Source organism: Shewanella sp. (assembly GCF_013214165.1).
Classification (GTDB): domain Bacteria; phylum Pseudomonadota; class Gammaproteobacteria; order Enterobacterales; family Shewanellaceae; genus Shewanella.
Genome location: NZ_JABSSM010000008.1, coordinates 1 through 41,565 on the forward strand (window position 1 = coordinate 1; position 41,565 = coordinate 41,565).

At 48.1% G+C, this 41,565-nt stretch carries 40 protein-coding genes, 1 pseudogene and 2 riboswitches; of the genes and pseudogenes, 30 read left to right on the forward strand and 11 right to left on the reverse strand.

The genetic code is table 11. The annotated features are described in order from the left end of the window. Window positions 1–728: 728 nt before the first annotated feature. Together HRU42_RS03705 and HRU42_RS03710 are read right to left on the reverse strand one after the other, a co-directional pair. Window positions 729–1,634 (reverse strand): helix-turn-helix transcriptional regulator, encoded by a 906-nt coding sequence (locus HRU42_RS03705; RefSeq protein ID WP_295028998.1) that lies wholly within the window; start codon window positions 1,632–1,634, stop codon window positions 729–731. A gap of 72 nt (window positions 1,635–1,706) precedes the next feature. Further along, window positions 1,707–2,552, reverse strand: a complete 846-nt coding sequence (locus HRU42_RS03710; protein ID WP_295028999.1) for a formate dehydrogenase accessory sulfurtransferase FdhD — start codon at window positions 2,550–2,552, stop codon at window positions 1,707–1,709. Between the two features lie 313 nt (window positions 2,553–2,865). Between HRU42_RS03710 and HRU42_RS03715 the strand changes: the two genes are divergently transcribed. From HRU42_RS03715 to HRU42_RS03775, 13 genes are all read left to right on the forward strand, one after another. After that, entirely contained in the window at window positions 2,866–3,339 is a 474-nt protein-coding gene (locus HRU42_RS03715; RefSeq protein WP_295029000.1) for a DUF3305 domain-containing protein, read from the forward strand. Next, complete coding sequence (locus tag HRU42_RS03720) at window positions 3,336–3,971, forward strand: DUF3306 domain-containing protein (RefSeq protein ID WP_295029001.1); 636 nt, start codon at window positions 3,336–3,338, stop codon at window positions 3,969–3,971. The genes HRU42_RS03715 and HRU42_RS03720 overlap by 4 nt, the downstream gene beginning before the upstream one ends. A 218-nt stretch (window positions 3,972–4,189) precedes the next feature. Then, the gene (locus HRU42_RS03725; protein WP_295029064.1) at window positions 4,190–5,863 is read left to right on the forward strand and encodes a 4Fe-4S binding protein; all 1,674 of its coding nucleotides are present in this window, start codon (window positions 4,190–4,192) and stop codon (window positions 5,861–5,863) included. A gap of 10 nt (window positions 5,864–5,873) precedes the next feature. Continuing rightward, complete coding sequence (locus HRU42_RS03730) at window positions 5,874–6,560, forward strand: molecular chaperone TorD family protein (RefSeq protein ID WP_295029002.1); 687 nt, start codon at window positions 5,874–5,876, stop codon at window positions 6,558–6,560. 209 nt (window positions 6,561–6,769) lie between these two features. Next, window positions 6,770–6,970 carry a twin-arginine translocation signal domain-containing protein gene (locus HRU42_RS03735; RefSeq protein ID WP_295029003.1) on the forward strand — a complete coding sequence of 67 codons (201 nt, stop codon included), beginning with the start codon at window positions 6,770–6,772 and terminating at the stop codon, window positions 6,968–6,970. A 62-nt stretch (window positions 6,971–7,032) separates the two neighbouring features. Continuing rightward, entirely contained in the window at window positions 7,033–9,882 is a 2,850-nt protein-coding gene (locus HRU42_RS03740; protein WP_295029004.1) for a formate dehydrogenase subunit alpha, read from the forward strand. Between the two features lie 27 nt (window positions 9,883–9,909). Continuing rightward, window positions 9,910–10,500 carry a formate dehydrogenase FDH3 subunit beta gene (gene fdh3B, locus HRU42_RS03745; protein ID WP_295029005.1) on the forward strand — a complete coding sequence of 197 codons (591 nt, stop codon included), beginning with the start codon at window positions 9,910–9,912 and terminating at the stop codon, window positions 10,498–10,500. A 60-nt stretch (window positions 10,501–10,560) separates the two neighbouring features. Continuing rightward, on the forward strand, window positions 10,561–11,568 hold the full coding sequence (locus tag HRU42_RS03750; RefSeq protein ID WP_295029006.1) for a formate dehydrogenase subunit gamma: 1,008 nt from the start codon (window positions 10,561–10,563) through the stop codon (window positions 11,566–11,568). A 514-nt stretch (window positions 11,569–12,082) separates the two neighbouring features. After that, window positions 12,083–12,643, forward strand: a complete 561-nt coding sequence (locus HRU42_RS03755; protein ID WP_295029007.1) for a GNAT family protein — start codon at window positions 12,083–12,085, stop codon at window positions 12,641–12,643. Window positions 12,644–12,696: 53 nt separating this feature from the next. Beyond that, a complete protein-coding gene (locus HRU42_RS03760) occupies window positions 12,697–12,840 on the forward strand; it encodes a hypothetical protein (protein WP_295029008.1) in 144 nt (47 codons plus the stop codon). 96 nt (window positions 12,841–12,936) lie between these two features. Next, complete coding sequence (locus HRU42_RS03765) at window positions 12,937–13,773, forward strand: PfkB family carbohydrate kinase (RefSeq protein ID WP_295029009.1); 837 nt, start codon at window positions 12,937–12,939, stop codon at window positions 13,771–13,773. 243 nt (window positions 13,774–14,016) lie between these two features. Then, a complete protein-coding gene (locus HRU42_RS03770) occupies window positions 14,017–14,709 on the forward strand; it encodes an MOSC domain-containing protein (RefSeq protein WP_295029010.1) in 693 nt (230 codons plus the stop codon). A gap of 127 nt (window positions 14,710–14,836) precedes the next feature. After that, complete coding sequence (locus tag HRU42_RS03775; protein WP_295029065.1) at window positions 14,837–15,163, forward strand: DUF4870 domain-containing protein; 327 nt, start codon at window positions 14,837–14,839, stop codon at window positions 15,161–15,163. Window positions 15,164–15,500: 337 nt separating this feature from the next. Here the strand turns inward: HRU42_RS03775 and HRU42_RS03780 are convergent, their stop codons facing one another. Beyond that, the gene (locus HRU42_RS03780) at window positions 15,501–17,150 is read right to left on the reverse strand and encodes an electron transfer flavoprotein-ubiquinone oxidoreductase (protein WP_295029011.1); all 1,650 of its coding nucleotides are present in this window, start codon (window positions 17,148–17,150) and stop codon (window positions 15,501–15,503) included. Window positions 17,151–17,373: 223 nt separating this feature from the next. Next, window positions 17,374–17,507: riboswitch (molybdenum cofactor riboswitch) on the forward strand. On the opposite strand from HRU42_RS03780, the gene moaA reads away from it, so the two are divergent. The 13 genes from moaA to HRU42_RS03845 all read left to right on the forward strand — a co-directional run bounded on the left by moaA (window position 17,495) and on the right by HRU42_RS03845 (window position 26,771). Next, window positions 17,495–18,475 (forward strand): GTP 3',8-cyclase MoaA, encoded by a 981-nt coding sequence (gene moaA / locus HRU42_RS03785; protein WP_295029012.1) that lies wholly within the window; start codon window positions 17,495–17,497, stop codon window positions 18,473–18,475. It overlaps the preceding riboswitch by 13 nt. A 192-nt stretch (window positions 18,476–18,667) precedes the next feature. Continuing rightward, window positions 18,668–19,144, forward strand: a complete 477-nt coding sequence (moaC, locus tag HRU42_RS03790) for a cyclic pyranopterin monophosphate synthase MoaC (RefSeq protein WP_295029013.1) — start codon at window positions 18,668–18,670, stop codon at window positions 19,142–19,144. A 28-nt stretch (window positions 19,145–19,172) separates the two neighbouring features. Beyond that, window positions 19,173–19,424, forward strand: a complete 252-nt coding sequence (gene moaD, locus HRU42_RS03795) for a molybdopterin synthase sulfur carrier subunit (RefSeq protein ID WP_295029014.1) — start codon at window positions 19,173–19,175, stop codon at window positions 19,422–19,424. Between the two features lies 1 nt (window position 19,425). After that, window positions 19,426–19,893, forward strand: coding sequence for a molybdopterin synthase catalytic subunit MoaE (moaE, locus tag HRU42_RS03800; RefSeq protein WP_295029015.1), 468 nt, complete (start codon window positions 19,426–19,428; stop codon window positions 19,891–19,893). A 59-nt stretch (window positions 19,894–19,952) separates the two neighbouring features. Next, window positions 19,953–20,801, forward strand: coding sequence for a molybdate ABC transporter substrate-binding protein (gene modA / locus HRU42_RS03805; protein WP_295029016.1), 849 nt, complete (start codon window positions 19,953–19,955; stop codon window positions 20,799–20,801). 3 nt (window positions 20,802–20,804) lie between these two features. Next, a complete protein-coding gene (modB, locus tag HRU42_RS03810) occupies window positions 20,805–21,485 on the forward strand; it encodes a molybdate ABC transporter permease subunit (protein ID WP_295029017.1) in 681 nt (226 codons plus the stop codon). A 19-nt stretch (window positions 21,486–21,504) separates the two neighbouring features. Next, on the forward strand, window positions 21,505–22,614 hold the full coding sequence (locus HRU42_RS03815; protein WP_295029066.1) for an ABC transporter ATP-binding protein: 1,110 nt from the start codon (window positions 21,505–21,507) through the stop codon (window positions 22,612–22,614). A gap of 127 nt (window positions 22,615–22,741) precedes the next feature. Beyond that, complete coding sequence (locus tag HRU42_RS03820) at window positions 22,742–23,089, forward strand: NirD/YgiW/YdeI family stress tolerance protein (protein ID WP_295029018.1); 348 nt, start codon at window positions 22,742–22,744, stop codon at window positions 23,087–23,089. A gap of 202 nt (window positions 23,090–23,291) precedes the next feature. After that, complete coding sequence (locus tag HRU42_RS03825; RefSeq protein ID WP_295029019.1) at window positions 23,292–23,828, forward strand: hypothetical protein; 537 nt, start codon at window positions 23,292–23,294, stop codon at window positions 23,826–23,828. Between the two features lie 9 nt (window positions 23,829–23,837). Continuing rightward, window positions 23,838–24,515, forward strand: coding sequence for a response regulator transcription factor (locus tag HRU42_RS03830; protein ID WP_295029020.1), 678 nt, complete (start codon window positions 23,838–23,840; stop codon window positions 24,513–24,515). A gap of 49 nt (window positions 24,516–24,564) precedes the next feature. Next, window positions 24,565–25,821 carry a HAMP domain-containing sensor histidine kinase gene (locus HRU42_RS03835; RefSeq protein ID WP_295029067.1) on the forward strand — a complete coding sequence of 419 codons (1,257 nt, stop codon included), beginning with the start codon at window positions 24,565–24,567 and terminating at the stop codon, window positions 25,819–25,821. 94 nt (window positions 25,822–25,915) lie between these two features. Continuing rightward, on the forward strand, window positions 25,916–26,590 hold the full coding sequence (locus HRU42_RS03840) for a TIGR01621 family pseudouridine synthase (RefSeq protein ID WP_295029021.1): 675 nt from the start codon (window positions 25,916–25,918) through the stop codon (window positions 26,588–26,590). A 16-nt stretch (window positions 26,591–26,606) separates the two neighbouring features. Next, a complete protein-coding gene (locus HRU42_RS03845) occupies window positions 26,607–26,771 on the forward strand; it encodes a YqaE/Pmp3 family membrane protein (RefSeq protein ID WP_295029022.1) in 165 nt (54 codons plus the stop codon). Between the two features lie 83 nt (window positions 26,772–26,854). Here HRU42_RS03845 and HRU42_RS03850 read toward each other — a convergent pair whose 3' ends face one another. Continuing rightward, complete coding sequence (locus tag HRU42_RS03850) at window positions 26,855–29,011, reverse strand: TonB-dependent receptor (protein WP_295029023.1); 2,157 nt, start codon at window positions 29,009–29,011, stop codon at window positions 26,855–26,857. Window positions 29,012–29,327: 316 nt separating this feature from the next. On the opposite strand from HRU42_RS03850, the gene HRU42_RS03855 reads away from it, so the two are divergent. Beyond that, window positions 29,328–29,507 carry a DUF2986 domain-containing protein gene (locus tag HRU42_RS03855; RefSeq protein WP_295029024.1) on the forward strand — a complete coding sequence of 60 codons (180 nt, stop codon included), beginning with the start codon at window positions 29,328–29,330 and terminating at the stop codon, window positions 29,505–29,507. A gap of 3 nt (window positions 29,508–29,510) precedes the next feature. Continuing rightward, window positions 29,511–29,639: pseudogene (locus HRU42_RS03860) on the forward strand (sodium/glutamate symporter); the annotation flags it as partial. A gap of 38 nt (window positions 29,640–29,677) precedes the next feature. On the opposite strand, the gene HRU42_RS03865 reads toward HRU42_RS03860, so the two are convergent. From HRU42_RS03865 to HRU42_RS03885, 5 genes are all read right to left on the reverse strand, one after another. Beyond that, on the reverse strand, window positions 29,678–30,682 hold the full coding sequence (locus HRU42_RS03865; protein ID WP_295029025.1) for a phosphotransferase family protein: 1,005 nt from the start codon (window positions 30,680–30,682) through the stop codon (window positions 29,678–29,680). A 243-nt stretch (window positions 30,683–30,925) separates the two neighbouring features. After that, entirely contained in the window at window positions 30,926–31,693 is a 768-nt protein-coding gene (moeB, locus tag HRU42_RS03870) for a molybdopterin-synthase adenylyltransferase MoeB (RefSeq protein WP_295029026.1), read from the reverse strand. A 103-nt stretch (window positions 31,694–31,796) separates the two neighbouring features. Continuing rightward, the gene (moeA, locus tag HRU42_RS03875; RefSeq protein ID WP_295029027.1) at window positions 31,797–33,041 is read right to left on the reverse strand and encodes a molybdopterin molybdotransferase MoeA; all 1,245 of its coding nucleotides are present in this window, start codon (window positions 33,039–33,041) and stop codon (window positions 31,797–31,799) included. Window positions 33,042–33,256: 215 nt separating this feature from the next. Beyond that, a complete protein-coding gene (locus HRU42_RS03880) occupies window positions 33,257–33,466 on the reverse strand; it encodes a hypothetical protein (RefSeq protein WP_295029028.1) in 210 nt (69 codons plus the stop codon). A gap of 44 nt (window positions 33,467–33,510) precedes the next feature. Beyond that, window positions 33,511–33,681, reverse strand: a complete 171-nt coding sequence (locus HRU42_RS03885) for an efflux RND transporter permease subunit (RefSeq protein ID WP_295029029.1) — start codon at window positions 33,679–33,681, stop codon at window positions 33,511–33,513. Window positions 33,682–33,966: 285 nt separating this feature from the next. On the opposite strand from HRU42_RS03885, the gene ftnA reads away from it, so the two are divergent. Beyond that, window positions 33,967–34,494, forward strand: coding sequence for a non-heme ferritin (gene ftnA, locus HRU42_RS03890; protein WP_295029030.1), 528 nt, complete (start codon window positions 33,967–33,969; stop codon window positions 34,492–34,494). Window positions 34,495–34,548: 54 nt separating this feature from the next. On the opposite strand, the gene HRU42_RS03895 is transcribed toward ftnA, so the two are convergent. Continuing rightward, window positions 34,549–37,755, reverse strand: a complete 3,207-nt coding sequence (locus HRU42_RS03895; protein WP_295029031.1) for an EAL domain-containing protein — start codon at window positions 37,753–37,755, stop codon at window positions 34,549–34,551. Window positions 37,756–38,111: 356 nt separating this feature from the next. Further along, the gene (gene ribB, locus HRU42_RS03900; protein ID WP_295029032.1) at window positions 38,112–38,765 is read right to left on the reverse strand and encodes a 3,4-dihydroxy-2-butanone-4-phosphate synthase; all 654 of its coding nucleotides are present in this window, start codon (window positions 38,763–38,765) and stop codon (window positions 38,112–38,114) included. Window positions 38,766–38,921: 156 nt separating this feature from the next. Beyond that, a riboswitch (FMN riboswitch) is annotated at window positions 38,922–39,172 on the reverse strand. A 206-nt stretch (window positions 39,173–39,378) separates the two neighbouring features. Here ribB and HRU42_RS03905 point away from each other — a divergent pair. Continuing rightward, complete coding sequence (locus HRU42_RS03905) at window positions 39,379–41,520, forward strand: S9 family peptidase (RefSeq protein WP_295029033.1); 2,142 nt, start codon at window positions 39,379–39,381, stop codon at window positions 41,518–41,520. Window positions 41,521–41,565: the final 45 nt, after the last annotated feature.

Sequence of the window (41,565 nt, forward strand, 5' to 3'; positions counted from 1 at the left end):
CAGCTAACGAGTGACTATGGTAACTCCACAAGCACATGGCTACGCCATTTCACCGTCTCGCAGAAGTATCTGCATATAAGGTCGTTCTTAGGCATCCAGCCTCCACGACATTGGTGCATCCCTGCACTGCACCGCCGCAGGCTATAGATAACCATGAAGGGTCGACCTTCAAAAAATATCTCAATACTAACTTATCCCAAAGCTAAACCAAGAAATCCAAATCGAAGAAACACACTGCTTACTCTTTTGCTTGTAAGAGCAGGTGTAGATGCGGCTGCGAGCTTCCAAAACAGGGTGAGGTATCACGAAGTTATACTCTCCGAACGAGAGGCTGGGATGCCGAACTGGCCGTTAAACATGGACGTTGTTTGATTTGGCAGAGCCTACAGGGACTGTACTCGCGGCGCCTCGTAGAAGTATCTGCATAAAGGCACACTGCAAGTGATAAGTAACCATGAAGGGGCGACCTTCAAAGCACTAGTCAATACCAACTCTGCCCAAAGCTAAAGCAGAAAATGTGATCAGCCTTGATTCGAAGGCTAGTCAAAAGGGCTGGGTTCCCGCCCACAAGCATTGCGGGAAAGACAAGTATTGAATGACGGGAATGACGGGAATGACGGGAATGACGAGTATTGCAGTGTTATCCAATAGAGGCTCAATCAAACAATTAACCTTGCTAAATACCCATTCAGCTATGGGCATCTTAAAGCGATTAAGCGAAAATCTCCTTAACTGGGATTCCACAGTAACTTGCCGCAGTCAGTCAAATCATACCCACCCAGCGAGGCGGCCAGTTGACGTGTCTGGGAGCTGGATATCATGTCGAACAGATGCTGTAACTGGCGTCTGAAGTAGATCCCCTGTGGCATGACGAAGTCGAATGATTCGGTGATCAGCGGTACGAAGCTTAGGCCGCTTTCCATGGCGACGGACTGACAGCCGAAGCCTATGTCGGCATCGCCGCGGGCAATGAAACCAGCGAGTTCTCGCTCACTGTAGGCGGTGACATTGGCATTGATATGGCTCAGGGCGGCGCCTTGCTTCATGAGCCAATGTTCCAGGTGTTGCTGGCTACCCGCACCGGCTTGTCTGTCTACCCAGCGCCAAGGGAGGGAGATTATCTGGTCTTCTTGCTGACATCTATGATGCATCTCGGTACGCATCATCAGGCCTTGCTGGCGTGTGTAGCCGTGGACCATCACCCACTGCTGGTGGTTCGGGTAGCCCTTTAACAGCGCCGGGTGACGGATATTGCGTTCATCTACGCTTCCCCAGTGCAAGGTGCACACATCGGCGTAGCCGCGGGATAGTAAGTCCAGGCCCAGGCGTGAGCCGGTGGAGCTGTAGCTGATGAGATCGCTCTTGCCTATCTTGGTCATCAAGCGAGAGACCAGCATAGACAGAAGTGGGTCATCACTGCCCGTAATATGCATCCTGTCCGACAGCATACCGCTATGGCATGAATCCATCACCCAGCGATCGATCAAGATCTTAGGGAAGAGCCACTTACCGGTTACCTTAGTCGCGGGAAGAATGCGATCGTTCGCCATCGCATAGACCTTTTTTTCATTCAGACTCAGGTATTCGGCGACCTGTTTGGCGCTCATATAGACGAGTTTACTCGGCTCTGTCATTACTCGTTTCCATTTAGTGTGTACTTTGGCTGCTTCATGCAGCCAAGAATTTAAAACGTCCCTGGTTTAAATTTACTTTTTCGAGGGGCGCTTAGGTGGTATGGCGTCGAATTCTATGTTGTCGGCACCATTGTAGATAAGGAAGTGTTTTCCCTTGGCCCTGGCTATCATGGTTATTCCCATCTGTTGCGCCAGCTCTAGTCCCATCTGAGTCGCACCGCTACGTGACAGGAGTATGGGTATGCCCATCTTGGCGACTTTTATCACCATTTCAGAGGTCAGGCGTCCCGTGGTGTAGAAGAGTTTGTCTTCACCTGGGGTCTCTTTTAACCACATCTCACCGGCTAAGGTATCTACCGCGTTATGGCGGCCCACATCTTCGACGAAATCGACGATCTGGTCGTCGAGGCACAGGCCACAACCGTGTACCGCACCGGCATTCTTATAGGTTTCGTTGTATTCGCCGATATTCTTTAGCAGGCTATAGATCATGCTCTGCTTAATCCGGCGTTGTGGCAGATTTATCTCATCTAAGCCATCCATAAAGCCACCATATACGGTTCCCTGGCCACAGCCCGAGGTGACCGTTTTTTCCGCGAGCTTCTCTTCTAAGTCTTGGGTGCTTTCCTTGGTGATGATGACCGCCGAGCTGACCTCCCAATCGACGATAATCGATTCCAGTTGCTCTAGGTCTGAGATAAAACCTTGGTTCTTCAGGTAGCCTAAGGCCAGCGATTCTGGCCTAGCCCCTAAGGTCATCAAGGTCACAATCGGTCGCCAGTTAAGATAAACGGTGAGGGGGCGTTCGCAGGCGATATGCTTGTCTACCTGCTCACCGTTTTCGTCGATAGCCTTAACAGCAATGGTTAACGGCACATCAGTCGCTGTTTTTATCAAGGTTGGATAGTGCTTGCTCAAGGTTCATCACTCATCATTGGAAATTGGCTAATTCAGCATAGCAATTATTGTACCCAGACGTTGAATCCTTGAGTTAATGCGTGATCTCTCTCATTACACTTGGTTAAAGTGCCCATTAATGTCCTATAAAACATGGCTGCTAGGACAAATTGTCCTACTCTTAATATGGAATTGATGATCTAGCGCCACTTTCCTTCATTAAATTCATGGCACACATATTGCTTGGGAGTGGATGTAGTAGAAGATATTAACCTCATTATCGGGCCGGGTGTTATCTGAATGATAAACCCGTTACAAGTAAGGTGAAGACTGAATGCAACATACCCAAAGCCAATGGCCCATGCACGTTTCTCTGAAGAGAATCGAAAAATTAGTCGGGCGCTGGACCTCAGTGACCTGGGAGTTAGCGGAGATATTACCAGCCACTCATGACGCCCCTGAGAATTCACACCTTATCCAGCTTGAGTTACATAAAGATGAGCGCGGTAGCTACCGTATTAATTTGGATATGGACAACACCATGTTGTACATAGTCTGCGACGAACTCGAGGATGGTACCTGGATCCCCACTATGCTCTCCGCTGACCAAAATGTCGCAGCTGGGTGTCTCGAAGGTGATACTCCTGTGTTGAATCTTCCCATGCCACAAGCTATCGCGTGTTGGATGGAAGCCTTCATTACCCGACATGGTGAAGTTGAGATATCAGCTCATCGTCGTAAGCATGTTAATCGCCGTAAAAATCAAGGTCCGAGTACCAATCACTTCAGTGAGCAGGGCAGGCGATGAGCGATAAACCAAGCGGATTATTCACACGCTGGACTCAACGTCGTCAGCAAGTCGAAGAGGAAAGGTTGGCTGAAGAAGTTGCCATTGCAACTGAGCAAGAAGCTTTAGCCGACGAAGTTCTGCTAGATCAAGAGTCTGAGCAAGCTTTAGATCAAGAGGCAGACGATGAAGCCAAGGTGCTCACGGCCGAAGACCTTCCCGATCCAGAAAAAATTGAAGTCGGTGGCAGCTTTGCCAGTTTTATGGGAGCAAATGTCGATCCCACGGCTAAGGCTGCCGCGTTAAAAGCGTTATGGAAGCAGCCTCAATATAACGAGATCGATGGTTTGCTCGAGTATGCCTTAGATTACACCAACCAGCCTAAGCTGAGTGCGGAGCAGTCGGCAGAAATTGCCAAGAAGATTTTCCGCTATGTGACCAAGAAAGAGGATGAAGTCGAAGCGCAAGAGCTTGCTCAAGAAGCTGAAGACCAGGCTACAACAGAGAGTGTTGATGAAAGCACGACTGCTTCCTCTAGTGATAACACTCATTTAGACAGTGAAGCACCTGAGGACATTTTGAACATCGAGCGTGATGACTTGCCCCAAAATGCACCAGATTCTGATGGTGAAACAAAGGAAAGGGTCGTTTAACGTCATTTTACATAAGTTTAATAACTACAGTTTTGGTATGTGAATTGCTACTAACTTTTAGCAGCAAGAGAAAGAGCTTAGCAAGAATCGGCATGAAACCTTGGCCCTGATGAAGCCAAAGTGTTGAACAATGAAACGCTAACCCAAGAGTGATAAGAGTCTAGCGATCGGCCGATGGCAACAGCCAAACTGTTCAGGAACGCAACGTGAGCATAAATTTGAATAATGATACCCAAGTTGAACTCCAAGGGGTTCGGCAGCAAGTGTTGGCGAATACTCAGGTCATTCAAAACCTGATCCCACCAACCGTCAGCTATACCACCGAGGGCAATGTGCTCGTTATTGGGCCGGAAGATCTGGCTCGCTTAGCGGCAGCTCGATTGTCTAATATGGGCAAGATTGCCATTTTGGCCAATGAATCGATTACCAGCCAAGATGAAGACCATCTCGAGAGGGTGATGTCGGCCGCAGAAGATGTCGAGAGCTTCTATAACAAGCTTATCGAGATCAAAGGTTTCCTCGGACAGTTTCAGGTTAAAGTCGAATCTGGCAATGAGCAAGATGCTAGCGCGACTGACTTGAGTCTGGCGGCTATTCGTAAGGCGCACTTCGATCTTATCTTAGACTTGAGCCAGTCTCCCTGTATCAACTTAGAAATGTTACCACCTGGCTATTTTTACGTGGGTCAGGACCAGGCTAAATTAGACGATGCCGTTAACCAGCTTCCAGAGCTGATTGGTGAGTTCGATAAGCCGCGCTACGTTAAGGTGAACAGCGAGATCTGTGCCCACAACCGTAATGGCATAGAGGGGTGTAATCGTTGTCTGAACTTTTGTCCTGCCGATGCCATCCAAAGCATAAACAAGATGATTGAGATAGACCCTTATCTCTGTCACGGTGCCGGTAGTTGTACAAATGCCTGCCCAACCGGTGCGATTAGCTACGACCTGCCAACACCACATGCCCTGCACTCTTATCTGCATAAACTGGTCACTCGTTTCAGCGACCAGGCTCAAGTCGCTCCGGTGATCTTGTTTCATGATGAAGCCAATGGTGCAGCACTGATAGGTGATGACTTACCTGGCGATATCATTCCGGTTGCCATGGAAGAAATCACCGTTGCCAGCATAGATCATTGGATGTCGTCTCTGGCTTGGGGTGCGCGTCAGATTTTAGTGCTCAATACTGCTGCCACCGCGCCGACCTTGACCCAGATGCTCAAGGGTGAACTTCAGCTGGCGAACGATATTCTTAATGAGATAGGTCAGCCGCCACGCATATCTCTTATCGATGAGTCAGACATAGCCGGTCTTGCCGACTTGATAACCTGTGGATCAGAGTGGCCAGTGACCCCTGTGGGCGAGTTCACCGCAACGACTAAACGTAATACCTTATATGCGGCGATAGATCATCTCAATGAGCAAGCCGCTGCTGTAAAGAGCTGTTTGACGCAAACCAACCTTCCTTACGGCATCGTCAGCGTAGACACAGATAGCTGCACCTTATGTCTGTCTTGTGTATCGACCTGTCCGACACAAGCCTTGACCGATGGTGGTGATAAGCCAGCATTGAACTTCCTCGAGCAAGATTGTGTGCAATGTGGCTTATGTGAGAAAGCCTGTCCTGAGAATGCCATCAGCCTGACTTCGCAGATGAACTTAGATAAACAAACGCGTCAAACCAGTACGACCTTGAAAGAAGAGGACCCCTTCGAATGCATTAGCTGTGGCGTTCCATTTGCTACTAAGTCGATGATCAAGCGTATGCAAGAAGTGATCGGCGGCCACAGTGCTTTCAGTGCCAACACAGAACGTTTGCAGATGTGTAGTGACTGCCGTGTGAAAGATATGTTTGCCGACCTCATTCAAGACCCAGAAAAGCAACTGCGATAAGAGTGTAGCCATGACCGAATTAGTAAGAGAAGTATCAGAAAACGATCAGTTAAGAGCCGACATCTATCAGCTATTAGCCGCGCTGCTACGCAGCCAGCCGAGTGCAGAGCTATTGCAGTTCCTTGCTAACCTCGAGCTGGACGATGATGATCCTAGTGAGATGACCAAGGCTTGGTCAGCGCTTAAGTTAGCCGCGGATCAATTCACCAGTGATCAGCTAGAGGAAGAATATTTCAATATCTTCTATGGCGTAGGTAGCGGTGAAATTATGCCTTATGCCAGTTGGTTTCTGACAGGGTCCCTGATGGACACGCCACTAGCCGTGTTACGTCAGGATTTGATTCAGCTTGGTTTCGAGCGCGAAGAAAACGTCAAAGAGCCGGAAGATCATGTTGCAGCTCTGTGTGAGGTGATGGGGGTTTTATTGCTTGAAGCCCCAGGCTATCGCCAACTGGGTTTCTATCAGCGCCATATCGGCAGCTGGATTGAGGGTTTCTGCACCTCATTAGCGGCAACGCCAAGCGCGGCCTTCTATGCCACCGTGGCTCAGTTAGCTAAGTCATTTTTCGAGATAGAAGCCAATGAGTTTGAGCAGTTACAGCTGAATATTCCGCTGAACTGCCCTGGCTCTGAGGCCGAAGAATCAGCAGCCACAGGTGTCAGCATCGAACCTAGCAAGCGAGAGCTAGCCTCGTAAACTGCGCACTTGTTGGCTAGCCGAATCATGACCGTCAGCTCGGGTGTCAATGTAGCGGGCTGACAGTCAAGAAAACCGAAGGGCAACCTTCAACAAGAGTCGGGTCATTATACCACTCCGAGTAAATATCTGATCAGTTCAGATACTTATATGGAATGGTATTACAGGTGACCCAAGGTTAAACATCAAATGGAAATCCAGGAGAGACTATGAAGAAGCAAGCTTCCGGCATGGGTCGTCGCCAACTGTTAAAAGCCTTAGCAGTAGGCAGCGCGGCTGGTGCAGTAGCCACTGTCAGTGGCCAAGCTCTTGCTGCATCACCTGCTGTAGCACCGACTACAGAGAAAGGTGAAGGCTACCAAGAGACTGATCATGTTCGCAGTTATTACGCATCTTTGCGTACCAAGTAACAGTAGATTTTTGATCTGATAAGTAAATATTTATATTAAATCAATAGGATTAGGAGTGTGTGATGCGACTAACTCGCAAAACAGACCAGGCAACAAGGGCTAGCAAGCCTGCCTTAGGTCTAAACCGTCGTCAGTTCCTTCAGTCTGCAGGTCTTGCAACTGGTGGTATTGCTGCGGCGTCTATGCTTGGCGCAGGTATGATGCGCAAAGCCGAAGCAAAAGAGGTGGCACATGATGCGCCGACCGAAATAAAACGTACCATATGTTCTCACTGTTCTGTGGGTTGTGGTATCTATGCCGAAGTACAAAATGGTGTCTGGACAGGTCAGGAGCCTGCATTCGATCATCCATTTAACGCCGGTGGCCACTGTGCCAAAGGTGCGGCACTGCGTGAGCATGGTCATGGCGAGAAGCGTCTCAAGTATCCAATGAAGCTGGAAGGCGGCAAGTGGAAGAAGATCTCTTGGGATCAAGCCATAGAAGACATCGGTGATAAGGCATTACAGATCCGTAAGGAATCTGGTCCCGATTCAGTATTCTTCATGGGCTCGGCTAAGTTCTCTAATGAACAAGCCTATTTGTACCGTAAATTAGCGGCTATGTGGGGCACCAATAACATAGATCACTCCGCACGAATTTGTCACTCTACCACTGTAGCCGGTGTTGCAAACACTTGGGGCTATGGTGCGCAAACTAACTCTTTCAACGATATTCGTAACGCTAAGGTGATGATGTTCATTGGGTCTAACCCATGTGAAGCGCATCCGGTTGCCATGCAACACATCCTCGAAGGTAAAGAACGCGGTGCGAAAATCATCGTCGTCGACCCAAGATTTAGCCGAACTGCAGCCAAGTCTGATGAATATGTACATATTCGTCCGGGTACCGATATCCCTTATATCTATGGTCTGCTGTGGCATATCTTCGAGAACAAGTGGGAAGATCAGACCTTCATCGATCAACGTGTATACGGCATGGAACGTATTCGCGAGGAAGCGGCTAAGTGGAATCCTGCCGAAGTCGAACTCGTTGCCGGTGTGCCTGAAGTACAGATGCACCGTGTGGCTAAGATGTTGGCTATGACTAAGCCTGGCACTGTCGTCTGGTGTATGGGTGGTACTCAGCATCACATAGGCAACGCCAACACTCGTGCCTACTGTATCCTGCAACTAGCCCTAGGCAACATGGGTGTTGTTGGTGGTGGTACTAACATCTTCCGTGGCCACGATAATGTTCAGGGTGCGACGGATCTCGGTCTGCTGTTCGATACACTTCCTGGCTATTATGGCCTTAAGACAGGTTCATGGAAGCATTGGTGTAACGTGTGGGATCTGGATTACGAGTGGGTTAAGAGCCGCTTCGATCAGAATGAATACTTAGGCCAAGTGCCGATGAATTCCACCGGTATTCCCTGTTCTCGCTGGCATGATGGTGTGCTGGAAGACAAGTCTAAGATCGCTCAGAAAGATAACATACGTATGTCATTCTTCTGGGGCCAGTCGGTAAACACCGAGACCCGTGGACGCGAGGTGCGTGAAGCACTGGATAAGATGGACATGGTCGTGGTTGTCGATCCGTTTCCAACCATGGCGGGTGTGATGAATAATCGTACCGATGGCGTGTATCTGTTGCCAGCCTCGACTCAGTTCGAAACCTACGGTTCAGTTTCTGCCTCTAACCGTTCACTGCAGTGGCGTACAAAGGTTATCGAACCCTTGTTCGAGTCTAAGCCAGATCATGTGATCATGTACAAATTGGCCAAGAAGTGGGGCATAGAGAAAGAGCTATGTAAGCATATTAAGGTCAATGGTGAAGAGCCATTAATCGAAGACATAACGCGTGAATTCAACAAGGGCATGTGGACAATTGGCTACACAGGCCAAAGCCCAGAGCGTTTGAAGATGCATCAGGAAAACTGGGGCACCTTCGATATAAAATCCCTCGAAGCGCCAGGTGGACCGGCTAAGGGTGAGACCTATGGTCTGCCTTGGCCATGTTGGGGCACCCCCGAGATGAAGCACCCTGGTACGCAGATCTTGTATCGTACCGGTCGTGAAGTGAAAGACGGTGGCGGTAATTTCCGTGCCCGTTACGGTGTTGAGCACGAGGGCAATAATATTCTTGCCGAAGGCTCTTACTCTAAAGGCGCCGAGATCCAAGATGGTTACCCAGAATTCACCGCTGACATGCTTAAGCAGCTCGGCTGGTGGGATGACCTGACGGCCGAAGAGAAAATGGCTGCCGAAGGTAAAAACTGGAAGACAGATGTCTCCGGCGGCATCCAGCGTGTGGCGATCAAGCACGGCTGTATTCCTTACGGTAACGCGAAAGCCCGTTGTATCGTGTGGAACTTCCCCGATGATATTCCTCTGCATCGCGAGCCACTCTATACGCCGCGTCGTGATCTGGTCGCTAAGTACCCGACCTATGATGACCGTATGGTTGCTCGTCTTCCTACCCTGTATAAAACCATTCAGGATCAGGATTTTGCTAAAGACTTCCCCATTGCACTGACCACGGGGCGTTTAGTGGAATACGAAGGTGGTGGTGAAGAGACTCGTTCTAACCCTTGGCTCGCCGAGCTTCAGCAAGAGATGTTTATCGAGATCAGTCCGGCGGACGCCGCAGATCGTGGTCTTCGTGACGGTGATGAAGTTTGGGTTCACAGTCCAGAAGGCGCCAAAATCAAAGTTAAGGCCATGGTAACGCCTCGCGTTATCGAGGGTGAGTGCTTCATGCCTTACCACTTTGCTGGGATTATCGAGGGCGAGAGCCTAGAGAAGAAATACCCGCAAGGTACTGTGCCTTACATTATAGGTGAATCGGCTAACACGATAATGACCTATGGCTATGACGTGGTTACTCAGATGCAAGAGACTAAGTCTAGCTTGTGTCAGATCACCAAAGCCTAACTGAACCAGATGAGGAGATAAGCCAATATGGCAGTCATGAAATTTTTGTGTGACACCCAACGCTGCATCGAGTGTAACGGTTGTGTCACAGCGTGTAAGAACGAAAACGATTCCGCTCTCGAGTGGGGAATTCAACGTCGCCGTGTAGTGACCATTAACGATGGTGAGCCAGGTGAGGCATCTATCTCAGTGGCATGTATGCACTGTACCGACGCGCCTTGTCAGGCAGTCTGCCCGGCCGATTGTTTCTACACCACCGAAGACGGCATAGTGCTACATAACAAGGATACTTGTATCGGTTGTGGTTATTGCTTGTATGCCTGTCCATTTGGGGCGCCTCAGTTCCCTAAAAAGACCGCATTCGGTAGCCGTGGCAAGATGGATAAGTGTACCTTCTGTGCCGGTGGCCCGGAAGAGACTCATTCAGATGCAGAGCGTCAGAAGTATGGTGCTAACCGTATTGCCGAAGGTAAGTTGCCCTTGTGTGCCGAACTTTGTTCGACCAAGGCGCTGCTAGCCGGTGATGCCGAGATAGTATCGAGCATCTATAGAGAGCGTGTCGCGGCACGTGGGGTTCCAGGTGAAATTTGGGGTTACACACCTCAGACCAGCGCATAGGGCTGGTTGAACTGTGAGTCTGACTCACATTTCAACCATTAGTCCAATAAAGGAGTGACTATGAATTTTAAATCACTACACAGGTTATTTGCACTGCTGGTTATGCCTCTGATGTTAGCGATTGGCTTAGGTATGAGCGCGACTGCATCTGCAGCCGACGGTCAAACCAGCCAGCAGATGGCCAAGACCAGCGAGGCCGATCTATGGCGTGCGGTTAAGGCCGGTGATTCAGGTTTTACTACGGCTCAAGGCGTCGAAGCGAATGTGCTGATTAATATCGCCGGTAATCAAGGTACGATCATTAAGAATGAGTATCTGACACCTGGAATGGCGGTGGCAGTATTAGGCGTTTTTGGTGCCTTCTTGGTATTTTATTTTGTTAATGGGCCTGCTAAATTAAGTAAGGGCTTCTCTGGCAAGATGGTACTGCGTTGGTCTAAAGCGGATCTGATACTGCACTGGACGATGGCGATCTCGTGTTTAATCTTGATCTTAACCGGTCTTATCATCATGTTAGGTAAGCATTTTTTGCAGCCATATGTGAGCGATGGAATATGGGCCGCGGTGATCTTGGCTGGTAAGACGATACACGATTGGGTGAGTCCTATCTTTATGGCCGCTTGGATTGTAGCCATAGTGAAATGGATGCCGATGCAGACCTTTAAGATGTACGATCTTAAATGGTTTCTGGTGGTTGGTGGTTACATCAACTTCGGTCCGTTCAAGGGCAAGCACCCTGATAGTGGCTTCGCCAACGCCGGTGAGAAGATGTGGTTCTGGACACTGGCCATATTCGGTCTGTTCATCTGTGTGTCTGGCATCATGTTGATCCTGCCTGGTCTTGAGCTTCCTCGCGAAGCCTCTATGGCGGCATTACTGATACATGCAGCCAGCGCGATCATCATCATCGCCTTTACTATCGTGCATATATGGATGGCGACAGTATTGAGTGAAGGCGGCATCGATTGCATGAAGTCTGGTTACTGTGATGAGAACTGGGCTGTGCAGCACCACAATCTTTGGTACGATGAGATCAAAGAAAACGGCACGTTAGAATATAAAGATTAAGCCTTAGCTACTAGGCGTAAGTGATAAGCCTTAAAAGAGCAAGCGCCTCGACTGGTTACAGTCGGGGCGTTTTTATTTTGTTTCTAGCACTGACCCGCGCCTTTATATATTAGAAAGTGTTTTGACCTGCTTTTCAAGATGAACCAACTCTAAGCGGATCTGCTTGATGAAAGGGTCATCATATTGGAGCCGGTCGAACTCATTGAGGCAGGCACGATAGCGTCTGATGTTATTTTTCTGGTTTTTACTGCCCTGATTTCTTAGCTGTCTCTGACATGGATTTCAGAGGCTTCTCACATTAGGGTTGGCTAATTAAGGTCCTTGCTAATGTATATATGATGGTTTTATATCGATTGGTATTAGTCTGTGAAAAGTGCTGGGAACTGTTGAAAATATCTTATTTTCAGGTAGTTTGGCATGTACTAATGATGCCAAACTTTGGCGAGACTCCCAAGGGGAGTGATTATCAGTGATGATTAATCGCTTTCCGGTAAATATTTTGGAGATGATAAATATGAATATTCTATTTCAGACTGAACGTATTATCTGTCGTGAGTTTGAGTTAAATGATCTGCAATCTTTTGCCCGCTACAGAGCCTTGCCCGATGTGGCTAAGTATCAGAGCTGGAGTGAATACAGCTATCAGGATGCCTTGTCTCTGTTCGATAAAATGCAAAGGGTGCCATTTGGTGAGGTAGGCCACTGGTTTCAGTTGGCAATCACTACAAAAAGCCCTCAAAATATTGATGGAAGTCAGCTGTTGGGCGATCTTGCGGTCCATTTTATCGATGATAAGCAGATAGAGATAGGCTTTACCTTTGCGCCGGATTTTCAGGGACAAGGGTTTGCATCCGAAGCCGTACTCGGTCTGCTCACATACCTGTTTACTCAGCTGAAGTCCCATAGAGTCATAGCGACTACCGATACCGAAAATGTCCCATCTTGGTTGCTGTTAGAGAGGGTAGGCTTTAGACGAGAAGCGCATTTTATCGAGAATGTATTTTTTAAGGGGGCTTGGGGCAGTGAATTTCAATATGCCATGCTAGCTCAAGAATGGAAATCCCTTGTTGGTTAATGCCTATGCCTGGGCGAGTGGTTAATTGATTAGTCTTACAATAAGTCGCAGCAGTGGATGGTTTTATCCGATTAAGACTCATCTCAGGTCTGGCATCCGGGCCGAGACAGGCCGTGGTGAAAGGTCTGCCTCATAGCCGCTATGGCGTTCATATTCACCTGAGTGGTGAGAGTGAAGGCATCTATATTGTTAAGTAAATCATGTTCTATAACCTAAGTTGATTTAATCACAGTTGGCTAGAGCGGAAAAATCCCTTACCATCATTTTATGACATCTCTATTGCGAATCTGCTAATGGCCAATATTCTTCTGATTGCTAACTTGAACTGTGACCGTATCCTGCAGCTGGATAAACCTCTGCAGACTGGCGGGCGTTTTCATTATCAAGATGGGGGGCAAAGGCTGGGAGGAGGAGGTGCCAATACAGGGTTAGGATTAGTCTGGGCACGCCATAGAGTGGCCCTAGTTAGTCAGGTGGGACGAGATAAAATTGGCGATTGGTTACTGGCGGAGGCGAGTACTCAAGGCATCGAATGTCATCTTATCCAGAGACACGATGAGACCAGCAATGAGATGTTATTGGTGATGACGCCGGACGGCGAGCGAACCATCATCAGACCCCAGAGACCCATTTTCGAATTAGCCGCCCCACCGGTATGGTCCCAATGGGATGCGGTGTATTTTAACTCATCGGCCGAAGGTGTGGTGAGTTGGGCTAAAACGGCCTTGAACCATAGCTTAGTCTTTGCCCAGTTGGCGAAAGATGACAGGCCCAGGCCTTGTCATATCTTGATCGCCTCTAAGACAGATATGGCAGAGCGAAGTGACCTATTTCCCTGGCAATATGGCTTGAGCATAGCTGGCGACGCCCTAAAATATTTTATCGTTACCGACGGTGGTGATGGGGCAATACTTTATTCAGCAAATGACAGCACGCATGTTGCAGCGTTCACCGCTCACGTTGTCGATACTACAGGAGCAGGTGATGCCTATGCAGCGGGCCTTATTCATGGCATGACAACTGGACTCACCATCCTAGATGCCATGAAAGAGGGAGCTCAGTGGGCGGCATTTGCCGTGGCGACGCAAAGCTCAATCCCTGGAGAAGCACTGAAGGCATACCTTGAATAGAGAAAACTTGAATGTGAGCTCTGTTTTCCTAGCATCTAGCATCTAGATCCTAGGAGCTTGGCATAAATATCTTATCCCTGCGCCATCGGCCTGTGACCTTGTGGTTATATCCTCAGGACAAAGAGTGTGGCAGGTATCGTGTGGTGTTATCTCAGTAGCTTGTTACAGCAATATGTCGATAGCCTCTGGTTCAGATTTGTATTAGCCTACTGAACTTACTATTGGATATAAAGGATCACTTGGATGTCGGCAACATTGCTGGTTAAACGTTTGTCTGGCCTCTATCTGGGAGAAGAGGCTAGCGATGCCACGGGGGTCTTCAGTGGCATATCCCATAAAACATCTTCAGCCTCGCTACGGGTCGAAATCGATCGTGTCATAGGTGATGCTCAGGCCGACTCTAAGCATCATGGCGGCCTAGACAGGGTGCTGCATCATTTCCCCCGGGAGCATTATGGCCAGTATCGTCGCTGGGACATGATGGCAGGTTTTAAAGATGCACCAGCCATGGGCGAGAACATCAGTACCGTGGGGCTGGATGAGACTCAGATCAATATCGGTGACATCATATCCATAGGTGACGTCGAGCTGCAGGTGACTCAGCCGAGATCGCCCTGCTTCAAGTTAAATAGCCAATTTGGTCATAAAGAATTTGCCCTAGCCATGCAGAGTAGTGGTTTGTGTGGCTGGTTTTATCGTGTCGTTAAAGTTGGCGAAATCACCCAAGATGCCAGTGTCTATTTGAAAGAGCGCCGCACGGATATCAGTGTGCGAGATGCGATGAAAATCTATTTTGCTACCGCATTCGATGCCCAGAGCTATGATCGTCTGGCCAGTTGTGAAGGTCTTGCCGCTTCTTGGGTTAATAGCTTACATAGGCGATTAGACAAGCAAAAAATTGAAAGTTGGCAGATGCGCCTCATGGGCCCAGAGTAAGGCTAGCGTAAATAATTAGACTCATTATGTTAGTCAGAAACGTGTTGTTAATGTGATACTTCAAGGAGAGAGACGAGTGACAGAGCAAACAGAAGCAGTACAAGGGCTCAGCAGAGATGATATGAACATGGGTATCTTGGTGCAGGTGGCCAGTTTTGCCGGTTACTTGATTCCCTTCGGTAGCGTGATCGGGCCGCTCATTGTTTGGCTGATGAAGCGTGATGAGATCCCGTTTGTCGATGAATGTGGCCGTAACTGTTTGAACTTTAAGATCAGTATGATCATCTGGGTGATGATAAGTTGTGTGTTGATGTTTGTCGGTATAGGTTTCATCCTGATTGGACTGCTGGCGATAGTGGATATCGTGCTGACGATTATCGCTGCCATGAAGGCCAGTGAAGGGATCAGTTATAAATATCCCTTGTCGATCACCTTCATAAAGCCACGAGTCTAGGCGATTTAAAAGCCTAGTTCCTAGGTTATAGAGCTTGGGAACTAGGGGTTTTTATACCTTAAACCCTGCCACTAGAGTATCTAATCGGCTCGCTGGTTTCCCTAACCTCGATAATAGATGCCAGAATCTTGCTGATGAAGCTGTTGAAACCTATGGCTTATTGAGCTAGCGACTAAGACTGCCAGAGAGATGAGTATGATAGAGATTATTAGGCTCCAGATCAGGATTTGATAGGCAGACTCTTCGATTAGAGTTGTTTTGTAGTGTATGAGTTTCTTGTCTTATTTGTAAGATATGAAGGCGCGCAGTTAAATTTACGCGCCTTTTTGTTATGGCCTTACATGTTAGGGTAGTTAGGGCCTCCGCCGCCCTCGGGGGTAACCCAGGTGATATTTTGACTCGGATCCTTAATATCACAGGTCTTGCAATGAATGCAGTTTTGTCCGTTGATGACGAACTTGCTTTCACCTTTCTCCTCGACGATCTCATAGACGCCGGCGGGGCAGTAACGCTGGGCAGGCTCGTTGTATTTCACCAGGTTGATGTCTACAGGAATCCGCTCATCTTTGAGACGAAGATGGCACAGCTGATCTTCCTCATGGAAGGTATTAGACAGGTAAACCGATGACAGCTTATCGAAGCTGAGTTTTCCATCTGGCTTAGGGTAATCTATCTTCTTATAGGCACCAACTTCTGCCATCTGTGCGTAGTCGGCTTGCTCATCTCTTAAGGTAATAGGGAACTTGCCGCCAAACCAGTTTTGGTCGATAAAGTTAAACGCTCCCCCTAGATAAGTACCAAACTTGTGCATAGCAGGACCGAAGTTGCGTGAACTGTATAGTTCTGCCTGCAGCCAACTCTTGTCGAAGCGTTCGTTATAGCAATCGAGATCTTTACCGCCTTCGACGCCTGCTTGTAAAGCATGGGCTATGGTCTCGGCCGCTAGCATGCCGCTCTTCATTGCCGTGTGGGTGCCCTTAATCTTGGCGAAGTTCAGGGTTCCAGCATTACAGCCTATGATGAATCCACCGGGGAAGGTCATCTTAGGCAGTGAATTTAACCCGCCCTTAGTGATGGCTCTGGCACCATAACTGATGCGCTCACCGCCTTGCAGATACTTGGCTATCACGGGATGTTTCTTATAACGCTGAAACTCATCGAAAGGACTCAGGTGTGGATTTTTATAGTTGAGGTCAACGATCAGGCCCACGGCAATTTGGTTATCCTCTAAATGATAGAGGAAGCCACCGCCAGATGCGCCTTCGGTAAGGGGCCAGCCACCGGTATGAACCACCTTGCCTAGCTCATGTTGTTCACTGGGTACCGTCCAGATCTCCTTGAAGCCCAGTCCGTAGTGCTGGGGAGTCTTACCGTTATCCAGATGATACTTTTTGATCAATTGCTTACCTAAGTGGCCATGGCAACCTTCGCTGAATATGGTGTATTTAGCGTGTAGCTCCATGCCAGGCTCATAACTGTCTTTTGGTTTGCCATCGGCGCCGACGCCCATGTCGCCAATGATGATGCCTTTGACACTGTTGTCTTCATTGAATAGGAGTTCACTGGCGGGGAAGCCTGGAAATATCTCGACGCCTAACTCTTCGGCGCGTTCGGCTAGCCAGCGGGAGAGGTTGCCGACACTAATAATGTAGTTGCCATCGTTGTGCATGGTTTTAGGTACGAGAGAGTTAGGCATCAGGCGAGCGTGCTGATCTGAACTCAGCATGTAGATTTCGTCGTCAGTGACCTGAGTGTGGAGTGGCGCGCCTTTTTCCTTCCAGTCACTGAATAGTTCCCCAAGTACCTTGGGCTCAAATACGGCTCCTGAAAGAATATGAGCACCGACTTCGGAGCCTTTCTCAACCACACAAACAGTAAGCTCGTTGCCACTGTCCTGGGATATCTGCATCAGTCGACATGCAGTTGCTAAACCGGCCGGGCCAGCTCCAACAATGACGACATCGAATTCCATCGATTCGCGTTCCATCACTTCACCTCTAGGTCACTTTTCCCCGTTAAACGGGTGTTTTAATCGTTAACTCCACCTTACATTAAATTCATGTAATGGCACAGGGAATAAACAGTGATCTTAGTCTAGCTGAATATAATAACTGGTGTGAGCACTGTCACAGAATGTTAACGCTCGGTTGATCCTGAGCAATAAATACACTTTTAAACTAGGGGATGAAGCTAAAAAAGCCTATAATTATGCACTGACGGTTCTCCGAGCTTCTTGTCCTACGTCATCAGATACGGACGCTAAGCCGTGGCAATAACGCCACCGGGGTGTGAAAAGAAATGATCACACCTCCCCAACTTGGAAAGGTGATCATGTCTCAACTACAAGACAAATTTGGTCGAAGGTTTCACTATTTGCGACTGTCGGTGACCGACGTTTGCAATTTCAAATGCACATATTGCCTCCCCGATGGCTACCGCCCCGACGGTCGTGCTCAGTTTCTTGGACTCAATGAAATAGAAAATCTGGTTGGCGCATTCTCTGAAGTCGGCACGCAAAAGATCCGCATCACAGGTGGCGAGCCCACCATGCGTAAAGACTTCACCGATATCATTCGCCTGGTTGCCGATAACGACAAGATAAAGACAATCGCAACCACAACCAATGGCTATCGATTGGAAAAGAATGCCAAAGACTGGTATGGCGCCGGTTTAAGACGCATCAATGTGTCGATGGACAGCTTAGACCCCCGCATGTTTTATCAGATCACGGGTCAAAATAAGTTTGATGAAGTGATGCGAGGTGTCGATGCCGCTCTCGAAGCTGGGTTCGAACGGGTAAAAATCAATGCGGTATTACTCAAGGGATTAAACGATAAAGATCTGCCAAGGTTTCTGAATTGGATTAAGAACACGCCCATAGATCTGCGTTTCATCGAATTGATGGAGACAGGTTTAGGCCGTGATTATTTCAAGGCGCATCATCTTGCCGGATCCGATATCAGAACCACCTTGGTTGAAGATGGCTGGAGCTTAGACACACCGGCAGTAGATGATGGCCCCGCGCAAAATTTCAGTCGTGACGACCATAAGGGGCGCATAGGCTTGATCATGCCCTACGATAAGCACTTCTGCGCCAGCTGTAATCGTTTGAGAGTATCGGCAAAAGGTAAGCTGCACCTGTGCCTGTTTACCGAAAATGGTGTCGATCTTAGAGATCTATTACAGCATCAAGATCAAAGGGCTGAGCTGGTCGAGCGACTCCATGGTCAGCTAGCCGCGAAAAAGGAGACGCATTTCCTTCACGATGGTATTACCGGTGTGACTCAACACTTAGCCTCCATAGGTGGCTAATCCTCTGTTGTAGCCTAGTTGGAGCATTAGCTGACGTATCATGTCCGGTAATACTCAGTGTCAGGCCGCAGATATAATGTCTAGATTCATTTTTAAGTGATTATCAAAGAATCGTCATATGCAGGCATGGAATGGTATTCATTCTGTGATGCATATGAAAAGTAATTGCCGAATAAATTAAGGTTAAATCTAATGAGCAGTGAATTTACCCATATCAATGCCGATGGCAATGCCCATATGGTTGATGTGACAGATAAAGCGGTCACTGAAAGAGAAGCGAGAGCCGAGGCCTATATAGAGATGGCGCCCGAGACGCTTGAGATGATCATGAGTGGCAGTCACCACAAGGGTGATGTGTTCGCCACGGCGCGGATTGCAGGCATTCAGGCGGCGAAGAAGACAGCGGATCTTATTCCGCTTTGCCATCCGCTGATGTTGACTAAGGTGGAAGTTGAACTCGAGGCTCAGCCCGAATTTAGCCGGGTACGCATTACTAGTCTTTGCAAGTTATCGGGTAAAACCGGTGTCGAGATGGAAGCCTTAACGGCGGTGTCTGTGGCGGCGCTGACCATCTATGATATGTGCAAAGCAGTACAGAAAGATATGGTGATATCTCAGACTCGTTTGCTAGAAAAGCGTGGCGGTAAGTCGGGTCATTTTAAGGTTTAAGTCACTCAGTTTTGAAGGTATATTAAAGATGATAAACGTACTTTTTTTTGCTCAGGTTCGTGAGCTATTAGGTCAGAGTACACTTGCCGTTGCAGCCAGTGAGTCGACTGTGACTGCCGAAGGCCTGCGCGCACAGCTTGCCGCAACAGATGATAAATGGGCCAAAGTATTAGCCGCAGATAAGTTATTGGTCGCGGTCAATCAGACTATCAGCAGCTGGGACACGCCAGTTGAAGATGGCGATGAGGTTGCCTTCTTTCCTCCTGTGACTGGAGGTTAACGTGGCCACCGAGTTAAATGCAGTCAGGGTTCAGAGCGAAGATTTTAGTGTGCCCGATGAATATGCGCTGATCGCAGGTGATAATAGCGATGGCGCCGTAGTGACGTTTGTCGGTAAGGTGCGTGACTTTAACGATGGCAGCGCGGTGACCGACCTGACTTTAGAGCACTATCCTGGCATGACCGAAGCTGTGCTTAATCAACTAGCTCTGGAGGCTCGTGAGCGTTGGCCGCTGAATAATGTCAGCATCATTCACCGCGTCGGCACTATGGCTTTGGGTGAGCAGATAGTCTTTATTGGTGTCACCAGTACGCACCGAAAAGCGGCGTTTGCCGCCTGCGAATTCCTTATCGATTTCCTCAAGACTAGGGCGCCTTTCTGGAAGCTTGAGGCGGGCGACAAGGGCGCAAACTGGGTCGAGGCTAAAGATGCTGACGATCAAGCTGCCAAAATGTGGGAAAAACAGTAGCTTGAAGGATAAAGAGTCATTTGGCCCTCGCTTGTAGTCAACCAAAGTAAGGAAAGGCAATGCAGCACTGGTTTAAGCTAGTATCGGTATGTGTGGTGTTGGTGTCTAGTCTGGTATCTGTACCAGCCTGGAGTGACGATGTCCCGCCGATAGCTGCGGCATCGAATATCAAGTTTGCCCTCGATGAAATTGCTAACCAGTTTACCCAAGATACGGGTCGTAGGGTCAATGTTTCCTACGGTTCTTCGGGCAATTTCGTTGCCCAGATCCGCCACGGTGCCCCTTTCCAATTATTCCTCTCTGCCGATGAGAAGTATATTCATCAGCTACAGAAGTACGATGCCAGCTTAGGTGAAGGCGCACTCTATGCGGTGGGGCGACTCGCTATCGCCGCACCTAAATATTCTCCACTGGAACTCGATCCTGAATTAGCGGGATTAAAATCCCTACTAAAAGCCGGTAAGTTGCAGAGATTTGCCATCGCAAATCCAGATCATGCTCCCTATGGCGAGCGTGCCCGAGAAGTTCTCCAGGAGCTAGGGCTATGGGACAGCCTTGAGTCTAAGCTTATCTACGGGGAAAATGTCTCCCAGGCGGCACAGTTTACCGTGAGTGGCTCGACTCAAGGGGGGCTTATCGCCTTGTCTCTGGCCATCGCGCCGCAGTTTCAGGCCATGGGACACTATAGCCTTATCCCCGAAGAGCTGCACACACCCCTTACTCAGCGCATGATATTGACCAAGAAGGCGGGAGCCACCGCGAAAGCATTTTATCAGTATCTTCAGTCCGACAGTGCCCGACAGATATTCAGTGATTTTGGATTCGGTTTGCCAGTTGTGGATACATCAGAGCCTGCTAAATCTAAGTCAGTTGCATCAGCACAGTTTCAACCAGAGACAGGTAACTAGTCTATGGATTGGCAAGCCCTCTGGTTATCGATAAAGCTAAGCTGCGTTACCGTTATCATCTTGATCCCCTTTGCTATCTTGGCGAGTCGTTTTCTGGCTTATCATAACTTCACCGGTAAATCTTGGGTCGAAGCCTTGATCATGGTGCCCCTGGTGTTGCCACCGACTGTGATAGGTTATTACCTGCTGGTGGGCTTGGGCAGCCAGTCCTGGCTTGGGCGTTTCCTGGAGCAGGTGTTAGGTCAACAACTGGTATTCCATTTTTCTGGTCTGGTGGTTGCCTCGATCATAGTCAATATTCCCTTCGCCATTCAGCCTATCCAACGCGCCTTCGAATCAGTCCCCCAAGAGGTTCGAGATGCCGCGGCCTGTTGTGGCATGAGCCCCTTAAAAATACTGTTTAAAATTGAACTGCCTCTGGTGTGGCCAGGAGTATTAACGGCACTGGTGCTGTGTTTCTCCCATGTCTTGGGTGAATTTGGTGTGGTCTTGATGATGGGCGGAAATATTGCCGGCGAGACTAAGACGGTGGCTATCTCTATTTACGACAGTGTGCAGGCATTCGACTTTGCCAGCGCCGGGCAGATGTCCTTAGTGCTGCTATTATTTGCCATCACAGTGCTTGCGCTGACGACTAGCATGTCGAGAAGGTTAGGGAGAGCGCATGGCTCAAGACAGGGTTGATCTCCATGAGGGAGGATAAATAGTGCAAGATATAGCCGACCTTTACTGTCGTATCAAGCAAGAGAAGCATATCAAGCTAGATGCCGAGTTTACCTGTAAGGCGGGTGAAATGTTGGCGGTAGTGGGCCCTTCCGGCGGCGGCAAGTCTACCTTACTACGTATGATTGCCGGCCTCAATAAGCCTGAATCGGGTGAGATACATTATGGAGACCGAGTCTGGTATGACAGTGATAAGAAGCTAAGTCTATCCCCACAGCAGCGTCATTTAGGCTATGTGCCTCAGCATTTTGGTCTGTTTCCTAATTTAACCGCCATGGAAAATGTGGTGGCTGCACTGGACCATATTCCCAAGTCAGAACGTAAGCCCAGGGCTAAAAAGTGGCTCGAACGGGTGAATTTGCATGGTTTGCCGGATCGGTTACCAGCCAATCTATCGGGTGGTCAGCGCCAGAGGGTGGCACTGGCGAGGGCGCTTGCCCGTGAACCTTCGGTATTATTACTCGATGAACCTTTCTCTGCAGTCGATAGGGAAACCCGTGAACGCCTCTATTTAGAGCTAGCCAGATTAAAAGAACAGCTGGCTATTCCTGTGATCATGGTGACTCACGATCTTAACGAGGCTCTGTTGTTGGCGGATAAGATGATCCTCATCAGTCAGGGAAAGATGCTGCAACAAGGTCGGCCCCATGATGTATTAGTGCGTCCTCACAACGAAGCCGTGGCCAAGCAGATGGGGCTACGTAATATCTTCGATGCCTATGTGATTGCCCAGGAGGAACAGCGACAGATCACCTGGCTTAAATTTGGTGAGCACCTGATTGCTAGCACCTATTTCGAACATCTGGATATCGGCACTAAGGTGCGCTGGGTCATTCCCAATCAGGGGGTAAGATTCAATTCGATCAAGCAAGGCCGCCTGTGTAAAAGCTTCAATAAGTTGGATATCACCATAGAGTCTATGTTGACCATGGGGGAGAGTGTCAGGATCATCGCCAGTGTGAGAGGAGTTCGCCACCAGCTCAACGCCGAGGTGCCTCTTTATCTGGCGCAGAAACTTAAGTTGGCTAAAGGCGTAGAAACGACGGTGGCACTCAAGTCTGAACTCATTCATATCTTAGAGCCAGCTTAGGGCCTGTCTTTCATAAAAGCTAACCAGGTTCTAGCGGCTATCTTTATGATCAAACATTAATCTTGATTCCATCTGGGCTTTATAGTCATGGGCCTAAAATTAACCTTAACTAAAAGGGGCTCAAGTCATGTATAAGCAATTTACTGGTTCAATTATTTTATCCTGTGTACTCACCTTACCTGCATTTGCGGCATACAATGCCCCAGGCGTTAGTACCCAGGCAAAAAATGCTGCCGATGCCAGAAAGGCTAAAGATGACACTCCAGTGGTACTGACGGGGCATCTGATAAAGAATTTGGGTGATGCAAATTACCTGTTTCGCGATAACTCGGGTGAAGTCGAAGTCGAGATAGATAATGCTCTCTGGCGTGAAATCGAGGTCTCTAGTGACACCACAGTCACCTTGAAAGGCGAGGTCGATGATGATTGGCAAGGTATTGAAATTGAGATTGATAGCATAGAAATAGTGGCGTAATAACAGATGGTGCTCGGTCAATTCTTTGCTTAAGTGCTGTCGAGTTGATTGTTATTGAGCTTATTTTTTGAATCATAGCCGCTTCAATATATGCAGCAGATAGCAAATTTTCCTAGGTGAATCATCGACTAGGGAGAATGAATTAACTGTTCTTGATTTAATACGATAAGATAGCGATATCGTAGATTTTACTGGAGGAGCCATGGCTCGTTGGTTAGTTGGTTTAGTGCTCATTTCATCATCAGGTTTTTCGGCAGCAGCTTGGGCCGAAGCGTCGATTATTGAACTACTTTCCGATGAGGGAAACCTCACTCCACAGGCTTTCTTATTACAAGTTGAGCAAGATTATCCCGGCATCATCTCAGAGTTTGAGATAGATGTGGTCAATGGTGAGCTGATCTATGAGCTGAGTATGATAGATACCAGCGCCGAGACCATCACCGAATTTGAATTCAGGGCTAAGGACGGGCAGCTGGTGACACAGGAAGTCGCAAGGTTAGAAGCCGACGATCGTGACGAACTCATCGCCGTTCACTTGATGGAAGATAAATCACTGACTTTTTATACCTTGGTGGTTACGGCCATGCAAGACCAGCAAGCATTTATACTCGAAGCACAACTGGATCATGACCTAGGCATCAGTTATCTAGAGCTGAAACTGATCAATGTCGATGGCAAGAGTACATTAGCCTTCGATATTAAGACGCTACGCCCCCTACCTCTGCTTAAATGGAACTAAGTTATTACCATGAAAATTTTACTCGTTGAAGATGATACGACCACAATCGAATATGTGGTTAAAGGATTTATTGAGCAGGGGCACAACATAGAAACGGCCAGTGATGGCCATCAAGGTCTGCTGCTTGCCACTAGCATGACCTATGATCTGGTGATCTTGGACCGCATGTTGCCCCAGCTCGATGGACTCAAACTACTGGCTGCCTTAAGGGCGACAGGGAGCCAGACTCCAGTGTTAATCCTGTCTGCTCTCAGTCATGTGGACGAGAGAGTCAAAGGGTTACGTGCCGGCGGCGATGATTACATGACTAAGCCATTTGCCTTCTCAGAGCTATTGGTGCGGGCCGAGAAGTTAATGCAGCGAGGCTTATCTCAGCCAACCGAGACCAAATTATCCGTAGGCAACTTGGTGATGGAGTTGCTAACCCGTAAGGTGACGCTAGATGGTAGTGAGCTTATGTTACAGCCCAAGGAGTTCCAGCTACTCAAGTACTTGATGGAGCACCCAAACCAGGTGGTCAGCCGTACTTTACTGTTTGAAGCAGTATGGGATTATCACTTCGATCCCCGCACCAATGTTATCGATGTTCACATCGCTAAGCTCAGACGTAAGTTTGAAGAACTGGGCTTCGGTGAATTGATCGAGACTGTCAGAGGTGCCGGCTATCGCCTCCGTGAAGGGCATTAAGCCATATCAGAGCAGTGCATGGCGCATTACCATTATTTTTTCGGCTCTTGTGACTCTGATTATCGGTACCTTGCTGTTTGGCATGTACCGCCAATTAATGAATGAGCAGGAGTTGCAAACAGATCAACATCTGGCGTCAGAAAAAGCCCGTTATCAGCAGATGGCAATGACGCTAGACCGCAGAAGTTTCGGCATTCAAGTCAAGACTGCCGATCCCAATACCGCCTTAGTGGTATGGCGTAACTCATTCGATCTCGTGGGGGCATTAAGCTTCATTCCCGACGATATGCCAATGTTGCCTCAGACCCGTGAATTTCCCATACTGACCGGTGGCCCGGATAAGTTACATATTTTGACCGGTGGCCTGGTGATGACTCGCTATGGACCGGTATTGATTGCGACTCGAACAGACCAATTAGGGACTCTGATTGAGCGTTTCATCAATGTGGCCATCACGGCCTTGATGTTGGCAATTGTGCTTACTTTGGCGCTAGGCTATCTGTTTTCTAAGGCTATTTTACGTAGGTTAGTGCAATACAACCGATTGAGTCGCTTGATTGAGAAAGGCGAGTACTCTACACGACTCCCCGTGAGTTGGCGCCAAGATGAGTTCGATATGTTGGCAGTGAAATTCAACGGTGTACTCGATACTCTGGAGAATAATCTGACCGCAGTTCGAGGCGCAACTGACAACATAGCTCACGATCTCAGGACGCCGCTTTCTCATCTTAGGATCGGTTTGGAACAACTTCCGGACAAGACCTCACAGGAGCTACCCGAAGCCTGTGCCATCTTGACCGAAGAGCTAGATCACTGTCTGGCAACCTTCGATGCCATGCTGTCGCTGACACGGATAGAAGAGGGCCAGCAGACGTTGGAACTACAAGATCTGAGTATCAAGGATATGTGTGAAGACCTATTCGAGATGGCTGAGGCGATGGCCGAATTGAATCAACAGACGCTATTACTCTCGACGGGTGAAGATATTAAGGTGACGGGGGACAAGTATCTGCTGTTTCAGGCACTATTTAATCTGGTGGATAACGCGATCAAGTATGCTGGTGATGGTGCGACCATAGAGATAGTGCAAACGGGTAGAGAGATCCAGATCCGTGATAATGGCCCCGGAATTCCCAGTGAGGCAAAAGACAGGGTATTCGAACGTTTAGTGCGGCTTGATCCGAGTCGACATAATAAGGGGACGGGTTTAGGTCTGTCATTGGTGAAAGCGATACTCGTCAGACATAATGCCAAGGTGACGCTCAGCGATAACCAGCCTGGTCTAGTGGTCAGGATTAACTTTTAAGTGTCAACCGTGTGACAGCTACAAGCCGCTTGAGTCTGGTTGGTTTAGTTGTAAGTTGGTTATAGATAATGGAAACAATAATGGGTGCTAGTCAATGTATCAAATAGTCGCCGAAGAAGACGATTTCTTAGTTATCGCTAAGTCTGCTAATGTTCATTTTCATAGCCAAGATGGCTCTGCCGGGGTGATGGCAAGATTGGAGCAAGATCTGGCTATCAAGCTCTACTCTGTGCATAGGTTGGATAGCCTGACTTCGGGATTACTCCTGTTCGCTAAGAGCAGTCGCGCCGCGGCTGAGTTCACCGAGTTATTTACCCAGCATAAGGTACAAAAATACTATGTTGCCTTAGCTAAAGGCAAGCCGAAGAAGAAACAGGGTTGGGTGATTGGCGATATGGCCAAATCCAGGCGTAGCATGTACAAGCTGTTGCGCACCACAGAAAATCCGGCGTTAACGCAATTCTTCTCACAATCCGTGGCCGAAGGTTTACGCTTGTATCTGCTAAAGCCTCTAAGCGGTAAAACTCACCAGCTTAGAGTCGCCTTGGCAAGCATAGGAGTCCCTATCTTAGGGGATAAGCTTTATGGCGGTGCTGAATCAGATAGAGGTTATCTACATGCCTTCTGTTTACGTTTTATCTTTCGCGGTAAGGACTATAGATACTTGAGTTACCCATCCCAAGGAGAGACATTTACCGCTGCGGATACCATAAAGCAGTTGCAAATATGGTCAGATCCTGAGACGTTAGCTTGGCCTAAACGAAAATGATAAGGGAGAATATTTCATGGCTACAAATAAACTACTACTCATTGTAATTGCGATTTTATTGCCACCGGTTGCGGTATTTTTAAAGTCGGGTATGGGTAAGGATCTGCTTATCAACATCATCTTATGCATACTCTTCTACATTCCTGGCATACTGCATGCGTTATGGGTCGTGACCAAGTAGTTATACCATTCCGAGTAGGTTGGCTAGAAAGAGCATAAAAAATGCAGCCATTGGCTGCGTTTTTATTGATCATTGCCTAGGGCCTAGAATGGCATGGTGAAACCGATTGTGGCTGTGCGGCCCATGCCCTTAAAGTAACGGTTGTCCTTGCCTACTGTCTGAGAATAGTAAGTGTAGTAATCTTCATTAAATAGGTTTTGAATGCCTATGCTTAGGCTGCCGTTGTACACAGGGATCGCAACAGATGCATCGACTGTGGTGTAGCCATCGAAGCTCGAATAGATCTCATCGTTGGCATCCTTGAAATCTTTATCCATGAAGAAGTTCGCTTGAACCCGAGTCGAGATATCGTTGTCGAAGTTGTGAGTCCAGAACAGGTTGATACGATTGGGCGAGATATTCGCGCCGTCTAGATCGGTATCGACACTGTGATCGCCGTTTGAATCATATTCGCCATCTTGAATGGCGATATTTACGCCGACATCATCATTGTCACCTATATAGGCGGTGATGTTAGATTCTATGCCTTCGATAACACTCTTCTCGCGCTTAACCACGAATGCGCCACTGCCATCTTCCTTCTCTACCATACGGGATCCATAATCGGTGGATGAGCGGTAAAAGGCGATCTTAGCGCTGAAGTATTCCCCCTGATAATCGGCGCCAAACTCCAGGTTGTCTGTGACTATGGGTGTGAGGGCCAGTGTGTCTTCGATACTCGGGTTTTCGCCCTGGAAGCTATCGCCGTCACGCAGGACGCGGCCGATATCCGGCATGCCGAAGCCCTGGCTGAAACTGGTATAGAGTCGAACCGATGGGATGATCTTGTATGAGAGGCCTAGGTTAACTAAGGTCTCATTGAAATCAAGCGTCCCCCCCTGGATCTCCTTGTCGCCATAGCCGTACATGGTCTTATAGTCATCGACCTTGAGCTTGGCATATTCATAACGCACTCCGCCGGATAGAGTCAGGTTGTCGATAGGATCATAATCGAGTTGCACATAGGGGGCGATATTGTCATAGATACTCTCAGGCACCCAAGAGATACCGCTGACCACCATATCCTGCTCTGTGGTATCCCTGAATATATCGATGCCGTAGGCCAGGTTAATGCCTGAGTCGGCGACGTTGTTGGCGATCATCGACGCCTTCATGCCCCATTTCATCGACTTGTTACGCGACTGCTCATAATAGAGAGACTCACCATTATCGCCGGAATCACAGACGGTGACCTGATCGCTGCCCTCCATGCCTGGATCGTAGAAGTCAGACCAACAGCCACCGCCATAGACGGCTTCGAAGTTTTGATTAAAAAATTGCAGGTGCAGCTGTTGGCCGCCAATATCTTCATGGGTATAGGTCAGGCTAGTGGTAGTGACTTGGTTGTTGGCCGCTTCCCAAGGCTGATCTTGCTTGATAGCCCCAGTAGGAATGTCATTCTCTTTATCACCATCAACGGCCATATAATTGCCGTTATTTTCCATGTTGTAGTGGTTGACCATCAACTCCAGACGGGACTGATCGAAGTCATAACCTAGTTTGATGAAGAAGTCGGCACTCTGGCTGTCCATGGACTCGCCTTGGGTGGTGTCGATGCCGACCATCTGATCGTTCGCATCATAATAGACGCCATTGTTGCGGTAACTGACCGAGCCAATCATATCCATCCGGTCTGACTCGCCGGAGAAGGAGTAGCTAGTGCCGAAGCTGACGCCATCGGATGCCAAGTTGTTTGGCACTGTCACATCGAAGCTGACCTGATGTTGGCTATCGCCAGATGGCTTCTTGGTGATGTAGTTGATGATCCCGCCCTGTGCGCCCATGCCATGCATGGCGTTGGCACCGTGAATAATCTCGATCCGTTCGATCATGGCCGGATCGATAGTTTGCCCCGAGCGACCGCCACTGCGTAGGGGGTTGGATTGAGGCACCCCATCTATCATGATAAGTGGTGTACGGCCCCTGAGGGTCTCGCCGGTATTACTCATCTTCTGACGGCTGGGCGAGAAGCTAGGTGCCAGGTTACCTATGATTGTCGACAGATCTTTAGTGGTTCTGAACTGTTGCTCCAACTGCTCTCGGTCAATGATAGTCACAGTATTGGGGAGCGCACTGACAGGCTTGCCCATGCGACTGGACGTCACTGTGATGACTTCAATATCGGCTTCGTCTGCCGTCACAAGATTAGGTGTTATTGCGCTGGCAATAGATAGCGCTATCAATGATGTTGTAAACTTCATGCTTAGTCATCCCGGTAAAAAACTAGATAACACTATTTCAGCGAAGGATTTTATTATTAGACGCTAAGTGTAAATCTAATGTAAATGATAATGATTTGTATTGCCGGCTAGTGTAGGGGCTTACTTTCTTGCTGTCTATCCGTGTGCGGATTATTAATCGAAAAAGATGAGAGTTGTGATTTACATCTCTGATAATGTTGACTTAAACGTGTAGGTGTAGTGGTTTTGTAAACGCTTTCTTCGAGGGCGGTGTTGTTGGTTTAAACTGGTTTTTGGGTATAATCATGTCATCGATAATAGGCTAGGTTGTAAAAAGATGAACCGGACAAAAAAGATAACCTTAAATTTCAAGAAAAAAGCGAAAAAGGCCAATGCTAGATCGCACTCAAGCAATAAGCCGAAATATATATCCAAAGCCGAACGTGAGCGTGTAGCCGAGGCTGATTCAACTTGTCTCTCTGTCACTGTTTTTGGCTATGGCACTGATGAATCTTAAGCTATGGGAGCGCTAGTGACCAGAACGGGTCCATCACCTCAAGCCTTTATGGTGGTGCCAATTGTTGGTGCCTTCTTTATCGATATCGTGAATGCGATCATCTTGCAGGGTTACCTAAGCTTCATCGTTTAAGCTTACCAAACTCCCTCGTTTGAGGGAGTTTATCTGTATTAAAGCGGGAAAAACTTAGCTTCCAGTGCCTGCCAGTTTTTCTCGTCGCTACAATCTGGAACATGTTGTAGCAAGTAGTTCATGTCGCCCGTGTGTCTTAGCAGGCTGAGCATCATCATGTGTTGCTGTAAGCCGCTATCTCGTTTGCCTTGATAACCATAGCCATCGAGATAGGCGTGGAATATTCTGGGCTCACCTAGGGCGAGCAGTAATGCCGGTGAGGTAAATTCAAATACAGGATCGGGGCAGGCCAGGGCATCGCCAAAATCTATGATCCCGGTGAATCGATACCGCCCTTCTTGCTTCTTCACCAGTAAGTTACCCGGATGCAGATCTGTATGTATCAGGTGTGCATCTGATTGATTAATGTAGGGAAGCAATTTATCGGTATGCCTGGCAAGGTAGGCATTTAACTGCTCAAGCAGAGGCTCAGGCAGGCCTTGTCGCTTACGCTTCTCATGGCATTTATCGGTTTGTGAACGGATAAAGTCAGGCCAATCTAGCCTTAAGCCTTCGATGTGTTTCTCGGGGAGTCGGTGTAACTGTTTACTGAACTGACCCAGTTCCAGTGCGATATCGCATCGCTCTTCGACAGTAAGCTCTGTGAGTACAGATGAGAGCATGACGCCATCTAGCTTCTCTATCACCAGATAGGGCCAGTTGTCGACATCCCCGAAGTAGAATAGCTTAGGTACCTTGACCCCCAATCTGTGGTGGTTGAGTAACTTGAGGCTCAGGTATTCGCTCTGATACTGTAGATGAAAGTTAGGAGCTAAAAGTTTAACGATAAAGGACTTATTAGCCTTATCTAAGTCTCCGGCACTCGAAGCTTGAGTCAACTCGAAGACAGGGTTAGTGCCTTCGAAGTTCTGCCTCATATGGATAGCCTTTATGCCATGCCTGATACAGATGGTATCTAGGATGGGGCGCCAATCATCTAAACCCCAGTTATCGCTGATATCACAAGCCAGCTCATAGGAGGGATCTCTTGGTAATCTCGACATCTGCTCTGATGGTCCTTTTTATTCGAGTGAGTTAATCGACAAGGATAGGGTGGGACATCATAAGGAAGGTATAAATATAGCAGCCATCTGGCTAGCTAGGCTGTAAGTACGAGTCAATCCATTATCATCGCTCAGCTGGATCACAGGGCTTTGAATGAAATCTCGCGCTTCATTCTGTGTTAGTTCGAATCTAGAATCTAGATTCTAGATTCTAGATTCTAGATTCTAGAAGTATGCAGGTGTTTAGCCGCAGACTTCACAGTTTGCCTGTTTACTCAGTTTCATCTCGCGGAACTCCATGGTCATGGCATCTATCATTAAGATGCGTCCTAACAGAGGCTTACCCATATTAGTGAGCACCTTGATGGCCTCGACTGCCTGTAGGCAACCTATCATGCCGACGACAGGCGCGAGTATGCCTGATTCGACACAGGTGAGATGTTGCTCACCGAAGAGCTTGCTAAAGCAGTGATAGCAGGGATGCTCATCCTGATAATCGAACACAGTCACAGTGCCTTCCATGCGAATCGCGGCGGCGGAAACGAGGGGGATCTTATGCCTGAAGCAGCTGCGATTGAGTTGCTCACGTACCGCCACGTTATCTGTGCAGTCCAATACCAAGCCATGTTGAGCAACTAGCTTATCTATCTCGGCATCGTCCAGCACTGCATCGATGACATCTATCTGAATATGAGGGTTGAGTCCACTCAGGGTTTCTCGGGCTGACTCGACCTTAGCTTGACCTATATTCTTGTCTTGATGTAGCACTTGCCTCTGCAGGTTGGATAACTCGACGGTATCGAAATCGACTAAAGTCATGTGACCCACACCAGCTACCGCCAGATATTGGCTGGCGGCGCAGCCCAGGCCTCCGGCACCGATAATCAGCACCTTAGCGAGTTTTAGCTGCTCCTGGCCTTCGAAATCCATCGCCTTGATCGAGATCTGGCGACTGTATCTGAGCATCTCACTGTCAGACAAGATCTCATCGTTATTGGGTGTCGAACTCATATCTGTTTTCCTGATGCTTGCCTTGGCTAGCAATCGGCTAGCAATCGGCCAGTAATCGGCTAGCGATATAATCGCTTAAGCTAACTGCTAGCAATCGCTTAATTTAGCAAAGGACTGAATTGAAAGGCTCAACCGTAACGAGCGTACCGTCAGAGGTATCGCCTTGCTCTTGGCTAAGTATGACGAAACAGTTCGCTAAGCTCATCGAGGTGAGCATGCCAGAGCCTTGGCCCCCAGTTAACGTGACTTCGAATTCACCCTTATCATCTTGGCTTAAGATGCCGCGCTGATATTCTACACGTCCCGGATATTTACGCAGATCTCCCTTCAATGTGGCCTTTAGCTGTAGTGGCTTGACCTGGGGAAGTCCCTGCATCTTGATGAGTAGAGGCCATACTAGCTTGTAAAAGGTCACCATGGAGGATACCGGATTACCTGGCAGGCCACAGAAGATGGCGTTATCTAGCTTACCGAAGGCGAAGGGCTTACCGGGTTTGATGGCCAGCTTCCAAAACGTGATTTCACCCACTTCATCGAGTACTTGTTTAGTGTAGTCGGCATCTCCCACTGACACTCCGCCCGAGGTGAGCACCATATCTGCATTGGCTGCGGCATTTCTGAATGCTGCACGTATCGCTTCGGGATCGTCTTTAACCACGCCCATATCGATCCACTCGACGTTGGCTCGACTGAGCAGGCCACGAATGCTGTATCGGTTCGAGTCATAGATCTGGCCTGGGGCCAACTCGGTTCCTACGGGTCTAAGCTCATCTCCGGTAGAGAAGAAGGCGACTCTTACCTGGCGTGTCACACGTATTTGGCTGATGCCTATGGTGGCTAGCACGCCGAGTTCGGCGGCGCCAATCTGAGTGCCGCTGACTAATACCTTGCCTCCTGTCTTAACCTCTTCGCCACGATAGCGCACGTTGGCTCCTATGGCTTTAGGGGACTCGATAAAGATAGCCGCTTGCTTCGCTTCGACCTTCTCATGCATCTGCACGGTATCGTAGCCATCGGGCAGAGGTGCCCCCGTCATGATGCGAATGCAGGTATTAGGTTTCGCTTCGCCCTCGAATGGATGGCCTGCGAAGGACTGCCCAATTAAATTTAGGCTCGCATTGTTGGCAAGATCTTCGAAGCGAAAGGCATAACCATCCATGGACGAGTTATTGAAGGGGGGCAGGTCTATGCAGGATACTAAGTCTTCGGCCAATACTCGTCCTAGCCCTTGAGAAAGCTGCACGACTTCTGAGTCTTCTAGTGGATTGACTTGTTCTAGTAGTAGTGCAATCGCTTTATCTGGATGCATGAGGCTAGGTTGAGAGCATGGATCGGCTTTAGTGGGCATCTGGCTACCTTAATAAGAAATTTATAATCTCACGTAAATATACGCGACATTAGTAAAAGCGAAAGTGAACGCACATTATGCCACGCTGATATCAGAAGACTATGATCTCGACGTCAGTTTTTCATCTGTGTTTTCATAATGTGGCATTGAGATAGTGAAAGGAAAGATTAGGCATCGAGATAAGTTCATAGTTCCTAGATTTCTAGGAACTGACTTCAACTTGCCGTAGCCACTTTAGTTCCGGGGATCGCCTGTTGCTTCACCAGCTGTCCATCTTGTAATGTCTCCGCGCCCCGGATCACCACGGTATCGCTAGCGGTCAGCTCGCCGTTGAGCGCAGTATAATTGCATCTGTCAGGGCCTCGCCTTTTTGCAACAGCCTGACGATATTTTCCTGCACTATGATGGTCGCATCGAGTACTCACATTGGCCGTGCCTCCCGAGATATCGGCGGCACGGGATAGGGTATCTAAGGTGATGCCGAGCGCCAGTTGTTATACACAGATATCTGTGGGCGCTGAATATCGGGCAAGAGTTGTATGGGTAGTTTAGCGATGGCGAGCATGCCGAAGATCGCTATCAATAGCAGGGATACTAAGGTTCCTGCCGGGTTTTGGGTGCTTATTCGAGTCAGATTCATTGTTTTTCCTGCCACGCTGAGAGTGACTGAGAGTGACTCTTCTCCAGTGGTGGTCGTGTTCTTATCGTCCATGATACTAGGGGGTTGATGTTAACATGTCTGTTCGATTTGGTTACTAAGTGTTACAGGTTTACAGGTGAATAGATTGTAATACGGCTCTTAATGATAACTATTATTATTTAATAAACAATGGTTTAAGTAAATTTGATTGCAGTTTTTTATTTTTTTTACCATAATGCTTCGCTATATAAGATAGCCAACCAGATATGCGTCGTGAGGAATAAAATGCTGGCACAAACAATGATTGATCAACTGAACGCTCAGATAAATGTCGAGTTTTTCTCTTCTAATTTATACCTGCAGATGAGTGCCTGGTGTGACGATAAAGGCTTCGAAGGGGCGGCTAAGTTTATGCGTGTTCATGCCGATGAGGAGATGCAGCATATGCATCGTCTATTTACTTATGTGAGTGAAACCGGTGGCATGCCTCTGTTAGGGTCGATAGACGCACCTCAGTCTGATTTTACTTCGCTGTTGGCCTTGTTCGAATACACCTACGAGCATGAGCAGATGATCACATCTAAAATCAATGCATTGGCCCATGCCGCATTTACTAATCAAGATTATTCGACGTTCAACTTCCTACAGTGGTATGTGTCCGAGCAGCATGAAGAGGAGAAGTTGTTTAAATCTATCGTCGATAAGATCCGTCTAGTGGGAGAAGATGGCAAGGCGCTGTTCTTTGTCGATAAAGATCTCGCCCAGATGGCCGTCCAAGAGTCGACTAGCGTGATGACAGGTCCTGCGGTTTAACGCTTTTTTTAGCGACAATAAAGGAGCCTGAATGGCTCCTTTATTGTTTCAGGATCACGAAGCAATGCTTGATTGGACCTGCTGATGGAGAAATGATTCTAGTTCTTGCGCCGGTAACGGACGGGAGAAGAGATAACCCTGGCCGAAATCACAACCCAAATCTTGTAACATCTGCCATTGAGCATGAGTTTCTATCCCCTCGGCGACTAACTTGAGTTCCAGACTCTGTCCCATCATCACAATGGCCTTGATCAACTTGGCATCAGACTCTCTCTCCAACATGTTGTCGACAAAACTTTTGTCTATCTTAATGACGGCAATGGGGAATCGTTTCAGGTAGCTGAGGGAGGAGTAGCCAGTGCCGAAGTCATCGATATAGATATCCAGGCCGAGGGAGTGGAGAGACTCCAGTGCCGCCATGCACTGTTCGGTATCATCCATCATCATTGACTCGGTTATCTCTATATGCAGATATTTGGGCTGGATATTGTATTTCTCTAGCAGGGCTTTGAGGAGACAGGTAAAACTGGTTTTATTCTGGCCGAGCAGCTGTCTGCCAGACACATTTATCGCCATACTTATCTTGAATCCTAATCTGTGCCAATGGGCAAGATCGGTTAATGCCTGCTGTAATACCCATTCTCCTATAGGTTCTATCAATCCGGTTTCTTCGGCGATAGGGATAAACATATCAGGAGGGATCATGCCGGATTTGGGGTCTTGCCAACGAATGAGCGCCTCGACCCCTGTGATTGTACGGTCGTCCAGATTCACTATGGGCTGATAGTGCAAGCAGAACTCTTGTCGAATGACGGCTTGTCTGAGGCCTTGTTCGAGTTGAATGCGTTCGAGCATATGCTCATTCATCTCAGACGAGTAATAACGATAGTTATTGCGGCCCTCATTTTTTGCTTGATACATGGCAGTTTCGGCATTGCGTGTCAGTAACTCTTCACTGCTACCATTTTCTGGAAACAGGCTGATGCCGATACTGGCGGAGATCAGCAACTCATCGCCATCGACTTCAAACGGGGAGGAAAGGCGAGCGTTTACCTTGTCGACGACTGTCTGAACCTGATGCTGATCTCGGATCCGCGGCAAGATGATGATGAACTCATCGCCACCGAGACGTGCTACAAAATCATGCTTACTCAACAGAGATTTGAGTCTGGAAGCCACTTGTGTCAATAGCTCGTTACCGATCGTATGGCCGTAGATATCATTGATATATTTGAAACGGTTGAGATCGATAAATAACAAGGCCATTTGTCGATTATTCTCTTGGGCCGTTATCATCTCTTGCTGTACTTTAATCGTGTATAGAGAGCGATTAGGCAGCTTGGTGAGCAGATCATAATGGGTTTTATACCAGATATCTTGTTCGTACTTTTTACGATTACTGATATCGAGGAAGAGTCCGATATGTTGAATGATCTGTCCCGCATCATCCTTCACCACAGAGAGGGCTAAATATTCCGGATAGACTTGTCCATTCTTGCGTTTGTTCCAAATTTCACCTTGCCATTTCCCCTCAGTTTGTAGCGACTGCCACATCTCGTCATAGAAATTCTGGGTTTGCTGCTTCGAATTTAACACCGATGGAATCTTGCCTTTGACATCTTGTAGGCTATAACCGGTTATCTGAGTAAAGGCAGGATTAACCAGTTCGATATGGTTGTTTGCATCTGTTACCACGATTCCCTCGGAGGAGTACTCGAATACGGCGGCGGCCAAGTTGAGTTGCCGATTGGCCTTGAATCTCTCTTCTAGCATCAAGTTTAGCGAATGGGACAGTTGGGCTATTTCATCCTTGCCTCTCACTGGGACCTTAAGTTCTAGGCTAGGGTCCAGGGTCATCTTCTGCATCTCCTTAGCAATTAATGAGATGCTATCGACGAGGTTGCTGATCATGCTTCGACCTATGATAAAGAGTAAGATCAAGTTTATCAGGGCCGCGACTATCCCTAGCGCTAAGTAGGTGAGGGAGGCTGTTTGTTGTTGATCACCGAGTTTGGCAATCTTATCTGTCAGCTCCTTACCGAGTATGTGGAGCTTACCTATGGGGGCGTTGGCAATTTCCCACCAAAGCTTGCTGTCGATCTCGGGGGCTTGATACTGGAGACTCGCCAGTGATTCGGTCATAAGCTTAGTGGATACGCGCACTAGGCTGTCTTGTTCCTCGATGCTTAAACCTTGTAGCTTGAGTCGCTGCAGCTTATCTATCTGATGATGATACTTGTCGATGGTTTCATCTATGCTAATGATGGCTGCTAGCTTTACCGGTGACAGACCGTCTAGTTTTTTTAACTCGGTGAGTTTAAATTTAAGCTGGTTAATATTGCGATTAAAACGGGTTAAGTACTTTTGCTCTCCCCTTAACAGGTAATTTTTAAAGTTATGTATCAAGCCGCCGTAGCCTAATAGTCTACTGATCTTATAGGCCTGTTCGGCAATATGGATCTGGGATTCTAACTGGGTTCTGACTCGAAGGACTTGTTGGTAGGACTCGCTGGCCAGAATCTCTCTGATCTGTCGTCTGTCTGGGGTGTTGGCTGTTAACAGGGCTTGGGTGATGGCTTGAGCCTGCTGATGTTCGATACTCTTGATCATGACAAAGGCTTTAGAATCCAGATATGGAGCCGATAGCATGCCGTTCATCAAGCCGCGCTCTTCTGCTGCCATCTCCTGAATGGCGAGCACGTTGAGCAGATCCTCATATCCTTTAGCCTGCTGGGCATTCTCTGTATGTATATGTAATTGAGACACGAGTACTAAAAGCTGGTGGTTGTATTCTGAGTAAAACTGAAATGCCTTATTCTCTTGCTGTTGATCAACCCCTAAACGTACACTGGCCATCTTATTATCACTAATCTTGATGACTCGAAGATTTGCTCTCAATGTTTGATTCTGGCTGTGATCGGTTTTCAGAGTTTGTACAAAAGCTTGCAGAGCAGGTCTCTGGAGTAATTTATGCCGCTGAGTGTCGGTCCGCTCCCTTTGCAGCTTTAAATCCGTTAGATACTTAGCTCCATGGCTACTGACGTAACCTGCAGAAAGGCCTCTCTCTCTCTGTAATTCGAAGATGAGTTGACTGACTTCACGACTGACTTCGATGGAGAGTGTATTTCTTTGAGCCTCCCGATATTGGTCAAGCAGGTGTAACATGCCTATCGAGCCAAATAGGGTGAGTAGTAGCATAGGTATTGAGGCAAACAAGATGAGTTTTTGTTTCAGGCTTAGCCTGTTTAATACCGATGGCATGTGTCTGCTCCATGCAAAATTTTCAGCATTGGTCTCTAGTATGAGCGCCGCTGAAATCTGTTGATTCCAAAATAGATAAGAATAGATATCATAGCCAAGAAGGACTGTCACGCATATTTCATCAAATTCTAATCTAGGTCACAAAATAAAATGTTAGTGTCAAAATTTCGAATAACATACTATTTTTGTTGGGGTTATGATTATTTATATATTGGATAAAGGTTTTTAATGAGCGGTTTTGTCCGGTGAAAATATGTAGAAGGTAAATTAACCTTATATTTTATAAGGTTAATTTGTTCACTAAAGGGATTTTAGTTAATGTCCTACATAGCTAAACCAATGATGCTGAGTTGAATCTAGCTCGCCTTAGCCATCAGCGCATGGCGAAATTCAACAATATCTTCGATGGTGAGTACTGGCAGGTCGTGCTTCGCGCCAAATTGAATGATCTCAGGCAGTCTCGCCATGGTGCCATCTGGGTTGGTTATTTCACACAGTACACCGGCGGGCTTTAATCCTGCCAATTGCATCAGATCTATGGTGCCTTCGGTATGGCCACGACGGGTCATGACTCCCCCAGGCTGAGCACGTAGTGGATAGACATGTCCAGGGCGTGCTAAATCACCCGCGACTGCGTTATCGGCAGTGGCTGCCTTGATGGTAGTGACGCGATCTGCGGCTGAAACACCTGTGGTGACGCCTACTTTAGCCTCGATACTGACCGTGAAGGCGGTACCGTATTGGCTGGAGTTGTCTTCGACCATAGGCGGCAACTGCAGATGCTTGACCCGCTCGTCGGTTAAACATAGGCAGACTATGCCGCTGCCTTCACGAATAAGCAGTGCCATCTGTTCATTGGTTAGCATTTCTGCCGAATAGATCAGATCGCCTTCGTTTTCTCTGTCTTCATCATCGACGACGAGAACGCCTCGGCCTTGTTTAAGTGCTTCTAGTGCGACTTCGACGCGCTCAATCGCTGTGCCGAAAGGGGATAGTAGTGACTGATTCATGGGTTAAATCCTTAATAAACAACATTGGGTTTTCCAGAATCAGGGCGTGCAGAAAATGACACCGACATTGACAAGCAATGGGGTGCTTAAGCTGAAGCGAGTAAGCACAGTGACAGATACCTCAGAAGGTATGTCTGTGGGCTTCTCGTTGCATCTTTACATTCTCTCTCATCCGGACTCAGACTCGCTACTTAAGCTTAAGGCTGTGAGTAGAAAGTTCATTACCGTCGGCTCTGGAATGTTTTACCTAAGGTAAAAGGCACCAGATCTGCTGACCCCAGGCTGCTCATATTGATTAATATAAGCTGGCTTGGGCGCTCGCGGGCTTAAGACTTGAGTGAGATGATTAAATCGAATCAAGTACGATCACCGCCGGTGGGGAGTTACACCCCGCCCTGAGAATTTACTCGTACATCATCTTAGGTGTCAGGCCTGAGTAATCTAGTCCTATACCAGTAAGATTTAGCTGCCGAGCGCCAGTATGGTGCACTGGTTTTAAGCAAATGACAAGAGCAAGGAATAGGGGCTTGCCCTTTACCTGAGGCGGTATCCTCTTTAGAATCTTATTGCGAAAGTGCCAAATGAGTCATCAATCACCTCGAGAGAAACAACTATGAAACAAGCCGATAATCTTCTTCCTCCGGTAGCCAAGAAAGTGCCATTTGAGCTGGATCTCCATGGAGTGAAGCGAGTCGATGACTATTATTGGCTCAGGGATGACGCGAGAAAAGATCCTCAAATACTGGCGCATTTAGAGGCAGAAAATAGCTACAAGACCGCCCAATTTTCTGCCTATGAGCCGCTGCAGCAGATCCTGTTCGATGAATTGATCGGTCGACTGGATAAAGATGAATCCAGTGTGCCTTACCAGTGGCATAGCCATTGGTATTCGAGGCGTTATCAACTGGGATTCGAGTATCCAATAATGGTTCGCAGTCGTGGCGATACCGAGACTCAGACTAGGCCGGTATCGACAGCGTCAGCAGGGGCTCAGGTGGCGTCTCAATTACATCATCATGAACAGGTTTTACTCGATGTGAATGTGCGTGCCAGTGGCCACGATTTCTATGGTTTAGGTGGCGTGTCCATCAGTCATGACGAGTCTAAGTTGGCGTTTGGCGAAGATACGCTCAGCAGGCGCATGTACAAGATATATTTCAAAGACATTGACAGTGGCGCCTTGCTCGATGATGTCCTGGATGGCACTGATGGTAGTGCCGTGTGGGCCAACGACAATCTGCATGTGTTTTACATCAAGAAAGATCCGCAGACCTTACTGGGTAATCAAGTGTTTCGTCATCGACTCGGCACGCCGCAGTCTCAAGATGTGCTGGTATACGAAGAGCGAGACGATACCTATTATATTTCACTGGGAAAAAGCCTAGATGAAACCCGTATTGTACTGTTGCATGAGAGCACCATCACCAGTGAGGTCTCTGTGCTCGATGCTGATAAGCCGTTAACTCCGTTAACTCCGTTTACGCCATTATTACCCAGAGAAGAGGGCCATGAATACTCGGTATCTAAGTTAGGTGACGAGTATTACATCTTAACCAATTGGCAGGCCGAAAATTTCAGGCTGATGAAGGCCAATGAAAGCCAGATTTCAGATAAGAGCCAGTGGCAACAAGTGATAGCCGCAGCAGCAGATACGCGTATCGAAGATATCCTGCTATTAAAAGATTATCTGATCGTGCAGACCCGCACTCGAGGTGTCAGCCGCATAGAAGTGCGCCCCTTCGGTGAGCAAGCATCTTATCAGTTGGTGTTTAACGATCCAGCTTATGTGGTGGGGCTGGATATTAATGCCAGTCAGCTGAGTGACCAGCTGCGCATTTATTACTCTAGCCCGACTACGCCTGAGTCTGTTTATGAATATGATTTAACCCAGCCCATGACTAGACGTTTGCTGAAGCAGGAGAAGGTGCTGGGAGACTTCGATAGCGAACGTTACCAAGCCGAGCGACTGTTTATTACGGCGCGAGACGGCGCTAAGGTGCCGGTCACGCTAGTGTACCGCAAAGACAAGTTCGCTAAAGATGGCACTAATCCCCTGTATCAATATGGCTATGGCGCCTATGGTCATACGATCGAACCGGATTTCGACAGCTCGGTGATAAGCCTGTTAGATCGTGGCGTGGTATACGCCATCGCCCATGTTAGAGGCGGAGAGATGCTGGGTCGCCCATGGTATGACTCGGGTCGCATGTTGAATAAGCAACACAGCTTCGATGATTTTGTCGATGTCACTAAGGCGTTAGTCGCCCAGGGATATGGCGATAACAACAAGGTAGTCGCCGCTGGTGGCAGTGCCGGTGGTTTATTGATGGGCGGGGTGATCAATCAGGCGCCGGAACTGTATTTTGCCGTGGCGGCCCATGTGCCTTTCGTGGATATTGTCACGACCATGCTCGATGAGACCATCCCACTAACCACCAATGAATATGATGAGTGGGGCAATCCCAATGACAAGGCCTATTTCGATTATATGTTGAGTTATTCACCCTATGATCAATTGACCAGGCAGGCCTATCCCCATCTCTTGGTGACCACGGGATTACATGATTCTCAGGTGCAATATTTTGAGCCTGCGAAATGGGTGGCCAAGTTGAGAGACTATAAGACAGACGATAATAAGCTGCTGTTTCATATTGATATGGAAGCTGGCCATGGGGGCAAGAGTGGCCGTTATCGTCGCTATCAAGACACGGCACAGGAATATGCCTTCTTTCTCGGGCTACTGGGATTAAACTAGGTGCTAGGTGCTAGGTGCTAGGTGCTAGGTGCTAGGTGCTAGGTG

Bases quoted from the DNA above. Each gene is read 5' to 3' on its own strand.
- HRU42_RS03705 (WP_295028998.1), bottom strand. From the start codon at position 1,634: ATGACAGAGCCGAGTAAACTCGTCTATATGAGCGCCAAACAGGTCGCC.
- HRU42_RS03715 (WP_295029000.1), top strand. From the start codon at position 2,866: ATGCAACATACCCAAAGCCAATGGCCCATGCACGTTTCTCTGAAGAGA.
- HRU42_RS03720 (WP_295029001.1), top strand. From the start codon at position 3,336: ATGAGCGATAAACCAAGCGGATTATTCACACGCTGGACTCAACGTCGT.
- HRU42_RS03730 (WP_295029002.1), top strand. From the start codon at position 5,874: ATGACCGAATTAGTAAGAGAAGTATCAGAAAACGATCAGTTAAGAGCC.
- HRU42_RS03735 (WP_295029003.1), top strand. From the start codon at position 6,770: ATGAAGAAGCAAGCTTCCGGCATGGGTCGTCGCCAACTGTTAAAAGCC.
- HRU42_RS03740 (WP_295029004.1), top strand. From the start codon at position 7,033: ATGCGACTAACTCGCAAAACAGACCAGGCAACAAGGGCTAGCAAGCCT.
- fdh3B (WP_295029005.1), top strand. From the start codon at position 9,910: ATGGCAGTCATGAAATTTTTGTGTGACACCCAACGCTGCATCGAGTGT.
- HRU42_RS03750 (WP_295029006.1), top strand. From the start codon at position 10,561: ATGAATTTTAAATCACTACACAGGTTATTTGCACTGCTGGTTATGCCT.
- HRU42_RS03755 (WP_295029007.1), top strand. From the start codon at position 12,083: ATGAATATTCTATTTCAGACTGAACGTATTATCTGTCGTGAGTTTGAG.
- HRU42_RS03765 (WP_295029009.1), top strand. From the start codon at position 12,937: ATGGCCAATATTCTTCTGATTGCTAACTTGAACTGTGACCGTATCCTG.
- HRU42_RS03770 (WP_295029010.1), top strand. From the start codon at position 14,017: ATGTCGGCAACATTGCTGGTTAAACGTTTGTCTGGCCTCTATCTGGGA.
- HRU42_RS03775 (WP_295029065.1), top strand. From the start codon at position 14,837: ATGGGTATCTTGGTGCAGGTGGCCAGTTTTGCCGGTTACTTGATTCCC.
- HRU42_RS03780 (WP_295029011.1), bottom strand. From the start codon at position 17,150: ATGGAACGCGAATCGATGGAATTCGATGTCGTCATTGTTGGAGCTGGC.
- moaA (WP_295029012.1), top strand. From the start codon at position 17,495: ATGTCTCAACTACAAGACAAATTTGGTCGAAGGTTTCACTATTTGCGA.
- moaC (WP_295029013.1), top strand. From the start codon at position 18,668: ATGAGCAGTGAATTTACCCATATCAATGCCGATGGCAATGCCCATATG.
- moaD (WP_295029014.1), top strand. From the start codon at position 19,173: ATGATAAACGTACTTTTTTTTGCTCAGGTTCGTGAGCTATTAGGTCAG.
- modA (WP_295029016.1), top strand. From the start codon at position 19,953: ATGCAGCACTGGTTTAAGCTAGTATCGGTATGTGTGGTGTTGGTGTCT.
- modB (WP_295029017.1), top strand. From the start codon at position 20,805: ATGGATTGGCAAGCCCTCTGGTTATCGATAAAGCTAAGCTGCGTTACC.
- HRU42_RS03820 (WP_295029018.1), top strand. From the start codon at position 22,742: ATGTATAAGCAATTTACTGGTTCAATTATTTTATCCTGTGTACTCACC.
- HRU42_RS03825 (WP_295029019.1), top strand. From the start codon at position 23,292: ATGGCTCGTTGGTTAGTTGGTTTAGTGCTCATTTCATCATCAGGTTTT.
- HRU42_RS03830 (WP_295029020.1), top strand. From the start codon at position 23,838: ATGAAAATTTTACTCGTTGAAGATGATACGACCACAATCGAATATGTG.
- HRU42_RS03840 (WP_295029021.1), top strand. From the start codon at position 25,916: ATGTATCAAATAGTCGCCGAAGAAGACGATTTCTTAGTTATCGCTAAG.
- HRU42_RS03845 (WP_295029022.1), top strand. From the start codon at position 26,607: ATGGCTACAAATAAACTACTACTCATTGTAATTGCGATTTTATTGCCA.
- HRU42_RS03850 (WP_295029023.1), bottom strand. From the start codon at position 29,011: ATGAAGTTTACAACATCATTGATAGCGCTATCTATTGCCAGCGCAATA.
- HRU42_RS03855 (WP_295029024.1), top strand. From the start codon at position 29,328: ATGAACCGGACAAAAAAGATAACCTTAAATTTCAAGAAAAAAGCGAAA.
- HRU42_RS03865 (WP_295029025.1), bottom strand. From the start codon at position 30,682: ATGTCGAGATTACCAAGAGATCCCTCCTATGAGCTGGCTTGTGATATC.
- moeB (WP_295029026.1), bottom strand. From the start codon at position 31,693: ATGAGTTCGACACCCAATAACGATGAGATCTTGTCTGACAGTGAGATG.
- moeA (WP_295029027.1), bottom strand. From the start codon at position 33,041: ATGCCCACTAAAGCCGATCCATGCTCTCAACCTAGCCTCATGCATCCA.
- HRU42_RS03885 (WP_295029029.1), bottom strand. From the start codon at position 33,681: ATGAATCTGACTCGAATAAGCACCCAAAACCCGGCAGGAACCTTAGTA.
- ftnA (WP_295029030.1), top strand. From the start codon at position 33,967: ATGCTGGCACAAACAATGATTGATCAACTGAACGCTCAGATAAATGTC.
- HRU42_RS03895 (WP_295029031.1), bottom strand. From the start codon at position 37,755: ATGCCATCGGTATTAAACAGGCTAAGCCTGAAACAAAAACTCATCTTG.
- ribB (WP_295029032.1), bottom strand. From the start codon at position 38,765: ATGAATCAGTCACTACTATCCCCTTTCGGCACAGCGATTGAGCGCGTC.
- HRU42_RS03905 (WP_295029033.1), top strand. From the start codon at position 39,379: ATGAAACAAGCCGATAATCTTCTTCCTCCGGTAGCCAAGAAAGTGCCA.